We start from the raw sequence: 57,671 nt of genomic DNA, 5'->3' as shown, positions 1-57,671 counted from the left end.
AAGGGCCTGGGCGCGGGCGCGAACCCGGAAGTCGGCCGCCAGGCCGCGCTGGAAGACCGCGAGCGCATCATGGACGCGCTGCAGGGCGCGGACATGGTGTTCATCACCGCCGGCATGGGCGGCGGCACCGGCACCGGCGCGGCGCCGGTGGTGGCGCAGCTGGCCAAGGAAATGGGCATCCTGACCGTGGCCGTGGTCACCAAGCCGTTCCCGTTCGAAGGCCGCCGCCGCATGCAGGTGGCGCTGAAGGGCATCGAGGAACTGAGCCAGCACTGCGACTCGCTGATCACCATCCCCAACGAGAAGCTGATCACCGTGCTCGGCCGCAACGCCACCATGATCCAGGCGTTCCGCGCCGCCAACGACGTGCTGCAGGGCGCGGTGCAGGGCATCGCCGACCTGATCGTGCGTCCCGGCCTGATCAACGTCGACTTCGCCGACGTGCGCACCGTGATGTCGGAAATGGGCCTGGCGATGATGGGCACCGGCTCGGCCCGCGGCGACGACCGCGCGCAGGCCGCGGCCGAAGCGGCGATCCAGAACCCGCTGCTGGACGACGTCAACCTGGCCGGCGCCAACGGCATCCTGGTCAACATCACCGCCGGCCCGGACTTCACCATGGCCGAGTTCGACGAGATCGGCCGCACCATCGAGGGCTTCTCCTCCGAGGACGCCACCGTGGTGGTCGGCACCGTGCTGGATCCGGACATGCAGGACGAAGTGCGGGTGACCGTGGTCGCCACCGGCCTGAACCGCGCGGTGTCGCGCCAGTCGCAGCGTCCGGAGCAGCGCGCGCCGATCAAGCTGGTGCGCAACGCCACCACCGGCCAGCCGGAGTTCGGCGACTTCGACCACGGCGGCGACGCCGTGTCCAAGGCGGTCGGCGGTGCGATGGGCCTGGGCCTGCGCCGTCCGAGCGGCGACGGCATGGGCGCGGCGGCGTCCGCCCCGGCGCCGGCCGCGGCCGATCTGCCGAGCGACTACCTGGATATTCCGGCGTTCCTGCGCCGCCAGGCCGACTGATGCCGTCCCTGGCGTAGCCGTCCGGCTTGCGGATGGGCCGGCCCGGCCATCCATGGCCGGGCGCGGGGCCGCTCGCGAAGCGGTGCTTCGCAAGCAAGCGGCCCGCCCTGCGCCGCCAGGCCGACTGAGGTCTGCGTCATCGGCCGGCGTGCGCGCCGGCCCGCAACACGCAACACCGCCGTCCGGGAGCGCCTCCCTGGCCGGCGTGCCGTGTCCCTTGCTGCCGGGTCCCCGCGACCCGGCAGGTTTTTGCGACGGCGACGCCGGCACGGGCCAGCGTTGCACCCATGGGATGCTGTGACCGCTTTGTTAAAATTTGGCTAAACGCGTGATATTCTCGTTGTCTGTTCAGTTCCCGTGCGAACAGACGTTTCCAGACTGTCTGCCATGACCCAGCAACGCACTCTCAAGAACACGATCCGCGCCACCGGCGTGGGCCTGCACAGCGGCGACAAGGTCTACATGACCCTGCGCCCCGCACCGGCCGACCACGGCATCGTGTTCCGGCGCGTGGACCTGGATCCGGCGGTGGACGTGCCGGCCGATGCCGAGCTGGTCACCGAGACCACGCTGTGCACCGGCCTGAGCCGCGGCCAGGCCAAGATCCAGACCGTGGAACACCTGATGTCGGCGATGGCCGGCCTCGGCGTGGACAACGCGATCGTCGAACTGTCCTCGGCCGAGCTGCCGATCATGGACGGCTCGGCCGGTCCGTTCGTGTTCCTGCTGCAGTCGGCGGGCATCGTCGAGCAGGACAAGGCCAAGCGCTTCATCCGCATCAAGCGCGAGGTGGAAGTGCGCGACGGCGACAAGGTCGCCCGCTTCATGCCGTACGACGGCGGCTACAAGCTCGGTTTCACCATCCAGTTCGACCACCCGATGATCCCGGCCAAGCAATCGCGCCAGGAGATCGAGTTCTCGACGATGGCCTACATCAAGGAAATCTCCCGCGCGCGCACCTTCGGCTTCATGCGCGACCTGGAGTACATGCGCGAACGCAACCTGGGCCTGGGCGGGTCGATGGACAACGCCATCGTGCTCGACGAGTTCCGCGTGCTCAACGACGACGGCCTGCGCTACGCCGACGAGTTCGTGCGCCACAAGATCCTCGATGCGATCGGCGACCTGTACCTGGCCGGCGGCGCGATCCTGGGCGCCTACGAGGGCTACAAGTCCGGCCACGCGCTCAACAACAAGCTGGTCCGCGCGCTGCTCGCCGAGCAGGCGGCCTGGGAATGGGTCAGCTTCGAATCCGCCGCGCAGCAGGCGCCGGTGGCCTATGGGGCGGCGGCTTACGCCTGAACCCATTCAACCCGGCCGATCGGACGGGTCGGTATCACGGAATCGGCAATCGGCCGTTCCTTCTTTTTCCCTTAACGTCGATTTAACGAATCGATAACGACCTGACGCCCGGCGCCCGCTAGGATGCGTCGGTCGCGGCGTGTCTACGTACGTCGACGGCCGCGGTCGGAGCCCGTGGTCGCATCGGGCGTTGCGGAGCCAACGTCTTGCAGGGAAGCCAGGGCCTCGCGCAAACCCTTGTGCGTGGCCGCGGACACCGGAGCTGGCGTGCTTCTTGCCTGATGCATTGGGGAATGCGCGGGCGCAGTCGCCGTCTTGACGGTCACTTTGGTGGCTTTCAGCCCGAGGGAACGGGCCGCAGCAAGGATGTCGGCCTCGGCCAGCCTGACCCGGGCGTGCCAGACCGGAGACTCAACGAGAAAAACGAGCTGTTCGCCGTTCACATTGGCCAACCGGCAACGGGAGGCCAGGTTCGGCGGCAGATGGGGGCGTAACTGCCGGTCCAGCGCGTCGAGCCACAAGGCGCGGCGCAACGGGTCGCCCGCCTTGTCCGCCAGTGCGGCGTCCAACGCCGGCTGCGGCGTAGCGGTATGGCCTTCGCCGGACTTTCGCTTAGACATGAAAACTCATATGACGTTCAAGAAGATCGTAATCCGTTCCAGTGAAAAGGGGGTCAAAACGTTGCCGTGGCGATTGCGCGAGTACGCCGATCGTCGCCCCCTCGCCGCGTTCGGTGCGGTGCTCGGCCTCGGCATGGTACTCGGCATCGGCGTCAGCGCCGCGGCGGGGTGGGGTGGTTCGGCGCAGATGCGCGCCAAGCTGGAGCGGCAGGACCAGGAGTTGGCGCAGGTGCGCCGCGACGCGCAGACCCAGGTCAACGCCCTGGCGGCGCGGCTGGGCGAGCTGCAGGCGCAGGCGACCCGGCTCAACGCGCTCGGCGAGCGCCTGACCCGCATGGGCAAGTTGCAGGACGGCGAGTTCGATTTCGACCAGCCGGTCGGCGTCGGCGGCGGCGACGACGAGCCCAGCCACGACATGCCCGCGCAGCAGCTGGGCAAGGAACTGGACGGGCTGCAGCAGAAGTTCGCCACCTCCGGCCAGCAGTTGTCGGTGCTCGAATCGCTGCTGTTCGACCACCAGTTGGACCAGAACGCGGTGCCTTCGCGGATGCCGATCCGCAACAGCTACATCACCTCGGCCTTCGGCGGCCGCGCCGATCCGTTCGGCCGCGGCACCGGCAACCACAAGGGCATCGACTTCCATGCCAACGTCGGCGACCCGGTGCTGGCGGTGGCCGACGGCGTGGTCAGCTACTCCGGGGTGCGCGGCGGCTACGGCAACGTGGTCGAGGTCGACCACGGCAACGGCTATGTCACCCGCTACGCGCACAATTCGCGGCTGTCGGTGAAGGTCGGCGACCTGGTGCGGGCCGGCCAGGAAGTGGCCAAGGCCGGCTCCACTGGCCGTTCCACCGGCGCCCACGTGCATTTCGAGGTGTGGAAGGACGGGGTGGTGGTGAACCCGGCCAAGTTCCTCGGCGATGGCGCCATCCCGGTGGGCCGCCGCGGCCGCGGTTGAGCCGCGCCGGGGGCGGCGTGGCGGCGCTTGAATCGCCGGGCGCCGCCCCAAGCTACAATGTGCTTTGCCATCGACAGGGCGCCTCGCGCCCTGTTTCGTTTGCGGCCCGTCGATTCCATGGGGGATCGGGCCGTAGAGGCGTTCCTTTCCAACCGGTTCCTTCAATGATCAACAGTCTGCTTACTCGCGTTTTCGGTAGCCGCAACGAGCGCCAACTGCGCCAGCTCCACCGTATCGTCGCCAAGATCAATGCGCTGGAGCCGGAGATGGAGCAGCTCTCCGACGAGCAGCTGCAGGCCAAGACCCCGGAACTGCGCGGCCGCATCGCCGGCGGCGAGACCCTGGACAAGGTGCTGCCGGAAGCGTTCGCGGTCTGCCGCGAGGCCAGTCGACGCGTGCTGGGCATGCGCCACTACGACGTGCAGTTGATCGGCGGCATGGTCCTGCACCTGGGCAAGATCGCGGAAATGCGCACCGGCGAGGGCAAGACCCTGGTCGCCACGCTGCCGGTGTACCTCAACGCGCTGGAAGACAAGGGCGTGCACGTGGTCACCGTCAACGACTACCTGGCGCGCCGCGACGCCGCGCAGATGGGCAAGCTGTACAACTGGCTGGGCCTGAGCGTGGGCGTGGTGTACCCGGGCATGCCGCACAGCGACAAGCACGCCGCCTATGCCGCCGACATCACCTACGGCACCAACAACGAATTCGGCTTCGACTACCTGCGCGACAACATGGCGCTGTCCAAGGCCGACCGTTTCCAGCGCGGGCTCAACTACGCCATCGTCGACGAGGTCGACTCGATCCTGATCGACGAAGCGCGCACGCCGCTGATCATCTCCGGCCCGGCCGACGAGTCGCCGGAGCTGTACATCCGCGTCAATCGCATCGTGCCGCAGCTGGTCAAGCAGGAGTCGGAAGAGGGCGAGGGCGACTTCTGGGTCGACGAGAAGGGCAAGCAGGTGCACCTGTCCGAAGCGGGCATGGAGCACGCCGAAGAACTGCTGCGCGCCGCCGGCATCCTTGCCGACGAGGAAGACCGCCTGTACGGCGCGCAGAACCTGAGCGTGGTCCACCACCTCAACGCGGCGCTGCGCGCGCACGCCATCTACCAGCGCGACGTCGACTACATCGTGCGCGACGGCGAGGTGGTCATCGTCGACGAGTTCACCGGCCGCACCCTGCCGGGCCGGCGCTGGTCCGATGGCCTGCACCAGGCGGTGGAGGCGAAGGAAGGCGTGCCGGTGCAGCGCGAGAACCAGACGCTGGCCAGCATCACCTTCCAGAACCTGTTCCGCATGTACAAGAAGCTGTCCGGCATGACCGGTACGGCCGACACCGAAGCCTACGAGTTCCAGAGCATCTACGGCCTGGAAGTGGTGGTGATCCCGACCAACCGCCCGACCATCCGCAAGGACTGGCCGGACCAGGTGTTCCTCAACCGCCAGGGCAAGTTCAACGCGGTGCTGGCCGATATCGAGGACTGCGCCAAGCGCGGCCAGCCGGTGCTGGTCGGCACCACCTCGATCGAGACCTCGGAGATGCTGTCCGAGCACCTGCGCAAGGCCGGCGTGAAGCACGAGGTACTCAACGCCAAGCAGCACGAACGCGAGGCGCAGATCGTTGCCAACGCCGGCCAGCCGGGCGCGGTGACCATCGCCACCAACATGGCCGGCCGTGGTACCGACATCGTGCTCGGCGGCTCGCTGGAAGCCGAACTGCACGCGCTGGGCGAGGAGCCGGACGAGGCGACGCGCGCGCGCCTGAAGGCGGCCTGGCAGGAGCGCCACGACGCGGTCAAGGCCGCCGGCGGCCTGCACATCATCGGCACCGAGCGCCATGAGTCGCGGCGTATCGACAACCAGCTGCGCGGCCGTTCCGGCCGCCAGGGCGACCCGGGTTCCTCGCGCTTCTACCTGTCGCTGGAAGACAACCTGATGCGCATCTTCGCCTCCGACTGGGTGCAGAAGGCGATGCGCATGATGGGCATGAAGGAAGACGACGTCATCGAGGACAAGCTGGTCAGCCGGCAGATCGAGAAGGCGCAGCGCAAGGTCGAGGCGCACAACTTCGACATCCGCAAGAACCTGCTCGACTTCGACGACGTCAACAACGACCAGCGCAAGGTGATCTACGCCCAGCGCGACGAGCTGCTGGACGCCGAGTCGGTGAAGGAGAACGTCGACGGCATCCGCGACGACGTGATCTACGACCTGGTGTCGCGCTTCGTGCCGCCGAACTCGGTGGACGACCAGTGGGACCTGGCGGGCCTGGAAGCCACGCTGGCCAGCGAACTGGGCCTGTCGCTGTCGATCAGCGAGCTGGTCAAGCGCCAGGAGGAACTGGACGCGGACGGCATCGTCGAGAAGGTGCGCGAGGAAGTGGACCGCCATTTCCGCGAGAAGGAATCGGCGATCGGCAGCGAGACCATGCGCGCGCTGGAGAAGCACGTGATGCTCACCGTGCTCGACCAGAGCTGGAAGGAGCACCTGGCGCGGATGGACTACCTGCGCCAGGGCATCCACCTGCGCGGCTACGCGCAGAAGCAGCCCAAGCAGGAATACAAGAAGGAAGCCTTCGAGCTGTTCTCGGAGATGCTGGAGCACGCCAAGCGCGAAGTGGTGACCCTGCTGGCGCGGGTGCGCATCCGCAGCGAGGAGGAAGTGGCGGCGCTGGAGGCGCAGGAACGCCAGCAGGTGGAGGCGCAGCTGCGCCAGGCGCAGTTCCAGCACCAGGACGCCGGCGGTTACAGCGCCGACGAGGAAGCCGAGCAGGTGCAGGGTGGCGGCGCAGCGGCCCCGACCGTGGCGCAGGTGACCCGCGAGGCGCCGAAGGTCGGCCGCAACGATCCGTGCCCCTGCGGCAGCGGCAAGAAGTACAAGCACTGCCACGGCCAGCTGAGCTGAGCGCGCTGCTGCGCGATCGCGCAGCAGCCTCGCGGTTGGCGTCGCAGACTCGGCGCGGCCCTCGCTGAAGGGGCCGTGTCGCGGACGCGCTGCCGGCATTGGCCACGCTTTTGCGAACCGCCCCGCCTTGCGCGGGGCGTTCTGTTTCTGGGAGGGACGCGGGACGATGCGCTCGGCGGCGTGGCGTATCGCGCCTGCGGCGGGTAGGGTGGCCGATCTCGCCATTGCCTCTCGAGGCCTGCCGTGCAACCGTCCCCCAGCCTGGAACTGAAGGTGTTCGTGCCGGCGCGCGATGTCGCGCTGTCGGCGCGGTTCTACGCGGCGCTGGGATTTGCGCCCGAGCCGCTCGGCGACGGCCTGATCTGCTTCCGCCATGGCGATCGCTGCGCGTTCCTGCTGCAGGATTTCTACCACGAAGGCTTGGCGCACCATCTCGTCCTGCATCTGTGGGTGGAGGACGCCGATGCCTGGTGGCGGCGCCTGCAGGCGACCGACCTGGCCGGCCTCTACGGCGCGCGCCTGGGCGATCCAGAGGATCGGCCCTGGGGCATGCGCGACTTCACCCTGCACGATCCCGGCGGCGTGCTGTGGCGGATCGGTCACCGCCTGGACGCCTGAGCGAATGGCGCTGCGGACGCGCGCCGCCGCCGCCAGGCACGCGGCAGCACGGCGCCGAGCGGCGGGGCCGCCGCGCGGCAGGCCGGCCTGCGCACGCCTGACGCCCGCCCCGATCCTGGTTTTGTGCCGGCCTGGCAGGATCCGGCGATCAAGGCACGTCCTCGCGCAGCGCACCGCCTGGCCCTGGATCGCCCGGCTGCGCGGGGGCGGCCCTTCATGGCCGATCGCGCCGATGTGAACCGGGTTCATTGCGCTGGCGGCGCCGGAAACGGCAAGCTTGCGCCATGTCCGAACCGCTCAGATCCATCCATGTCGTCGCCGGCGTCATCACCGATGCGCGCGGCCGTATCCTGCTCGCCCGCCGCACCGAGGGCCGCGACCTGGCCGGCCTGTGGGAATTCCCCGGCGGCAAGCGCGAGCCCGGCGAAACCTCGGAGCAGGCGCTGGTGCGCGAACTGCAGGAGGAGTTGGGCATCGAGGCGGTGGTCGGCGACTGGCTGATGGAGGTGCCGCAGCGCTATCCGGACAAGCGGCTGCGCCTGGAAGTGCGCCAGGTGCTGTCGTGGAAGGGCACGCCGCGCGGCCGCGAGGGCCAGGCGCTGACCTGGGTGGCCGCGGACAAGCTGGGCCGCTACCCGATGCCGCCGGCCGACCAGCCGGTGGTGGCGATGCTGCGCCAGCCCGCCTGCTACTTGGTGACGCCGGAGCCGGCCGAGCCAGGCCCCTGGTTGACGGCGCTGGAGCGCGCGCTGGACGCCGGCGTGCGCCGCGTGCAGTTGCGCGCGCGCGGCCTGCCGGCCGAGCAATGGGCGCCACTGGCGCGGACCGCGGCGGCGCTGTGCGCGACGCGTGGCGCGCAGGTGCTGCTCAACCGCGACGTAGCGCTGGCGCAGGAACTGGGCGTGGGCGTGCACCTGGGCGCGGAGCAGCTGCCGCAGTGGCAGGCGCGTCCGCTGCCGGACGGGCAGCCGGTGGCCGCGTCCTGCCACAGTCTCGAGGAATTGCAGGCGGCGCAGCGCCTCGGTTGCGATTTCGCGGTGGTGGGACCGTTGGCCGCGACCGCCAGTCACCCGGAGGCCGCGCCGCTGGGCTGGGAAGCGTTCGAGCGCCTGCGCGAGCAGGTCGCCCTGCCGATCTACCCGATCGGTGGCCTGGCGCCGACCCAGGTGGCCGAGGCGCGCCGCCACGGCGGCCAGGGCATCGCCGCGATCCGCGGACTATGGCCGTTGGCGGCTGAGGTGGCATGAGTCGGGCGGCAACAACCGCTTCCCGCAGGAGTCGACTGTCATGCAGCCGCGACGCGCGAAGGGGCGCGCTGTCCGATGGCGCAATGCGTCGGGACTGACGTCCCTCCCACAGTGATCCTCCGACGAGGCTGGCGCCACACCTGTGGGAGCGGCTCCAGTCGCCACATCGGATCGCCGACACGCCGCGGCTAAAACTGCTCCTGCGCGAGGGGGAGGCGCGTACGGGCAAGTCGCCGTCGCGAATCCCCAATCCCCAATCCCCAATCCCCAATCCCCGCCTCTCAAAAACTGATCCAGAAACAGTCGTACTGCCGGCGCAGCCCCAACACGGTGGACGCCGGGGTAATGCTGCCGCTCAAGGTCTGTTGCAGGCGCAGGCCGGTCGCGCGCCGGCGCGGTGGGCCGTCGGTGCCGTCGCTGTCCGGCGTGCCCGGCATCGGCGTTTCCGCGGCTGCGGCGGGCGTGGCGGCCGCGGTCTCTGCCGCGTCGTCCGGCAATACCGGCACGATCGCGACCAGCGGACGGCGCACGATCGCGTCGAGCCGGTCGAGAATGCGTTGCGCGCCGGCGTCGGAGACGCCGTTCCACCAGTACAGCGCCGACAGCCGGTTGACGTCGCGGGTCGCCACCGCGGTGCGGATCTGCTGTGCCAGCACACTGAGTCGGCGCACGCACTGCGGGGGCGCCGGATCGCCGGTGCTGCCGCCGACGTTGCCGGGCGCGGCCGGTGGCGGCAGCCGGTCGATCGCGCCGACGTCCTCGCAGCGGCGATCGCTGAACACGGTGGTGCCGTCGGGGCCGCTGCAGCGGTTCACCCGCTGCGCCGCGGCGGGCAGCGCGAACATGCACAGGCACAGGAGCAGCGGCATCGGCGGAAGGGCGCGCATCGGCGCAGGGTAGCCGCAGCCGGCGTGACTGCTGAGCGAATGCCTTAGGAACGCCGGGATTGGGGATTGGGGATTGGGGATTGGGGATTCGCCAAAGCGGGGTCGGCGCGCATGTGCGCCGCTGTTGCCAACCCCCAATCCCGAGCGGCCGCACAGCGGCCGCGACGCTCAGCCGGCGCCGCCGGCTGAGCGCAGGCGCGCCAGCACGCTGGTGGTCGGCTTGGCCAGGTTGAGCGTGTAGAAATGCAGCCCGGGCGCGCCGCCGTCGATCAGGCGCTGGCACAGCGTGGCGACCACGTCCGCACCGAACTCGCGGATGGCCTCGGCATCGTCGCCGTAGGCCTGCATGCGCTTGCCGATCCAGCGCGGGATTTCCGCGCCGCACTGCTCGGAGAAGCGGCGCAGCTGGCTGAAGTTGGAGATCGGCATGATGCCGGGCACGATCGGGATCTGCACGCCGAGCTTGCGCACCGCGTCGACGAAGTGGAAGTAGGCGTCGGCGTTGTAGAAGTACTGGGTGATGGCCGCATCGGCGCCGGCGTCGACCTTGGCCTTGAAGTGGCGCAGGTCGCTGAGCGCGTCGTTGGCCTGCGGATGCGTCTCCGGGTACGCGCCCACTTCCAGGCGGAAGGCATCGCCGTGCTCGGCACGGATGAAGGCGATCAGGTCGGCGGCGTAGCGCAGGTCGCCCGGGTGGCCCATGCCGGACGGCAGGTCGCCGCGCAGCGCGACCAGGCGGCGGCAGCCGATGGCGCGATACAGCTTGAGCAGTTCGCGGATCTCCTCGCGGCTGCCGCCCACGCAGGACAGGTGCGGCGCGGCCTCGAAGCGATGGTGTTGCTTGAGGTGGCGCACGGTCTCGGAGGTGTAGCTCAGGGTCGAGCCGCCAGCGCCGAAGGTGCAGGACACGTACTCCGGCGCGTGGGCCTTCAACCGCGCGGCGGTGCGGTCGAGCTGCGCGCGCTGTTCGTCGGTCTTGGGCGGATAGAACTCGAAGCTGATGGCGGTCATGGGCGCAGCGCGGCGGGCAATGCGGTCAGTATATCTCTTCATCCGGATGGATGTGCAAGATGCGCCGGCCGCCGCATCGGCGCGGCCGCCGCCACCGCGCCGCCCGGATCGGCGATGCTGTCCCCGCTGTCCCCGCTGTCCCCGCTGGGCGCGCTGGGCGCGCTGGGCGCGCCTCAGGGCGCGCCGCTCCGGCGCACAGGCTCAGCGCTGCCACATCCGCGCCTGCCGCGGCGGCAGGCTGAAGGTGTAGCTGCCGCTGGAAATGCGCACCACGCTGCCGGAGCCCAGCGCATCGGTGTAGTCGACGTTCCAGCGCAGCACGCTGCCGTTCATCGGCACCGCGGCGTTGACGGTGTCGCCGCACTTGTTGATGCCGACGATGCCCAGGTCGCCGCGGCGGAACAGCAGGTAGCAGGCACCGTGCGCCAGCACCTGCATGTCGCGGCCCTGCGCGGCGTTGTGGAAGCCGACCATGCGCTTGAGGTCGTCGCGCTGGTAGGCGTTGACCCAGCGGTTGTCGCCGCTCTCGTTGTTGTCCGAGTACACCATCGGCACGCCGCCGTCGCGGCCGAGCAGGTAGGCGTAGGCCAGGGTCTCGTCGACCGGATCCATGATCGCGTAGCGGAAGCCGGCGTTGTTGGGGATGTCGTGGGTGATGGCGAAGGTCACTGCGCGCGCGCCCGGCAGCGCCTGGCCGTAGGCGCCCGGATCCACCAGCAGGTCCATGCTGCCGCCGTAGGCGAAGGCGTTGCGCACCGAATTGAACAGCGGGAAGTCGTAGGCCGCGTGCGGGGTGGCCTGCAGGTACGGCGCCAGGAACTGGTCGTAGTCGGCATTGCCGCTGCCGCCGCCGGTGATCACCTCGCCGAACACCAGCACGCCGGCGCGCACCTGCGCGTCGAGCACCTTGTTCAGATGGTCGAAGCTCATGTGCTTGGCCGCGTCGATGCGGAAGCCGGTCACGCCCAGCGCCTTCAGCGCCAGCAGGTAGTTGCGCTGCTGCTGCACCACCCAGTCGTTGCCGACCAGGTCCGGCAGGCCGGGATCGCCGCCGCCGCCGCAGATGCGGTAGGTGCGCACCTGGTAGGGATCGTTGTAGTCGGTGATGCACTGCGCCGGGCCGAAATCGCTGGCGCTGAGGAAATTCTGCGACAGGTCGCCGAACAGCCGCAGCGACGCATAGCGCTGCGGATTGGCGGCGTACTGGCCGAGCACCGCGCTGCCCGGGTAGTTCAGGTCCGCGCGCGTGGCCGCCTCGTTGGCCATGTGGTTGAGCACCACGTCGGCATAGGTCTCCACGCCGACCGCCTTGAGCGCCTGCACCATGCTGGCGAAGGCGTCGGTGTCGCCGAGCGGGTTGTCGATCAGGCGCATGTCCTGCGGCTGGTAGCGCGCCCACCAGGCGTCGCCCTGCGAGCGGTAGGCCGGCGCCACCAGCACCTTGCGGTAGCCGGCGGCGGCGATCTGCGCGGCGCGCGCCTCCACGGTGGCGTAGGGCCAGTTGAACGCGTGCAGGATGACGTCGGCCTGGGCGCTGGCGGTGGCCAGGAGCAGCAGCAGGCCGACCAGCAGGCCGCGCCAGCGATGCAGGCGCAGCAGACGATTTGCAGCGGATGGGACGCGCATCGTTCGATCTCCTTGTTGCGTGGGCACAGGCACGGCGCCTGCAGGACAGGGGCGTGAGGTCGCCGCGCGGCTGGCGTGCGGCGGGAGGATGCTAAGCGCGCATCGCGGCGCAACATGCGCGCGCTACATACGTATTCATGGCGACAGCGCGCGAAAGCGGGATCGGCATCCGCTTCCGCGCGGGTGCGTTACCGATGCCGGGTTTCCGTTGTATGCGGCGTCGCCGCCGGTGCGCTTTGCTACAGTCGCCGCCCTCACCTGTCGACGCGGAGCCGCCCCATGACCAGTGCAGCCTTCTATCCGATCGGAACCCCCGGCGTGCCCTGGGGCGCCGCCGAGAAGGCGGCCTGGCTGGCCACGCAGCCGCGCCGGCGCAGCTACCAGGACGAGGTGGTCGCGGCCATCGAGCGCCTGCGCGGGCCATGGGAGGTGGTCGAGTACGGCGAACTGGCGTACGCGCAGGCGCGCTATCCGCTGCTGGCGCTGCGCAGCCGCGGCTGGGACGATACGCTGCCGTGCATGCTGGTCACCGGCGGCGTGCACGGCTACGAGACCAGCGGCGTGCACGGCGCGTTGCAGTTCGCACAGCAGCATGCCGAGGACTACGCCGGCCGCGCCAACGTGCTGGTGGCGCCGTGCGTGAGTCCCTGGGCGTACGAGCGCATCCACCGCTGGAACGCCGATGCGTTGGATCCCAACCGTTCGTTCCGCGCCGACAGCCCGGCGCAGGAGTCGGCGGCGCTGCTGCGCCTGGTCGCGCCGCTGCGCGATCGGGTGCGCATGCACATCGACCTGCACGAGACCACCGACAGCGACGAGTCCGAGTTCCGCCCGGCGCTGGCCGCGCGCGATGGCGTCGCCTACGCGCCCGGCGGCATTCCCGACGGCTTCTACCTGGTCGGCGACAGCGACAATCCGCAGCCGGCGTTCCAGCAGGCGGTGCTGGCCGCGGTGGCGCAGGTCACCCATATCGCCCCGGCCGACGCCGCCGGCGAACTCATCGGCACGCCGCTGGCGGCGCCGGGGGTCATCAACTATCCGGTGAAGCGGCTGGGGCTGTGCGCGGGCATCACCGACGCGCGCTACACCACCACCACCGAGGTCTACCCGGACAGCGCCAGCGCCACGCCGCAGCAGTGCAACGCCGCACAGGTGGCGGCGGTGCGCGCGGCGATCGACTACGCCCTGGCGCATCCGTAGCCGCAATCCGGCTGCATGCCCTGTAGGAGCGGCTTCAGCCACGCAGGGCGTTACCGATAGCGCCTGTCGCGGCTGAAGCCGCTGCTACGTGGGGTTTCCGAACACCGGGGTTTGCCGGCGCGGCGACGGTGGCAGCGGTGGGCACTGGCCCTGCCGCGCGCTACGCTGGTGCGCCCTCGTTCGCCACGACGCCATGTCCATCGTCCTCACGCCGTTCGCCCGCACCCGCCTGTTCCCGCGCGATGGCCGCCGCAATGCGATCCAGGATTGCACGCCGGAGCAGTTCGAGCAGCACCTCAACGCGCATGCGCCGCTGCAGGTGCTGGACGGCTACGCGCCGTTCTGCAAGCTGCACGTGCACCGCAACTGGACCTCGACGCGCTGCCTGACCGTGCCGATCACCGACGCCAACCGGCGCCTGCTGCGTTCCGGCTACGAGGCGCGCAGCCGCGAGGAGTTGCCGGTGCTGGTGCGCTGGTTCGAGGGCGTCGAGCCGCCGGTGGCCGAGTACCTGCTGCCGATCCTCTACAGCCGCGCGCAACTCGCGCACGAGGGCGCGCCGATCGAGGCCGACTGGGGCGTGGTCGGTTGCCTGTACACCGCCGAGCCGCAGGAGATTCCGATGGCGCCGATCACCATGCTGCGCAATGCGCTGGGCGTGGAGGAGGGCGGCTCGGGCGTACCGCTGGATCGCGACGCCTATCGGCGCAGCGTGGCGTTCTGGGAACACAACGCCAACTGGCGTCCGTAAGCGCTGCGCGCGCCGTCCGCGCGCGCTGCCTTGCCGGCCGCACAGCGCGTTGCGTACGCGCCGCGCGCAGCTGCCCTTACTGCGCACGGGCGTGAGCGCCTGGCGCTCGGCCACGCACCTACGCAGCCGTCGTCATCCGTTCCCCGTTGCTGCTGTGCTGCTGTCGGTAAGCCGCGTTGCACCCGTGCACCCGGCTGTTCACCAGCGCAAACGTGCAGCAGGGAACTGCGCGCTACCGCGCGTTTTCACCGGGAACCTCTGCCCATTCATCGGCTTGGCGCGGAGCGGCCATCAAGTTTGCGGATGGCGGGACGATAGCCAGAGGGTGGGGCGCATGCAGCAGCACCCGGACGCGATGTCCGGCGGCGCGTCGTGGCCCGGTGGGGAAGGCGTCCCTGGCGGGCCATCGGCGACGGAGACGGCGCGGCGTGTGGCCCCAAGACCGTATCCCTCCCCCTGCCAAGGAAGTCGTCATGTCTACTCCCTCGCCGCATCGCCGTCGCGGCAGCGTCGCCAAACGCCTGATGCTGGGTACCGGCCTGCTCGCGCTGGCCTGCTTCGGCCTGACCGCGATGATCATCTACTGGCGCAGCAGCGACGCGCTGCTGTCGACCTCGCGCACCAGCATCGAGAACCTGGCGCAACTGGAAGCGCAGCGCGTGTCGCGCGAGATCGGCGTGGCCTTCGACGCCAGCGAGGCGCTGGCCAACAGCTTCCGCGTGCAGCACGGCGCCGGCGGCCTGTCGCGTGACACCGCCACGGCGGTGTTGCGCAGCCAGCTCGACGCGCATCCGCAGTGGCTGGGCATCAGCACCATGTGGGAGCCGGACGCGTTCGACGGCAACGACAAAGGCTTTGTCGGCGCCGAGGGCCACGACGCCACCGGCCGCTACATGACCTGGTGGTCGCGGCAGAACGGCACGCTGGTCCGCGAGGCGCTGCGCGACTACGAGAAGCCCGGCGACGGCGACTGGTACCTGCTGGCGCGCAACACGCACAAGCCGGTGGTGATCGAGCCGTACTACTACCCGGTGGCCGGCAAGGACACGCTGATGACCACGCTGGCCACGCCGATCCTGGAGAACGGCCGTTTCCTGGGCGTGGTCACCGTCGACTTCACCCTCGATACCCTGCAGCGGCGCATCGCCGCGCTGCGGCCGATGGGCGAGGGCTATGCCAGTCTGCTGTCGCCGCGGGGCGTGGTGATGGCCAGCCGCGATCCGCAGCAGGTCGGCAAGACCCGCAACGACGCCTGGTCGAAGGACATGCTGGCGCGCGTGGCCAAGGGCCAGGTGGTGTTCGACCATCGCCGCAGCGACGGCGAGGACGCGCTGAGCGTGTTCGTGCCGCTGAAGATCGGCGATGCGCCGCAGGCGTTCGCGCTGGGCATCTCGGTGCCGTACGCACTGGTGATGGCCAAGGCGCGCGCGCTGTTGTGGACCATCGCCGCGGTCGGCCTGCTTTCGGCGCTGTTGCTGAGCGGCGCGCTGTACCTGCTGCTGCGCCGGCAGGTGCTCGACCCGCTGGCCGAGGCGGTGCGGGTGTCCTCCGCGGTGGCCGCCGGGCGCCTGGACAGCCAGGTCCGGCACCGCCGCGACGACGAACTGGGCCAGTTGCTGGACGCGATGGGCAGCATGCAGGCGCAGCTGCAGGCGGTGATGCAGGCGCAGGCGGAGATGGCGCAGCGCCACGACGCCGGCGAGATGAGCTACCGGATGGACGCCGCGCGCTTCCCCGGCGAGTACGGGCGCATGGTCCACGGCACCAACGCGCTGGTCGCCGCGCACGTGGACGTGCAGCGGCGCCTGGTCGAGGTGATGGCGCAGTACGCGATCGGCAACATGCAGGTGGACATGGAACCGCTGCCGGGCGAAAAGGCGGCGATCACCGAGGCGATGCGCACGACCAAGCGCAGCCTGCAGGCGATCAACCAGGCCATCACCGAACTGGCGCAGGCCGCGGCCTCGGGCGATTTCTCCCGGCGCGGCGACGCCGAGCGCTTCCAGTACGACTTCCGCGGCATGGTGGTCGGGCTGAACGGCCTGATGGAGCTGACCGAAGGCAACCTCTCGGCCCTGTCGGCGCTGTTGCGCGCCGTGGCCCAGGGCGATCTCACCGCGCGCATGCACGGCGAGTTCCATGGCGTGTTCGCGCAGATGCGCGACGACGCCAATGCCACCGTGGAGCAGCTGACCGGCATCGTCGGCCGCATCCAGCAGGCCACCACCGCGATCAACACCGCCGCCAGCGAGATCGCCGCCGGCAACGACGACCTGTCGCGCCGCACCGAGCAGCAGGCGGCCAATCTGGAAGAGACCGCGGCCTCGATGGAGGAACTGACCGCCACGGTGAAGCAGAACGCCGAGCATGCGCACCAGGCCAACCGCCTGGCCCAGGACACCGCCGACGTGGCCTCGCGCGGCGGTTCGGTGGTCGAGCAGGTGGTGGAGACCATGTCCGGGATTTCCGACGCGTCGAAGAAGATGGCCGAGATCATCGGCGTGATCGACGGCATCGCCTTCCAGACCAACATCCTGGCGCTCAATGCCGCGGTGGAGGCGGCGCGCGCCGGCGAGCAGGGCCGCGGCTTCGCGGTGGTGGCGAGCGAGGTGCGCGCGCTGGCGCAGCGCTCGGCGACCGCCGCGCACGAGATCAAGGGCCTGATCGATGCCTCGGTCGGCAAGATCGACGACGGCACCGCGCTGGTCAACGGCGCCGGCGACACCATGCGCGAGGTGGTGGCCAGCGTGCGCCGGGTCACCGACATCATGCGCGAGATCGCCGCCGCCTCGCAGGAACAGAGCGCCGGCATCGAACAGGTGGGCAAGACCATCGTGCAGATGGACGAGGTGACCCAGCAGAACGCCGCGCTGGTCGAGGAGGCCACCGCGGCGGCGCGGGCGATGGAGGATCAGGCCGAGGAACTGCAACGCGCGGTGGCGCTGTTCAAGCTCGCCGCGCCCGCGTCGGGCCGGGCGCGGCTGGAACTGGTGTCGTGAGGCCGGCGCGTACGGTAGCGCTGGCTGTGGCGCTGGGCAGCGCCGCACCGGCCTGGGCCGGGACCGCCAGCGCCAATCTGGCGGCGACCTCGAACTACGTCTCGCGCGGGTTCGAGCAGAGCTGGGGCCGGCCGGTGCTGCAGGGCGGGCTGGACGTGGCCAGCGACAGCGGTTGGTTCGCCGGCACCTGGGCGTCGGGGGTGAGCCCGTACTTCATCGAAGGCGGGCACCTGGAGTGGGACGTGTACGCCGGCTACGCGGCCAGCCGCGGCGACTGGGGCTGGCGCGCCGGGGTCTACCACTACGCCTATCCCGGCGCGCGCATGAGCGCCAGCGGCACCCGCTACGACTACGGCGAGGCGATCGTCGCCGGGCGCTGGCGCACGCTGGAGTTGTCCTACGCCAGCACCTGGACCCGCGACTATTTCGGCTACAACAGCGCCACGCTGGGCGTCGGCCAGGGCCGGCATTCGCGCGGCTCCGGCTACCTGGCATTGGACGCCACGCTGCCGCTGGCACCGGACTGGCAGGCGAGCGTGCATGCCGGCCACCAGCACGTGCGCCATTTCGCCGACTACGGCTGGACCGATGCGCGCCTGGGCCTGAGCCGCACCTGGCGCGGCACCGAGTTCGCGCTGAGCTACGCGCGCGCCTGGAACAGCGCCGGGGTGTACCGCCGCTACACCACCGGCGTGGCCGACGGCGACGGCCGGGTGCATGTGTCCAATCCGATCGACGGCGCCTGGGTGTTCACGATCAAGCGCAGTTTCACGCTGTAGCGGACGCGGCGCCCTTCGCCGCCAGCAACGCGCGCAGGTGGTGCTGAAGCGTGGTGCGGTCGCCATCTGCGCCATGCGTTGCGCATGGAAGCGACCGGCAGCAGACCGCGCCGCCCGCCGTCGTAGCGGGGCGTTCCGCGCGCGCGAGGCGAACTGGTGGCCGCGCCTCGATGCGCCGGACACGGGGCGGAAGCGGGGCGCTGGCAGGGGACGGGCAGCCGAGGCCATCGCACTCCGCGGAGCGCTTGGGCAGTCGCGCCGCCGCCACGTCGACGCGGTCGCGCGGCAGGCACGCTGGCCGCGCCGGGCAGGGCAGGGCAGGGCAACCGCCGCCAAGCATTGACGTCAGTCGCCAAAGTAAATAAGAATCGTTTTCTTTTGTTCAGGGGCGAGCCACGCGCGTCGAAGCGGCCCCACGCCGCTTCGCTCGGGGGTCGCATGCTTCTCCATCGGGATTCGCTCGGTCAGCTCTACCGTGATCATCAGCCCTGGCTGCAGCGCTGGCTCGCCGGGCGCCTGGGCTGCCGCGACGTCGCCGCCGACCTGGCAAGGGACAGCCGACGTGGCTGTACGACCTGCCGGCCACCGACTTCGCGCGCCGGTGGAACGCACGCCTGTCCACGCAGACGCGGCTTGCGCTGGGGCCCGGCGAACTGCTGTGGAGCAATTTCCTGCGCTACCGCGCCGGCTTCCGCAACATCCTGCAGCGCGGCAGCGCCGACTACCAGGGACAGACCCTCGACGTCTATGCCGACGTGGTCTATCCGCGCTCCTTCAGCCTCGATACCACCCTGGAATACAGCGTCGAGCTGCCGCGCGCGCAACAGGTCTACGCGCGGGTGGAGGCGATGAACGTGCTCAACCGGGCCAACCCCATCGTCGGCGCCGGCAGTTCCGCCTACTACGAAGCCGGGCGCAGCTATTGGCTGGAAGCCGGTTACCGCTTCTGATGCGCGAGTGCGTACATGAGCGGGCGCCGGCCGATGCGTCGCAGGGAGCGGCGCGCGGCCGGTGCAGGCGCGTGCGGCGGTACCGCCTTGCGCTGCTGCTGGCCGGCCTGGCGGCAGCGCCGCAGGCGGTCCCGCCGGCGCCGGCGGCCGCCGCAGCGGAGGCCGATGCGGCGTTGGCGTACTGCCGTAGCCGCATCGCGGCGAGCGCAGCGACGATCGACTATGCCTGCCTGCGCCGGGTGTATGCCCAGCCCATCGCGCAGTGGCCGGCACCGCAGGTGGCCGACGGTGCGCAGTGGAGCGAACTGGCGCCGCTGCCGGCGAGGGCCCCGGAGCCGCCGGACAATCCCGGCACGCCGGACAAGATCGCCTTGGGCCGCCTGCTGTTCGAGGACCCGCGCCTGTCGCGCTCCGGGCAGATCGCCTGCGCCAGTTGCCACGACCGCGAACTGGGCTGGGGCGACGGCCGCAGCGTGCCGTTCGGCAACGCCCGCCAGCGCGGGCGGCGCAACGCGATGAGCGTGGCGATGGCGGCCTATGCGCAGCCGCTGTTCTGGGACGGACGCGCGCGCACCCTGGAAGAGCAGGCGCTGCATCCCATCGTCGATCGCAAGGAAATGGATTTCGACATCGCCGCGCTGTTGCGGCGGCTGAACCGCAGTGCGGACTACCCGGCGCAGTTCCAGCGCGTGTTCGGGACGCGGCGCATCGACGCGCCGCGGCTCGCGCAGGCGCTGGCGGCGTACCAGCGCAGCCTGGTCCCGCGCGCCAACCGCTTCGACCGCTTCCTGGAGGGGCGGCGCGACCTGCTCAGCGACCAGCAGGTGTGGGGGCTGCATCTGTTCCGCACCCACGCGCGCTGCATGAACTGCCACAGCGGGCCGGCGCTGACCGACAACGGTTTCCACAACCTGGGCCTGCATTTCTACGGCCGCGCGCGGCAGGACCTGGGCCGCTACGAGGTCACCGGCGATCCCGCCGACAGCGGCAAGTTCCGCACGCCCTCGCTGCGCGGCGTCGGCAAGACCGGGCCGTGGATGCACAACGGCGGGTTCGCCGACTTGCGCGGCATCGTCAACCTGTACAACGTCGGCATGCCGCGGCCCAAGCCCAGGCCGGCGCAGCTGGGCGACCCGCTGTTTCCGCAGCCGGACCCGCTGCTGCAACCGCTGGACCTGCACCGGAGCGAGCTGGAGGCGATCACCGCGTTCCTGGATACCTTGTAGGCGCCGCTGCGCCCGGACTGCGCACGCGCGAGCGGGGCGCGGGCACGCGCTGCGCCGGAGCCTGCAGCGGCCGCTCTGCCGCGCGCCAGCACCGGCGCCGGCTCAGCGCAGGAAGAATTCGACCGGAACGTCGACTTCGACCGGGTCCGGCAGCGTGTCCGGCGCGCGCGGCAGCGGCTGCGCGCGCAGGAAGGTCTGCAGGGCCTCCTGGTCGAGCAGGGCGTAGCCGCTACCGTGGCGGATCGTCGCCGACAGCACGCGGCCTTGCCGGTCGAGCCGCGCACGCACGTAGGCCACGCCCTCCTGGCGGCGATTGCGCGCCTGCCGCGGGTAGCGGCGGAACTGGTGCAGCCGCGCCAGTACCTTGCCTTCCCAGTTCGGGTCGCTGCTGCCGGCCGCCTGCGCTGCCGGCGGCAGCGGCGGCGAGGACGGCGCCGCCGCCTCCGCCGCCTGCGGCGCATCGGCAGTGGCGGCGCTGGGATCGGTGCCGGGGTGGTGCGCCAGCGCATCGGCCGCGGGCTGCGGCAGTGGCGGCGATGCCGGCAATGGGCGCGCGGTGGGGCGCTGCACCGGCGGGGGCTGCACGGCCGGCGGTCGCCGCGCCTGCCGCGTCGCCGCGTGTTCCGGGCGCGGTTGTGGCGCCTCCTTCGGCGCCACCGGCATCGGCGGCGCCGCAGGCGGCAGCAGGGTCAGGCGCATCCGCACCGATTCCTGGGGCGGCGGCAACGGCGGTGGCGCCGTGGCGATGCCGAACAGCAGCCACGCCAGCGCCAGATGCGCGCCGATGGCGATGCCGGCCGCGAGCGCACGCGGCAGGGCCTCGTGGCGCCAGGTCGAGCGGGAAGGGACGGTGGCCGCGGCGAACGCCATGTCTGCGGATTAATGCGAATGATTATCATCCAATGATAGCGCAGGTGCGGATGCGGTGCAGGCGGGCGAGAGGGTTGCCTGCGCATCGGTCGGCTTGGTGAGGGCAGTGGGGGCGGCCGTGCGGGGCAGAACGCGCTGCCGTTGACACCGATCACCCTATTGCGCAACGCGCTGGAGATGGAGGACGGCGATGAAGGCGTGTTGCCGGATCGCGAGCGATCGGCGCAGCGTGGCGTGTTGGGGAGGCCGACGCCAACTGATGACGATGACCATGATCGCGCCGCTGGCGCTTCATGTGTCCGTGGATCAGCGGAACAAGTGCGCCTGGATTCCCACGAATGCACTGCGAATGTCCGCAACGCTGCCAAGTATCCGCTTGGCGTCATTGACACCGCCGTAGCGAATCCGCAAAACATCGCCGATCTTACTACTGGCCAGCTCTCCGGTCCCATTGCGCGCGTAGTTGCCCAGCACGTACTCCAGGAACGAACGCATCTCACGCTCGTATCCACCAAGGCCGGTGGACATGGCGGACTGTACCCTCTGCATCCGGGATAGGGGGGCGAGGGTGAACCGCACGTAGGCCAGTACGTCGAAGATGTCGCTGTGCGGCGCATCGATCAGGCGCTGCATGTCGTCCAGACGCTCGCTGTCGTAACCCAGATCCGTGAGGCGTTGCAGAAAGGCTTCGCGCCGGTCCGGATCGCTCCAGATGGCGCGCAGTTGGTCTTCATCCTTCACCAACGCATTGAGGTCGCCGAAGAGTTGCTGCATGAACTCCTGAGCGGTGATCATCCTGCCGTCGTTGGACCAATACGTGGTCGCGGCAATGTAGTGGATGCTGCGTTCGCGGCCATCGGAGAGCTTGACCACGACCCGCTTGTGCGGCTCGGGTTCGCTGACACGATCACCATGCGCGCCAGGCGCTTTCTCGCGTGGCGGCCGTGGTTCGTGTGGCTCGGACGAATCATCCGGCGGCAGCGGCTCGCCATCCCACGCCGGATCGTTGAAGTGCGCATAGGCCTTCACAAAGTCGTAGATGGTGAAGTAGTCCTTGCCTTCGAACGTGCGCGTGCCGCGCCCGATGATCTGCTTGAACTCGATCATCGATTTGACCGGGCGTAGCAGCACGATGTTGCGGATGTTCAGTGCGTCCACGCCTGTGGAAAGCTTCTGCGACGTGGTCAGGATGGTCGGCAGGGTCTTCTCGTTGTCCTGGAACTCGCGCAGGTGGCGCTCGCCCAGTTCACCGTCCTCGGCAGTCACTCGCTCGCAGTAGTGCGGGTCGGGGGTGTCCTTGATCTGGTTAATGAAGTTTCGTACCCGCGCAGCGTGCTCCTGGGTGGCGCAGAACACCAACGTCTTCTGCCGTTGGTCGATCTGGTCCATGAACTCCTGCACGCGGCTGCGCTCGCGCTGGTCGATCACCAGCCGGGTGTTAAAATCGGCTTCGGTGTAGACGCGGCCGCGCTCCAACTCGCCTTCCAGCACCACATCGCCCTCCGAATAGGTGTATTCGTCCAGGGTCGAGGCCATCTGCCGCACCTTGAACGGCGTCAAGAAGCCGTCGCTGATGCCTTGTTTCAGTGCATACGTGTAGACCGGCTCGCCGAAGTAGGCATAGGTATCGCCATTGACATCCCGTTTGGGGGTCGCGGTCAGGCCCAACTGCACGGCTGGCTTAAAGTACTCTAGGATCGCGCGCCAGGTGCTTTCGTCACGCGCACCGCCGCGGTGACACTCGTCGATGACGATGAAGTCGAAGAAGTCCGGTTCGTAGCCTTCGAAGGTGAACTGAGCAGCTGCGGACTCGTCTTCCGCATCGCCACCGCCGGTCATGAAGGTCTGGAAAATGGTGAAGAACACGCTGGCATTGCGAGGAATGCCGCCTTTCCTGCGAATCTTTTCCGGCCGGATCCGACACAGTGCATCCGGTGGGAAAGCGCTGAATGCGTTGAAGGCTTGGTCGGCCAAGATGTTGCGGTCGGCCAGGAACAGGATCCGCGGGCGGCGCACCGGATCGCGGCTCAGGTTCCATTTGGCATGGAACAACTTCCAGGCGATCTGAAACGCAATGGATGTTTTGCCAGTGCCGGTGGCCAGGGTCAGCAGAATGCGGTTGCGGTCCCTTGCCATCGCCTCCAGCACCGCGGTGATTGCGTTGTGCTGGTAATAGCGCGGTTGCCACTTGCCGCTGCCGGTCTCGAACGGCACCGCGCCGAAGCGCTCGCGCCAGTCGTTGCCGTCTGGAAAGCAGTGTAACCAGAGTTGTTCCGGCGTCGGGAATGGCAGGGCGATGTCGCCTTCTACGCCGCTGCGCATGTCGATGCGATACCAGCCGATTCCGTTGGTGGCATAGGCAAACCGTGCCTGCAGCCGCTCCGCATAGTCCTTGGCCTGACCGGCGCCCGTGGTATGGCCCAGCCCGGCGCGCTTGGCTTCGATTACAGCCAGTTTGCGGCCGCGGTAACTCAGCACGTAATCCGCCAACAGCGCAGTGCCGCGCTGGCCACCGCCGAGGATACGGCCTGGGCAGATCAGTTCGCGATGAACCTGCGCGCCATCTACCACGCCCCAGCCCGCATCACGCAGCACCGGGTCGATGCGGTTGGCGCGCGTGTCTGCCTCGGTTTCACGTGTCGCGTGCATAGCCCGCCTCGCGTTGTGCGCGGATCGCCAGGACAAAGACGGTATCCAGCGCGGTCACATACAGGTAGAGCGCAATGTATCCGCTAGCGCCTCGGCCAATGACCAGTTCACGCAGATCTCTGCGTGTCAGACGCCCGATCAGTGGACTGTCCGTGAGTGCGTTAGATGCGCTGACGATCTCGCCAAGACACGGATGGACGTGTTCGGCTTGGTGCTGTTCCAGAGGGCTGATGATGCGCCGCAGTTCCTCGTTGACAGAGGGCAGGAACTCGACGCGCGCCATACTATTTCGCGAACAACTTGCGGGGGGCGGGAGGTGAAGTCTCCTTGCCCTGACTGCGCTCAATCAGATGGCTGCGCATGTCTTCCCAGGAAATGCTCTCGCCGGTCTCCAGCAACTCGCCCCAACGGCGTTCGGCCTCTGCATGGAAGTCTGCGTGGCGCTCGGCCTGCTCGGCTTTCTCGGTAATTGCTTCCAGGATGAAGTCGTGCGCAGTGGTGTCAGCCGCTTCCGCGGCCTTGGCGACGCGGGCCTTGAGCGCATCCGGCAGTCGGATGGTGGTGGTGCTCATGCGGGGCTCCCAACAATGGGGGTAAAGATTAATGTAGCACGGGTGTGGTACGGCTGGCAGAACCAGCGAGGCTTCTAGGTCAGCTGGCCAGAGAAGGCGGCCTGGAGCAAGGACTGGCGCAATTGCGACAGGTCTTTCAGTTTGGCTACATAACGTGAGCGCACCGAGCCAACGTTAATCGAAAGTGCATCCAATTCACTAACAATGCGCGCTTGCTGAGAGCGATCAGGAACCTCTATGACAAGCTCTCTCACCATTTTGCATGTCAGGTGAGGGACCGTAGATCCAGTGCGGATTCGTTGAAATTCGGCCTGTAGCAATGGCGTATTAAGCACAGCCGAAAGATATTTTCCAGAGACAAGTTCTTCCCTTGGCGTCATTACGATCATGGCATGGCAGTTATGTCCGTGATGCTCCCTTGGCACTACAGCGCAGTGTCCGATGTGTCCACTTTGAACCAGAAGTACGTCACCCTGCTTGAGTATTGATTTTTTTTGCTTTTGATTGAACTCTGGAGTGACATGCGTTCGGCCGTCGAAGTTCAGGGCGCCGTTCCGAACATGTCGTGCCAACAGATAAGGAACTCCGTGCTCTTGATAGATATCCCGAGTAGGTCCGACATAGCCATTCGTTAGCCGGGAAGTCACCTCGCAAAGACGGAGTGTTTGCAAGGCACCGACTGCTTTACCCGCGATAACTTTTGCGGATGCCTCCCCCAGCAACTCATTCACGTCTCTTAGATTCGCCTCTGCATTGGCGCGGATGCGGTCGAGGGCAGCGAAGGTCTGATCCAACGTCGCGACGATGCATTTCTGCCGTTCGACCGAAATGCTTGGAAATGGCAGGCTTTTGATAAAAGGTAGCGTTACACCTTGGACGGTCGCCCCTGTTCCCGCGGCGACAATTTCGTCTGCCACGCTTTGTAGCCAATACAAGAGGAATCTCCGATCAACTGCATCATCCTGTCGAGGGATTAGTGCTCGTATATCCTGATTTATTGCAGTGTCCTGCATCAGGATACACGACTTCCCTAGGCCAACACGGGTGGCCATGATGACTTCGCCCGCAGGTATCAACTTCGAAGAGGATTTTTCCAATCCAAGGTCGGTTATTGAGTGTTCCGTTGAAGATAAATGACTTGAGGCCATATCACGGATGGTGGCCCAAGGAATATCGCCTCCGTAGTAGGAGGCCTCCTGCTTTGATGGCGTTCCTCCTCCAACGATCTCAAAAATTTCTGCGAGCGGCTTGCTCATCCACGAGGAACGCGGCGCGTCAGCACTCACAACAACGCCCTCACCTGAGCCAGCAACTGCACCGTTTCTGCATCCCGCGCCAGGATATCGTCAATGATCTGCAGCGGCGTGCGCTGCGCTATGCCCTTTGGGGCATGAGGGTTCTTGACCGACAGGTCGCAGGTGGTGGCATTGACCTCGGCGACGTCGATCGTCCAACTCTTCTCGCTGCCCGCCTTGGTCTTTTGCAGTGCCACGAACTCGTCAAGATCCGCATCGTTCAGGGGTGTGGTTTTGCCCATCGAACGGCCGGGGTCGAGCTGGTAGTACCAGACCGTGCGTGTCGGAGCGCCCTTGTCGAAGAACAGCACCACGGTCTTGACCCCGGCCCCTTGGAAGGTGCCGGACGGGCAGTCGAGCACGGTGTGTAAGTTGCAAGTGGTCAGCAGTTCGCGGCGCAGCTCCACGCTGGCGTTGTCGGTGTTGCTGAGGAAGGTGTTCTTGATGACCACCGCACCACGACCGCCAGCTTTCAGCTTGCGGATGAAGTGCTGAAGGAACAGGTAAGCCGTCTCCGATGAGCGAATGGGGAAGTGTTGCTGCACTTCCTTGCGCTCGCCGCCGCCGAAGGGTGGATTGGCCAGCACGATGTCGTGGCGGTCCTTCTGCTGGATGTCCAGGACGTTCTCAGACAGCGTGTTCGCGTGTCTGATATTGGGCGCGTCGATGCCGTGCAGGATCATGTTCATCACACCCAACACGTAGGCCAGCGATTTCTTCTCCTGCCCGTAGAAGGTGTGGCGCTGCAGTGTGTCCCAGTCCTTGGCGGACAGATTATCGCGGCGCAGGTGCTCCCAAGCCTCACACAGGAAGCCCGCGCTGCCGCAGGCGCCATCGTAGATGGTCTCGCCGATCTGCGGCTGCACCACCTGGATCATCGCGCGGATCAGTGGGCGTGGCGTGTAGTACTCACCGCCGTTGCGGCCGGCGTTGCCCATGCGCTTGATTCGCGTCTCGTATAGTTCGGAAAGTTCGTGCTTGGCTTCGGAGCTGCCGAAGCTCAGCGTGTCGACGATCTCTAGCACGTCGCGCAGCGTGTAGCCGGAGCGAAAGCGGTTAGAGACTTCCGAGAAGATCTCGCCGATCTTGTACTGCAGGCTGTCGGCCTGCACGGTGTTGTCCTTGAACGACTTGAGGTGCGGGACCAGCTTGCTGTTGACGAACTCGATGAGATCGCTGCCAGTGCGAGCATTCGGGTCCGGCTTGCCATCCCTGGTCTTCGGCGCGGCCCAGTCCTGCCAGCGGTAGGGCCGGGTCAGGATCGGCGCATAGGACTTGCCCTTGAGCGTGGCCTCATCCGCCCACTCGTGTTCCATATCGTCCAGGTACTTCAGGAACAGCAGCCACGAGGTCTGCTCAGCGTAGTCCAACTCGGAGGCCAGGCCTTCGTCGTTGCGCATGGCCTTGTCGATGGCATTGAAGGCTTGGGCGTAGGCGTTGTGGCCGCCGCGCTCGGTGTTCGCGTTCCCGCGCTTGGCGCGTGGCGTGGGCGGCGTGGTTTCACGCGGCTTGACAGGTGCGAGCTTGGTCCAGGCGATCGAGACAGAACCACCACGGCCGCGGCCGGGCACGATGCGGCCTTGCTCGATCAGGTGCGCCTTGACCCGTGCATAGGTGCTGTCGGCCCAGCCCAACTCGCTGCCCAGTTTGCCGTTGCCTGCGGAGCCACCCAGTGACTCCAGGGTCTGGATGAATCGTTCGGCTTGTGTCTCCAGCGACATCGGGTAGATGCTCCAGGGGTCTGATCGGGCGGGCATTATCGCAGCAGACGGGCCGCCGGCATCAGTGCGATTTACACCACTCAGTAGTGGGGCGATGACCAACATTTGCACAAAGAACGGGCGCCTCGCGGCGCCCGTTCCTGTCTGCATGGCGATGTCTTGCCGATGGCTCAGTAGCGGTAGTGCTCCGGCTTGTACGGGCCTTCCACCGGCACGCCGAGGTAGGCGGCCTGCGCATCGGTGAGCTTGGTCAGCTTCACGCCGATCTTCTCCAGGTGCAGGCGCGCCACTTCCTCGTCCAGCTTCTTCGGCAGGCGGTACACCTGCTTCTCGTAGCTGTCCTTGTTCTGCCACAGGTCGATCTGCGCCAGGGTCTGGTTGGCGAAGCTGTTGGACATCACGAAGCTGGGGTGGCCGGTGGCGCAGCCCAGGTTGACCAGGCGGCCTTCGGCCAGCAGGAAGATCGCGTTGCCGTTGGGCAGCACGAACTTGTCCACCTGCGGCTTGATGTTGATCTTCTGCACGCCCGGCAGCTTGTACAGCGCCTCGACCTGGATCTCGTTGTCGAAGTGGCCGATGTTGCAGACGATGGCCTGGTCCTTCATCTGCGTCAGGTGCTCGATGCGGATGATGTCCTTGTTGCCGGTGGTGGTGACGTAGATGTCGGCCTGGCCGAGGGTGTCCTCGACGGTGTTGACCTCGAAGCCCTCCATCGCCGCCTGCAGCGCGCAGATCGGGTCGATCTCGGTGACGATGACGCGGGCGCCGTAGGCGCGCAGGCTGTGCGCCGAGCCCTTGCCGACGTCGCCGTAGCCGCACACCACCGCGACCTTGCCGGCCAGCATCACGTCCATCGCGCGCTTGAGGCCGTCGGCCAGCGACTCGCGGCAGCCGTACAGGTTGTCGAACTTGCTCTTGGTCACCGAGTCGTTGACGTTGATCGCCGGGACCAGCAGGGTGCCGGCCTCGGCCAGCTGGTACAGGCGGTGCACGCCGGTGGTGGTCTCTTCGGAGACGCCCTTCCAGTCCTTGACCACGCGGGTCCAGTAGCCCGGGCGTTCCACCGCCACGCGCTTGAGCAGGTTCTTGATCACCTGCTCCTCGTGCGAGGAGGCCGGCTCGTCCACCCACTTGGAGCCGTTCTCCAGCTCATAGCCCTTGTGGATCAGCAGGGTCACGTCGCCGCCGTCGTCCACCACCAGTTCCGGACCGGTCTGGGTGCCGTCGGGCAGGGTGAAGGTCAGCGCGTCGAGGGTGCAGTCCCAGTATTCCTCCAGGGTCTCGCCCTTCCAGGCGAACACCGGGGTGCCGGTGGCGGCGATCGCCGCGGCGGCGTGGTCCTGGGTGGAGAAGATGTTGCACGAGGCCCAGCGCACGTCGGCGCCGATGTCCTTCAGCGTCTCGATCAGCACCGCGGTCTGGATGGTCATGTGCAGCGAGCCGGTCACGCGCACGCCGGCCAGCGGCTTGGCGGCGGCGTACTGGCGGCGGATCGACATCAGGCCCGGCATCTCGTGCTCGGCGATGTCCAGTTCCTTGCGGCCCCAGTCGGCCAGGGAAATGTCGGCGACCTTGTAGTCGCCCTCGGTGGAAAAACTCTTGAGTGCAGCGTTCATCGATAAAGCTCCGGTCAATGGCGAGAAACTCGCGAAGTCCGGGCGCCGTTGTCGCTCAAGCCTCGCGCCGAGCCTGGCCGGGTCTGGAGACGGAGAATCCGGTCTCGATCCGGTCGCAGCGCCCCTCGGCGCAAGGGGTGATCGATTATAGCGGCTGCCGCGTGTGGCGCTTGAACACGCGCGCCGGCCCAACCATCGACAGGGGGCGTGCGGCGCAGGCCCTGCTACCGTCGTCGGTTCGATCGAGGCGAAGGAGAGGGGAGAGATGAACCAGATCACAGCGCGCGGCCGCCGCCGCATCGCCGGCCCGGTCTGCGGCCTGCTGTGCGCGGCGTTGGCGGCAGCCGGCAGCGCCAGCGCCGGCGCCGCCGCGGCAGCCGTGCCGGCAGTGGCCGATCCGGCCGACAGCAGCTATCAACTGCCGTCGGCGCCGCTGCAGGCCATCGTCGATGCGCCGTGGCCGCCGCAGTTGTCGCTGAGCCCGCGGCGCGATCTGGCGGCGCTGCTGCAGTTGCCCGCGCTGCCCGGCATCGCCCAGGTCGCGCAGCCGGAACTGAAGCTGGCCGGGCTGCGCATCCACCCGCGCACCCGCTCGCAGAGCCGCTTCGCCTTCGGCCAGACACTGTGGCTGCTGCGCATCGCCGACGGCAGCGAACTGCAGATCGATGGCCTGCCGTCGCCGCTGTCGATCGCCGGCATGGCCTGGGCGCCGGACCAGCGCCATCTGGCCTTCAATCGCGTCGATGCGCGCAGCGGCGCCAACGAGCTGTGGGTGGTGGACATCGCCGCGCGGCGTGCGCGGCGGGTCGCCGAACGGCTCAACACGGTGTCCGGCGAGGGCTATGCGTGGATGCCCGACAGCCGCCAGTTGCTGGTGTTGCTGCAGCCGCAGGAGCAGGGCGCGGCGCCGCCTGCCGATGCGGTGCCGACCGGGCCGGCGGTGCAGCAGACCGCCGGCGGCGGCGCCACGGCCTTGCGCACCTACCAGGACCTGCTGAAGAACGAGGCCGATGCGTGCCAGTTCGATGATCAGCTGCGCGCGCAGCCGGCGCTGGTCGACATGGACGGACGCCTGCAGCGCATCGCCACGCCCGACCTGTACCTGTCGCTGGCGCCGTCGCCGGACGGCCGCTATCTGCTGGCGCAGCGCCTGCAGCGGCCGTTCTCCTACCTGGTGCCGGCCAGCGGCTTCCCGCGCACCATCGAAGTGCTCGATCGCGCCGGCACGCCGGTGCACACGGTGGCGCAGCTGCCGTTGGTGGAAGGCCTGCCGACCGGCAACGACGCGGTGCGTACCGGCGTGCGCGATATCGACTGGCGCAGCGACGCCCCGGCCACCCTGGTCTGGGCCGAGGCCCAGGACGGCGGCGACCCGGGACGCGAGGCGGCGGTGCGCGATGCGGTGCTGATGCAGGCCGCGCCCTTCACCGCGCCGCCGGTGACGCTGGCGCGCCTGCAGTCGCGCTTCGCCGGCATCGCCTGGGGCCGCGGCGACTTGGCGCTGATCGACGAGTTCTGGTGGAAGACGCGCCAGACCAGGCAGTGGCGCGTGGCGCCGGACCATCCCGCGCAGGCGCCGCAACTGCTGGTGCAGCGCTCGCAGGAGGATCGCTATGCCGATCCGGGCACGCCGGTGACGGTGCGCGATGCGGCCGGCAATCCGCGCCTGCTGATCGCCGCCGACGGCCACAGCCTGTTCCTGCGCGGCGAAGGCGCCTCGCCGCAGGGCGATCGGCCGTTCCTGGACCGCTACGATCTGGACACGCGGCAAACTACCCGCCTGTTCCAGTCGCAGGCGCCCTATTACGCGGTGCCGCAGGCCCTGCTCGACGACAGCGGCCAGCGCCTGCTGATCACCCGCGAGACGCCGCAGGAACCGCGCAATTTCTACCGGCTCGATGGCGCCAGCGCGGAGCCGGTGGCGCTGACCCACTTCACCCATCCCACCCCGCAGCTGCGCGACGTGCGCAAGGAGCAGATCCGCTACCGGCGCAAGGACGGCGTGGAGCTGACCGCGACCCTGCTGCTGCCGCCGGGCTACGACGTCAAGCGCGACGGCCCGCTGCCGATGCTGATGTGGGCCTACCCGGGCGAGTTCAAATCCGCCGACGCCGCCAGCCAGGTCACCGACTCGCCTTACCGCTTCAACGCGATCGGCTACTGGGGGCCGCAGGCGTTCCTGGCGCTGGGCTATGCGGTGCTCAACGACCCGTCGATGCCGATCGTCGGCGAGGGCGCGCGCGAACCCAACGACACCTACGTCGAGCAACTGGTCGCCGATGCGCAGGCGGCGGTGGACGAGGTGGTGCGACGCGGCGTCGCCGATCGCGATCGCATCGCCATCGGCGGGCATTCCTACGGCGCCTTCATGACCGCCAACCTGCTCGCGCACACCCGCCTGTTCAAGGCCGGTATCGCCCGCAGTGGCGCCTACAACCGTTCGCTGACCCCCTTCGGCTTCCAGTCCGAGGAACGCACCTACTGGCAGGCGCAGCCGGTGTACCAGGCGATGTCGCCGTTCAACTACGCCGACCGGATCAAGGATCCGCTGCTGCTGATCCACGGCGCCGAGGACAACAACTCCGGCACCTTCCCGATCCAGAGCGAGCGCATGTACGCGGCGATCAAGGGCAACGGCGGCACCGCGCGGTTGGTGATGCTGCCCAACGAGGCGCATGCCTACCGTGCGCGCGAATCGGTGCTGCAGATGCTGGCCGAGAGCGAGCGTTGGCTGCGCACCTATCTGGGGCCGGTGCCCACGCCCACGCCGACTCCGGCTGCGTCCGGCGCCGCGTCGCCCTGAGCTGTGCCTGCCCCCCGGCTGCGCGTCCGCGCGGCCGGGGGGCAGGGGCGCTGCCGTACCGGGCAAATGGTTCGCTTTGAAACCGTCGCCGCGGCCGGCGGGAAGGTGGTCCTTTTCGGTTAGGCTTGCGGCGCCCCCACTGCCGAGCCATGCGTTTCCCGATGAACGAGTCCCGCAGCAGTATCGTCTTCGCCACGCCCGACCTTCCCCTACGCGACGACGTGCGCCGCCTCGGCGCTCTGGTGGGCGACCTGCTCGCCGAACAGGTCTCGGCGCAGTTCCTGGACGAGATCGAACGCATCCGCACCACCGCCATCGCGCGCCGCGAGCGCGCCGCGCCGCTGTCCTCGCTGAGCGAACAGCTCGCCGGCCGCGCGCCGCGCGATGCCGAAGCGCTGGTGCGCGCCTTCAGCACCTATTTCCAGGTGGTCAACATCGCCGAGCGCGTGCACCGCATCCGCCGCCGTCGCGACTACCAGCGCAGCAGCGCCGACACGCCGCAGCCGGACGGCCTGCACGACGCCTTGCGCCGGCTCAAGGCGCAGGGCGTCGGCGTGGAGGAACTGCGCGACTGGCTGCCGCGCATCGACGTCGAGCCGGTGTTCACCGCGCATCCGACCGAGGCGGTGCGGCGCGCGCTGCTGGAAAAGGAACAGTTGATGGTCGCCAGCCTGGTCGACAACCTCGACGGCCTGCGCACCCCGGGCGAGCGCGCCACCGACGCGGCACGCTTCCGCATGGCGCTGACCGCCTCGTGGCAGACCGCCGACTCCTCGCCGGTGCGTCCCACCGTGGAGGACGAGCGCGAGCATGTCGGTTTCTACCTGACCCAGGTGCTGTACCGGGTGATCCCGGTGATGTACGAGACCCTGGAGCACGCCATCGAGCAGACCTACGGCCAGGCGCTGCCCCTGCCGCGGCTGCTGCGCTTCGGTACCTGGGTCGGCGGCGACATGGACGGCAACCCCAACGTCGATGCCGCGACCATCACCGCCACCCTCGACGCGCAGCGGCGCGCGGTGCTGGAGCGCTATCTGAAGGAACTGTGGCAACTGGCCAGCCTGCTCAGCCAGTCGACCACCCTGGTCGCGGTGAGCGCGCCGCTGCTGGAGCAACTGACGCGTTACCGGCAACTGTTGCCGGAGGCCGCGGCACGCTCGCGGCCGCGCCATGGCGACATGCCCTACCGCCTGCTCAACGACCTGATGCGCGCGCGCCTGCAGGCCACCCTGGACGATGCGCCGGGCGCCTATGCCGCGCCGGCCGAACTGGAGCACGACCTGCAGCTGATCCTGGACAGCCTGCAGGCCAACAAGGGCCTGCACGCCGGTTGGTTCGCGGTGCGGCGCCTGCTGTGGCGGGTGCGCAGCTTCGGGTTCCACCTGGCCCGGCTGGACGTGCGCCAGGAGTCCAGCGTGCATGCGCGCGCGGTCGCCGCCGCGCTGGACACGCAGGACTGGGACGCGCGGGCCGTGGAGGAGCGCGCGCGCCTGCTTGGCCCCTACGCCGGCGGCGAGCAGGCGCTGCCGGCGGCCGACGACGAGGGCAACGCGCGGCTGGATGCGGTGTTCGCCGCGCTCGCCGACGCGCGCGCACGGCACGGCGCCGATGCGCTGGGCAGCTACATCATCTCGATGGCGCACGACCGCGCCGACGTGCTGACCGTGCTGGCGCTGGCGCGCCGCGGCGGCCTGGTCGACGCCGATGGCGCGGTGCCGCTGGACATCGTGCCGCTGTTCGAGACCGTGGACGACCTGCGCGGCGGCACCGCGACCCTGCGCGACCTGCTCGCCGATCCGGTCTACCGCCGCCACCTGGCCGCGCGTAACGACGTGCAGATGGTGATGCTCGGCTATTCCGACAGCGGCAAGGACGGCGGCATCGCCGCCTCGCGCTGGGGCCTGCAGCGTGCGCAGGTGGAACTGCTGGAGGCGGCGGCCGAACTGGGCATCCGCCTGACCTTCTTCCACGGCCGCGGCGGCTCGATCGTGCGCGGCGGCGGCAAGACCACGCGCGCGCTGGAGGCGGCGCCGCGCGGCAGCGTCGACGGGCGGCTGCGGGTGACCGAGCAGGGCGAGGTGATCCACCGCAAGTACGGCATCCGCGCGCTGGCGCTGCGTTCGCTGGAACAGATGACCGGCGCGGTGCTGCTGTCGAGCCTGCGCCCGCGCGCGGCCGACACGCGCGAGGACGACTGGCGGCCGGTGATGGACCTGGTCGCCGAGCGCAGCAGCCAGGCGTATCGCGACTTCGTCGGCGATGCCGAGTTCATGCGCTACTTCCGCCTGGCCACGCCGATCGACGTGATCGAGCGCATGACCCTGGGCTCGCGGCCGTCGCGGCGGCTCGGCCAGGATGCGGCGCTGTCCAACCTGCGCGCGATTCCCTGGGTGTTCGCCTGGAGCCAGGCGCGCGCGGTGATCCCGGGCTGGTACGGCGTGGGCAGCGGCCTGCAGGCGGCGGTGGATGCCGGGCACGAGGACGCGCTGCGGGCGATGGCCGCCGACTGGCCGTTCTTCCGCACCTTCCTCGACGACATCGCCATGGTCCTGTCCAAGGGCGACCTCAACATCGCCGAGATGTTCTCGCGCCTGTCCGGGCCGTTGCACGAACGCTTCTTCCCGCGCATCCGCGACGAACTGGCGCTGACCAAGGGCTGGGTGAAGGCGCTGACCGGGCAGGCGTCGCTGCTGCAGCACGACCCGCGCCTGGCGCTGTCGATCCGTCTGCGCAATCCCTACATCGACCCGATCAGCGTGCTGCAGGTGGACCTGCTGCAGCGCTGGCGCGCCACCGGGGGCGAGGACGAGGACCTGCTGCGGGCGCTGGTGGCCTGCGTCAACGGCGTCGCCCAGGGCGTGCAGAACACCGGCTGAGGCCCGCCCGACGGGGCGCCGCCGGGCCGTGCCGGACGTCCCAACCATGGTCCGCTTGCGGGCGGACAAAATTGTCCGATAATGCCGCGCATGGAGATGCGAGCCGATACCGCCCAACGCCGCCGCCTGCTGCTGGACGCCGCCGACGAGGTGTTCTGCGCGCATGGCGTGCTGGCGCCGCTGGAACTGGTGGTGGAGCGCGCCGGCCTCGGCCGCGCCACCCTGTACCGGCATTTCGCCGACCGTACCGAGCTGATCGCGGCGCTGCTGGATCGCGGCCTGGACGGCCTGGAGGGCTGCGCGCGCGAGATCGGCACGCGGCCGGACGGCCTGTTCCTGCTGCTGCACGACGTGGCCGAACACATCGCGATGTCGGCGCCGCTGGCCGACTACTGGCGGTCGATGCCGCGCGCGCATCCGACGATCGCCGCGGCGCACGCGCGGGGCATGGCGATCCTGCTGCCGTTCCTGCAGCGTGCGATCGACGCCGGCCTGTGCCGTGCGGACCTGGGCGAGCAGGAACTGGCCCTGGTGATGGACATGCTCGGCGCCTGCCAGCGCGGCAGCGACGAGGCCGAGCGCAAGGCGCTGGCGCAACGCGGCTGCCGCCTGCTGTGCCACGCCCTGGCCACGCCTGCCGCGGCGGCTGACTTGTGAGCGACGTCGCGCCACGCCGCGCCGCGGCGCAGACCGGCACGCCGCGCCCGGCCTGGCCGTGGCGGCTGGCGCGCGCGCTGGCGATGCTGGCGGTGCTCGCCGCCAGCCTGTGGGGCGCGCTGTTCCTGGCCTACCTGCCGCATACCGGCGCGGTGGTGCGCTACGGCTCGGCGCTGCTGTGGGCGGCGCTGGGCGGCGCGGCGCTGTGGGGGCTGCGGCACCCGCGCGAGTACCGCGTGCTGCCGCTGCTGTTCGCGCTCGGCTGCGCCGGCATGGCGGTGGGCTGGGCGGCGCTGCAGCCGCAGCAGAACCGCGACTGGGCCGACGATGTCGCGCAACTGCTGCAGCCGCAGGTGGACGGGCACGTGGTGACCTTGCACAACGTGCGCAACTTCGCCTGGCGCAGCGAGCGCGACTACACCCCGCGCTGGGAGACCCGCCGCTACGACCTGGAGCGGCTGGCCTCGGCGGACCTGGCGCTGTCGTACTGGATGGGGCCGGCGATCGCCCACACCCTGGTCTCGTTCGGCTTCGACGACGGCCGCCGCGTGGTGTTCTCGCTGGAGATCCGCAAGGAACGCGACGAGGCGTTCTCGGCGCTGGCCGGGTTCTTCCGCAATTTCGAGCAGGTGATGGTCGCCGCCGACGAGCGCGACATCCTCGCCGTGCGCAGCAACGTGCGCGGCGAGGACGTGTACCTGTACCGGCTCAACCTCTCGCGCGCGCAGCTGCGCCAGTTGTTCCTGGGCTATGTGGCGCAGGCGCAGCAGCTGCAGCGCGCGCCGCGGTTCTACAACACCGTCACCAGCAACTGCACCACCATCGTGTTCGAACTGGCGCGCAAGCTGGACCCGGCGCTGCCGCTCGACGTCCGCCTGCTGCTGTCCGGCTACCTGCCGTCCTACGTGTACGCGCAGCACGGTTTCGTGCCCGGCTACAGCCTGGCCACGCTGCGCGCGCGCGGCCGCATCGGCGAGCGCGCCCGCCAGGCCGGTGCCGGCGCCGACTTCTCCACGCGTATCCGCGCCGGCATTCCTGGCGACGATCCCGCCGCCGCGCCATGACCCTGCGCGCGCGCCTGGTGCGTCGCACGGGCGCGGCGCTGCTGGCCGCCGCGCTGCTGCTCGGCGCCGGCTGCGCGATGGTCAGCGTGCAGTCGCGCAGCGCCGCCGACTACATCGCCGCCCAGCGCGGCGACGTGCTCAGCACCGGCGCGCTCAGCGACGCCAGCCTGGAGACGCTGCGCGTCCTCGCGCTCGACCCCAGGACCTGCGCGGCGGACGTTGCGGCCTGCGCCACGCAACTGCGCGCATTGCAGGGGCTGGACCAGGAGCGGCGGCTGGCGACCCTGTCGGAACTGTGGGTGCATGCGGCCAATGCGCGCACACCGCGGCAGGCGCGGGCGCTGGACGACGCGACGCTGCAGGCCTGGCTGGAGGCGGCGCGCTACGCCTACGCCTACCTGTTCTACACCCAGCGCCCGGCCAGCGCGCGCGCCTTCGAGGACCGGCAGACCCAGGTGCGCGACTACTACAACTACGCGGTGCAGCAGGTGGTCGGCGAGCTGTTCCTGCGTTGGCGTGCCGGCAGCGCCAGCGGCGAACTGCACGACGAGGACACGCTGCGCACGGCCGGCTGGCTGGTGCGCGCGGACATGGGCAGCTTCCGCCTGCCCGGCGGGGTGGCACGGCCGGACGCGATGCTGCCGGCGTCGACGCTGCGCTTCGATGGCCTGCGCAGCACCTACCGGCGCGATGGCTTCGGCGCCGAACTGGTCGCGGAGATCGCCCCCGCCAAGGTCGGCGACCCGACCGCGACGATCGCGGCCAAGGCCGCGCCGGACCCGCACGCGCCGGCGTTCAGCGAAATGCCGTATGCGCCGACCACGGTGCTGCTGCGCTTCGACGGCGACAGCCTGGCGCAGGTACTGGACACCCGCAGCCTGGTGGTGGCGCCCTACGACCCGTACCGCGACGGCGAGGTCGAGGTGCACGGCCGGCGCCTGCCGCTGGCGGCCAACTTCACCGCCGCCTACGGCCTGTGGCTGGCCCGTGCCGGTTTCGCGCGGCAGTCGCTGCGCTCGATGCTCGGCCGCGGCGATGGCATCGACCAGCCGCATCTGTACCTGATGCAGCCGTACGATCCGGACCGGCGCATCATCCTGATGCTGCACGGCCTGGCCAGCAGTCCGGAGGCCTGGGTCAACGTCGCCAACGAATTGATGGGCGACGAACAACTGCGCCGCCACTACCAGATCTGGCAGGTCTACTACCCGACCAACATGCCGATCGCCTGGAACCGCGCGCAGATCGCCGCGCTGCTGCAGCAGACCCTGCGCCACTTCGATCCGCAGGGGCAGGCGCCGGCCTCGCGGCACATGGTCCTGATCGGCCACAGCATGGGCGGGGTGATCGGGCGCCTGCTGGTCAGCGACTCCGGCGACACGCTGTGGAACGACCTGATCGGCGCGCGCGGCGACCGGCGCCCGCTGGACCCGCAGGCGTTGGCGCAGCTGCAGCCGCTGCTGCGCTTCGCGCCGCTGCCGCAGGTGGACCGGGCCATCTTGATCGCCGCGCCGCAGCGTGGCACCGCCTTCGCCGAAGGCCGCCTCGGGCGCCTGGCCGCGCGCCTGGTGCGCCTGCCGGTGGCGCTGCTCGATCGGTTGAATACCTTGCTGCAGGGCATCGACGGCCCCGATGGCGCGCCGATCCGCGTGCCCAACAGCATCGACAACCTGCGCGACACCGATCCATTCGTGCGCGCGGCGGCGGACCTGCCGATCGCGCCGGCGGTGCGCTACCACACCATCATCGCCCGCCGCGATCCGGCGGTGCCGCTGGCCGAGTCCGACGACGGGCTGGTGCCGTACCGCAGCGCGCATCTGCCGGGCGCGCTATCCGAACTGGTGGTCACCTCGGGTCACAGCGTGCAGGAGACGCCGCAGGCGATCCTGGAGATCCGCCGCATCTTGCACGCGCAGTTGCAGGTCGACGCCGCCACGCCGCGGTGACGCTGCCTGCGGCGGGCGGTGGTGCGCCTGCGCCGCGGAGGGCGCCGGCGGCACGGCGTGGTCGCGCCATGCCGACCGCGACGCGGCGCGTGTGGGCGCGTTGACCCAGGCGTCGCCGGCAGCGGCCAGCGACTGCGCTGCATCGGTGCCACGGCAGCAGGGTCGCACGGCGACGCATCCTGGTTGTGCCGAATTGCGCAGGAAACGCGTCGAATCGAGGTGCATTGGTTTCAGGTGACATCGTTGTCATCAAATTGCAGCCGCGCACCCCGAACAATGCGCGCCGCCGTGAACGCGATCACGGCCTCTCTCCCCTCCATTGCCCGGCCTGCGGAGCGCTTCCGTCGGCCGCGCCTACGTTCGGATTTTTCATGTCGCACTCGATCCATCTTCAAAAACGCCTGTCGCGGGCGATCGCCGCAGCGTTGCTCGGTGTCGCGCCGATGGCCTTGGCCCAGGCGCAGGACGCGCAGGAGACGCAGAACGCCGCCTCCGACGCCAGCGCCAAGACCCTGGACAAGATCACCGTCGCCGTCACCCGCTACAACGCCGCGGACATGCAGATGGCGGCGACCAACACGGCCAACGTGCTGTCGGCCGACGACCTGAAGTACACCGCCGTGCACAACATCGCCGAGGCGCTGGGCCTGCTGCCGGGCGTCAACGTGGTCAACACCGGGCAGTCGTACTTCGGCGGCGTCGACGGCGCCGCGCGCGGCGAGGGCATGTTCGCCTCGGTGCGCGGCCTCAACGCCGAATACAACGTCAACCTGATCAACGGCGTCAACGTCGCCCAGGGCCTGCCCTACAGCCGCAGCGTGCAGCTGAGCCTGCTGCCGCCGTCGGGCCTGCAGACCATCGTGTTGAACAAGACCTCCACCGCGGCGATGGACGGCGATGCGATCGGCGGCACCATCGACTACCGCACCCCCAGCGGCTTCGACTACAGCGAGGCGATGGGCGGCAGCGTCACCGCCAGCGGGCGCATGGAAAGCCGTGCGCGCGACTACGGCGACGACGGCCTGGGCAAGGGCGCGGCCGGCGAGTTCCACGCCAAGTTCGGCGCCGACCACCAGTTCGGCGTGTACGCCAGCGCGTACTACGACGAGCGCCATTACGTGAACAGCGAAGTGGCCAATGCCGCCGCCTCGCGCGGCGACTGGGGCAGGAAGTATTTCTCGCGCACCACCGCCAACGGCCAGCCGGCGCCCGGCTACGATCCGCAGGACCTGCTGCTGGCCACCGGCGCCAACATCGGCTACTCCGCCGGCGACACCAAGCGCTACGGCGGCAACGTGTCCTTCGACTGGCACGTCGACCCGAGCCTGCAGCTGTACGCGCGCGCCACCTACGCCTACGCCAAGACCGAGCAGAACACCGGCTACACCCAGCTCGTGCCGGCCAACGTCAGCCTGGTGCAGATCGGCACCACCGGCGTGTACCAGCCGCAGATCAACCGCGTGGCGGTGCGCTACTGGTACGAGACCAATCCGGAAGTGGCGGACCTGGCCACCTTCCAGTTCGGCGCCGACAAGCAACTGGGCAACTGGACGCTGTCGCCGAACCTGTTCTACAGCTACGGCGACAACGATCGCCCGGACCACGTGGAAATCTCCGCGCGCGTGGACCAGTACGCCTCCACCCAGTTCCCGTACGGCGGCGCCAACACCTTCTCCGGCTACGACAGCGAAGGTTTCCCCAAGCCGCTGCTGACCCCGGCGATCCAGGCCCAGGCCAGCGACATCGGCAGTCTGTATGCGCGCCGCTACGGCCAGTTGACCAAGTCCTACAGCGGCCAGACCAAGGGCGGCGCCAAGTTCGACGTGCGCTACGACTTCGACCAGGGTGCGCTGAGCAACGTCCAGTTCGGCGTGAAGTACGTCGACAGTTCGCGCGACTTCACCTCGCGCGACTGGACCAACAGCAAGTTCACCGACGGCACCCTGCTGCGCGACACCGGCCTGGTGGTCGGCCAGTACGATGCGGTGTACCCAGGCAAGTATGCGTGGCCGACGGTCAAGCTCAGCAACGGCGGGCTGAAGGCGATGATCGCCCAGCACCTGACCGCGGCCAGCTTCGACACCTGCGGCAGCCTGGCGATCAACAACCAGAACTGCGCGACCATGCGCGGCGACGAAGCGGTGACCTCGGCGTATGCGATGGCCACCTTCCGCACTGGCGACCTGGAAGTGATCCCGGGCGTGCGCTTCGAGCACACCAGCATCCGCAACACCTTCTGGACCATGCCCGAGGACGCCAACGGCAACGAGCTGCCGGGCTTCTTCAGCAGCAACCACACCAGCTACGACGTGCCGCTGCCGAGCGTGTTCCTGAACTACCGCCCGGGCGACGGCAACGCGGTGTACCGCGCCTCGGTGTGGACCAGCTACACCCGGCCGGCGCTGGTGCAGCTCGGCGGCGGCGCCAACTACGACGTCTCCAGCGACGGCACCACGGTCATCACCGAGGGCAACCCGGACCTGAAGCCGATCAAGTCGCTCAACGTGGACCTGTCCGGCGAGTGGGACAACGGCCATGGCGGCCACGCGATGCTGGCCGGCTACTACAAGCGCCTGACCGACTACATCTACGAGAGCGGTTCGGATCCGGCCAACGCCGGCAGCAGCGCCGGCGCCGGCAACGTGCGCTACGTGCGGCCGCAGAACGGCGGCGACGGCAAGGTGCTCGGCGTCGAGGCCGCGGTGCGGCAGACCCTGCAGGGCATGCCGGCGCCGCTGGACGGCTTCGGCATCGGCGCCAACCTCACCCGCCAGAGCACCCGCGTCGACCTGGGCATGGATGGCTTCCACGACGAGCGCATCCAGAATGCGCCGGACCTGATGGCCAACGCCGAGCTGTTCTACGAGAAGGGCCCGCTGTCGGTGAACCTGGCCTACCACTATTCCGGCGAATACGTCTCGGTGTACGACTACTACAACCGCGGCGCGAGCTGGGACGATCTGTGGGTCAAGCCGATCACCCGCGTGGACCTGCACGTCGGCTACACCTTCAACGAGCACCTGCGCGCCGACCTGTCGGTGGCCAACCTCACCAACCGCCTGAGCTACTGGGCGCACGTGGGCCGCAACAGCACCGCGATTTCCGACATCGTCGATGCCGGCCGCACTGCGCTGTTGAACGTGAAGTACACGTTCTGAACCGGGCACCGGCGCACGCTGGACGTCGTCACCCGCCGCGTGGCCTTGTGCCGCGCGGCGGGTGGGGCGTTGTTTGCCTCGCGGTCCTGCTTGTCTGCCTGATGCTGGCGGGCCTGCCGGTGTCCGCCCACGCGGCGGACGCGCCGACGGCGCTGCCGATCGACGGTCTGCGCCTGGACCAGGTGCAACTGCTCGGCTCGCACAACAGCTATCGACCGGTACCGACCGCACAGGTGCGGCGGCGCCTGCAGGTGCACGACGCCGCCGAATGGCCGGCACTGGCCTATGGCCATCCTTCGCTGCAGGCCCAGCTCGCGCTGGGACTGCGGCAACTCGAACTCGACGTGGCCGCCGATCCGCACGGCGGCCTGTATGCCGCGCCGTATGCGCACGCAGATGCGGCGACCCGCGCGAGCATGCGCGCACCGGGCGCCAAGGTCCTGCACCAGCCGGGCCTGGACTACGCCAGCCATTGCCTGCGCTTCCGCGACTGCCTGGCGATCCTCGCCGCCTGGTCGCGCGCGCACCCGCGGCACACGCCGCTGGTGGTGCTGGTCAATGCGGTGGATTTCGATCCGGTGCCGGGCCTGTGGCCGCACCGTTCCGCTTTCGACGCCAACGACCTGGACGCGCTGGACCGCGACATCGCCGAGGTCGTCGGGCGTGCGCGGTTGATCGTGCCCGACGACGTGCGCGGCGACGCGCCGAGCCTGCGCGACGCGGTGCTGGCGCATGCCTGGCCGCGCGTGGCGCAGGCGCGCGGCCGCATGCTGTTCGTGCTCGATGGCAATCCGCGGCACGAGGCGCTGTACCGACAGGATCATCCATCGCTGCGCGGTCGCATGATGTTCGGCTGGTACGCGCCGGATCAGCCCGAGGCAGCGGTGCTGTCGATCGAGGATCCGCTTGCCGAGGCGCCGCGCATCCGCGCGCTGGTCGCGCAGGGCTTCGTGGTGCGCACGCGCGCCGACGCTGAAGGCCGCGAGGCGCGCGCGCACGATCGGCGCCGCGCGCAGGCGGCGCTGGAGGCCGGCGCGCAGTGGATCAGCACCGATTACTACGCCGGCGCGCCGGATTCGCAGCGGCTGGGCTACTGGCTCGGCATCGCCACCGGCCTGCGCTGCGACCGGGTCACGGCCGCGTGCGATGCGACCGCACCGTGAGACTTTCCATGTTGGGGACGACGATGAAAACAGGTACGCGCTGGATGTTATGGGTCGTGCTGGTGATGGCGACGTTGGGTGCGCAGGCGCGGCCTGCGCCCAAGGTCGCGCCCGCGCTGCAGGTGGAAAAGGTGTGGATGCTGTTCCGTCACGGCGTACGCGCGCCGCTGCCGGGCGAGGCCGCGGCCGCCGCGCTGGCGCCGCAACCCTGGCCGGTGTGGGACACGCCGCCGAGCCTGCTCACGGCGCACGGCCGCACCGCGGTGGAGCGCAGCGGCGACTACACCCGGCAATGGCTGCTGCGCGATGGCGTGCTGCCGGCCAAGGGCTGTCCGGCGGACGGCACGGTCAGTATTTACGCCAACACCGACCAGCGCACCATCGTCAGCGCGCAGCTGCTGGCCGACACCCTGGCGCCCGGCTGCCATCTGCAGGCCGGCCACCAGGCCGAGGGCAGCGACGACCCGCTGTTCCGTCCGGTGGAAGCAGGCGCGGTGGACTTCGATGCCGCCGCCGCGGTGGCCTCGATCCAGCGCCAGACCGGCGGTCCGGGTGCGGTGCTGGCGCCGTATGCGCGCGAACTCCGCGCCATGCAGGAGATCCTCGGCTGCGCGCAGCGCTGCGACTTCGCGCACATGCCCTCGTCGCTGACGCCGGGCGCGAACGGCCGCAGCCTGGCCTTGCACGGGCCGCTGGATCTGACCTCCGGCACGGCCGAGGTGTTCATCCTGCAATACGCCGAGGGCATGCCGCTGGACCAGGTCGGCTGGGGCCGCGCGACCCCGGCGCGCATCGCCGCGGTGTCGCGGCTGCATGCCTTGCTGTTCGAGATCTATGCACGGCCGCAGTACATGGCCGCGCGCGCGGGCGCGCCGCTGGCGCACCGCCTGCTGGACACGCTGGGCGCGGCCGACGCGCCACGGCTGAGCGTGCTGGTCGCCAGCGACACCCACATCGCCGCGCTCAGCGGCCTGCTCGACCTGCACTTCCAGTTGCCCGGTTTTGGTCGCGACGACGCGCCTCCGGGCGGCGCGCTGGTGGTGGAGCAGCTGCGCGACCCGCACGATGGCCAGCGCTACGTGCGCGTGCGCTACCAGGCGCAGTCGCTGGACCAGCTGCGCACGCTGGCTCCGTTGAGCCTGCGCCATCCGCCGCTGCTGCAGACCCTGCAGATTCCCGGTTGCAGCGACCCGGCGACCGGGCTATGCCCGCTGCCGAAGTTCCAGTCGTTGCTGCAGGCGGCGCTGCAGCGGCGCGGCTGAACCGCTCCCGCCGTGACACTCGCTGCTGCCTGGCGGACCAGGGCGTGTCATCAATCCCCGAGCAATCGCGGCCCTTCGGGTTGGGCCTGGCAGGCGCGGCATCCTCGGGAATGGGTGACACGCCCTAGGGTGAAGCGCATGCCATGCCGCCCGGACGGCCGCCCTTAAGCGCAAACCGACGATGCGGCGGCGCACGTGCCTGCCTGTGAGCGTCAACTGTCATGCAGCCGCGGCAAGCGAAGCCGAACGCCGAGTGACACGCTCCGTCGTCGGGACTGAAGTCCCTCCCACAAGGAGGCCAAGCCCATGCCTGCGGAGCGACTTCCGTTGCGATGCGCGTTCCCACCAACGCCTGTCGCGGCCGAAGCCGCTCCTGCGCGAACGCGTTCCTGCGGCATGACATGCCCCTGCCTGCATGGCCGTTGCCAGTTCCCGCCACTGGCCAGTTCCCATCCCCCAAACGCAGAACGGGCCGCAGTGCGGCCCGTTCTGCGTCGCAAGCGCGGCAGGCCGGCTTACTTCAGCTTGGCGTCCGCGCGCAGCGCCTCGGCGCGGTCGGTCTTCTCCCACGAGAACGCGGTGGCCTGGTGCTGGGCACCGGTGCCGTCGGTGTAGGTGAAGGCCTTCGGGGTGCGGCCGAAATGGCCGTACGAGGCGGTCTGCTGGTACATCGGGTGGATCAGGTCGAGCATCTGGATGATGCCGAACGGACGCAGGTCGAAATGCTTGCGGATCAGCTTCTCGATCTTGTCGTCGGCGATCTTGCCGGTGCCGAAGGTGGTGACCGAGATCGAGGTCGGCTCGGCCACGCCGATGGCGTAGGAGACCTGCACTTCGCAGCGGTCGGCCAGGCCGGCGGCGACCACGTTCTTGGCGACGTAGCGCGCGGCGTAGGCGGCCGAACGGTCGACCTTGGACGGGTCCTTGCCGGAGAACGCGCCGCCGCCGTGGCGCGCCCAGCCGCCGTAGGTGTCGACGATGATCTTGCGCCCGGTCAGGCCGCAGTCGCCCACCGGCCCGCCGATCACGAACTTGCCGGTCGGGTTGATGTGGAACTTGGTGCCCTTGTGCAGCCACTTGGCCGGCAGCACCGGCTTGAGGATTTCCTCGCGCACGGCTTCGACCAGGTGCTTCTGCTTGATGTCCGGATCGTGCTGGGTGGACAGCACCACCGCGTCGATCGCGGTCGCCACGCCGTCCTCGTAGCGCAGGGTGACCTGGCTCTTGGCGTCCGGGCGCAGCCACGCCAGCTGGGAGTTCTTCTTCTTGCGCACCTTGGCCTGCTGTTCGACCAGGCGGTGCGACAGGTGGATGGCGGCCGGCATGAAGCTGTCGGTCTCGCGGGTGGCGTAGCCGAACATCAGGCCCTGGTCGCCGGCGCCCTGTTCTTCCGGCTTCTTGCGGTCCACGCCCTGGTTGATGTCCGGCGACTGCTTGCCGATCAGGTTGAGCACGCCGCAGGTCTCGCCGTCGAAGCCGACGTCGGAGCTGTTGTAGCCGATGTCCAGGATCACCTTGCGGGTCAGCGCTTCCAGGTCGATCCAGGCGCTGGTGGTGATCTCGCCGGCGACGATCGCCACACCGGTCTTGACCAGGGTTTCGCAGGCCACGCGCGCGCGCTTGTCCTGGGTCAAGATCGCGTCGAGCACCGCATCGGAGATCTGATCGGCGATCTTGTCCGGGTGGCCTTCGGAGACCGACTCGGAGGTGAAGAGATAGCTGGACATCGCGGCTATATCCTTGTATTCGGATGAAAAGATGGAGGCGAATGATACACGGGCGCCGGGCGACGTGCATGCTGCCCGGGGCGGACGTTGTCCAAGGTTAACCGGTTGCCGCGCCGCGGTGCGCCCGTCACTTTGCCGTAGTCAGATTGCAAGATCGGTGTCGCCGCCGCGGCCGAAGCTGTGCGCAGTCAGCAAGGGGGCTTGCCGTGCTCGCACTCGAACGCCGTCTTCAGGACCGCTACCCGCACTGGTTTGCCGGACGCCGCTCGCGGCTGGTCCGGCCATTGCTGCGCGGCCTGCAGAAATGGTCGGGACTGGACGCGCTGGACGCGTTCCTGGAGGCCAACCGCGACCTGCGCGGGTTCGCCCTGGTCCAGGCCGGACTGGATTTCCTGCAGGCCCGCTACGTGGTCGCACCGACCGCGGCCGAGTGCATCCCGGCGCGCGGGCGCCTGCTGATCGTCGCCAACCATCCCTCCGGCGCCCTGGACGCGCTGGCGCTGCTGGACTGCGTGGGCCAGGTGCGGCGCGACGTGAAGATCGTCGCCAACGATTTCCTGTGGGCGCTGGAAGGCCTGCGCGAGCTGCTGCTGCCGGTGCGCATCCTCGGCGGCGCGCCGTCGCCGGCCAGCGTGCGGGCGATCGAACAGGCGCTGGCGCAGGAGCAATGCGTGATCGTGTTCCCGGCCGGCGAGGTCTCGCGGCTGGGCTGGGGCGGCGTCGCCGACGGGCGCTGGCGCCGCGGCTTCCTGCGTTTCGCCCTGCGCACCGCCGCGCCGGTGCTGCCGGTGCGCATCCACGCGCGCAACTCGGCGCTGTTCTACGGCGCCTCGGCGCTGTTCAAGCCGGCCGGGACCGCGCTGCTGGCGCGGGAGATGTTCGCGCGCCGCGAGCGCCGCATCGCGCTCAGCCTGGGCCGTGCCCGTGGGCTGTCGCAGGACCTGCCCGAAGCCGAGCTGATGCGGCGCCTGCGCAGCGAGCTGTATGCGCTCGGCCGCAGCGGCGGGCAGGCCGCGCCGAGCGAAGAGGCGCTGGTCGCTGCCGAGGACCCGGCGCAGCTGGCGGTGGAAGTGGCCGGCCTGCGCAGCCTCGGCCACACCCTGGACGGCAAGCAGATCCGCGTCGGCCGGCTGCGCGCCGGCTCGGCGTTGTTGCGCGAGATCGGCCGCCTGCGCGAACTGACCTTCCGCGCGGTCGGCGAGGGCACCGGCCGCCGGCTGGACCTGGACGACTACGACACCTGGTACGAGCACATCGTGCTGTGGGACGGCGCCGCCACGCGCGTGGTCGGCGCCTACCGGGTCGCCCGCGGCGCGCCGGTGCTGGCCGAGCGCGGCCTGGCCGGCTTCTACACCGCGGAACTGTTCCGCTACGGCGAGGCCATGCTGCCGCGTATCGCCGCGGGCATGGAGCTGGGCCGCAGCTTCGTGGTGCCGGACTACTGGGGCAGCCGCAGCATCGACTACCTGTGGCAGGGAATCGGCGCCTATCTACAAGACCATCCGCAGGTGCGCTACCTGTTCGGCGCGGTGTCGATCAGCGCCGCATTGCCGTACGAGGCGCGCGAGCAGATCGTGGCCTACTACGCGCGCTACTACGGCGACGCCAGCGGCGAAGCCGCCTCGGCGCGGCCGTTTCCGTATCCGGAAGCGCCGCCGGCGTTCGACGCACTGGACGCCGACACCGCCTTCAAGGTGCTCAAGGGCAACCTCGACGCGCTGGGCGCGGCGGTGCCGATGCTCTACAAGCAGTACACCGATCTGTGCGAGCCCGGCGGCGCGCGCTTCCTCGCCTTCGGCGTGGACCCCGCGTTCAACGATGCGATCGACGGCCTGATCGAGCTGGACCTGCAGCGCATCCGCAGCAAGAAGCGCGCGCGCTACCTCGAACGTCCCCGCAACGAAGCAGAGGTGGTGGCATGAATCCGGTCAGCAGCCTGTCGCCGCGCCGCGCGGTGTTCGTCTCCGACGTGCACCTGGGCGCACCGCATTGCCATGCACGCGAATTGGCCGACTTCCTCGGCGGCCTGCGCTGCGAACAGCTGTACTTGGTCGGCGACATCGTCGACTTCTGGTGGATGGCGCAGCGCCGCGCGGTGTGGAGCGCGGCGCACCAGCGCGTGGTCGATGCGCTGCACGCGCTGGCCCGCGGCGGCACCGAACTGATCTACGTGCCCGGCAACCACGACCGGCCGATCCGCCGCTTCTGCGGGCTGGCGTTGCCGGCGATGCAGGTGCGCCGGCGCGCGGTGCACGCCACCGCCGACGGGCGCCGCCTGTTGGTGGTACACGGCGACGATTACGACAGCGTCACGCAGTTCGGCGGCCTGCAGGAGAAGTTCGGCGACTGGCTGTACTACCGCATCCTCACCGGCAACCAGCTGACCAACCGCGTGCGCCGCCGCCTGGGCATGCGCTATTGGTCGCTGGCCGATTACCTGAAGCGGCAGAGCGGCGCGGCCGAGCGCTACATCGAACGCTTCGTCGCCGCCGGCCTGGACGATGCGCGCCGCCGCGGCCTGGACGGAGTGATCTGCGGCCACGTGCACCGCGCCGGGCTGTTCGAACGCGACGGCCTGGTCTATGCCAACGACGGCGATTGGGTGGAAAGCCTGACTGCGCTCGCCGAGGACGCCGACGGAACGCTGCGCCTGCTCTCGCACCGTGGCGAGGTGTTGCGCGAACTGCCGCCGCGCCTGCGGCTGGTGCAGGAGAGCGCCTGGCCGCGGGCGGCCTGAGCCAGACGATCGCGCCAGGCGGCGCTGCACAGCCTGGCACGCGACCGCGAGATTGCTGCGTTCGACTGCTGCCGCGCCTGCGCGCCGTGCCGAGGTCCCTGTCACGATCGCCCCGGTCGTGGCGCCCACGCCCCTGCACTGGACGGATGCGTAGAACCCGGTGTGACCGCCATTCCACGATGGTCGTGTGTGGTGTGCATCACCGCCGTGGCATCGGGTCTACTGCGCTGCGTCGGCGCCGCATGCCCAGGCAGGAACCCACGTTCGCGTCCGGGCGTGGCGCTGATCCATGTCGCTGCGGCGCGCGTGCGCCGCATCCCGATCAGTTCTGGAGTCGTGGAGACCGTGAAACCAGGGAAGGCGTTGTGCGGCCGGTCGCGCAGATCGGTGGGGACGTGGCTCGGCTTGGACGGGTTCGCCGTTTCCGGCGATCCCGTCCTGGCGCAGGCCACGGCGGCAGGCATGCGACCGCGGGCATGCCTGCGATTGGCCTGCCTGGGTGTCCTGCTCGCCGCGAGCGCGGCCTCGATCGCGCAGAACACGGTCTATGGCTGCGCGGAGCCCGCGCCGCCGCGCCCACTTCCCGATCCGCTGCTGTGCGTGCAGCAGGCGGGCGTGTCGACCCCGCATACGGCGGGCGCTGCGCGGGTCGAGGCATTGTTCGCGCGTGCCAAGCAACAGCTCGACGGCGGTCGCCTCGATGCTGCCGAACAGGCGCTGGACTGCGCCGCGTCCAACATCGGCGATGCCGGCGATACCCGCTTGCGCTACGAACTCACCCGCCGCCGCGGCATTCTCGACTTCCGTCGCGAACGCATTCCGCAGGCGCTCGAACGCTTCGAGTGCGCGGTGGCGCTGTCCCGGTCGCGGGGCGATCGCGCAGGCGAGGCGCGCGATCTGAGCAATGTCGGCGCGGCGCTGCGCCGTCTCGGCGATTTTCGCGATGCCCTGCGTCACCTGATGCTCAGCCTCGACCTGCAGCGCGCCCGCGGCGCGGTGTCGGCGTCCGTGCTGACCAATATCGCCGACGTGTATCGCGAATTGCGCGAGCCGGCCACGGCGATGCGCTACTACCGCGACGCGCTCGCCGCCAACCGCGCGCAGGGCGACGCCATCGAGGCCGCGCACGTGCAGGAAACCATGGCCGAGCTGGCGCTGGACAGCGGCGACACGCCGCAGGCGCTGGCCTGGTTGCGGGAGGCCCTGGCCGTGTACCGCGCGCAGGGACGCCGGGTGTACGAACTGCGGGTGCATGACGGCCTGATCCGCGCGGCCCTGGCACTTGGCGATGTGGCGCAGGCGCAACGCTGGAGCTCCAGTGCGCTGGCCCTGGCCGAGGCATGGGCGCTGCCGTTGCCGTCTGCGCTGCAGTTGCAACTGGCGCGAACCGCCCGGCTCGAAGGCAATGCCGCTGCTGCCGCGGCACGCCTGCGCGCGGCGCTGGCGGCCACCGCTGGCGGCGATCCGGTGCGGGTGCCATTGCTGGAGGAGCTGGCGCGGCTGCAGGAAACCAGTGGCGATACGGTGGCAGCCATCGCCACGCTGCGGCGCGCGAATGCGGAAGCCGCCGCGCTGGTGCGCGCGCAGCACGATCGCCAGCTGGACTGGCTGCGCATCCGCTTCGACACCGCCGAGAAGCAGCGCACCATCGACGCCTTGCAGAGCGAGAACCGTCTGCGCAAGGCGCAGCTGCGTCAACGCACCCTGCTGCTGTGGCTGGCGCTGGTATCCGGCGTCGCCGCCGTGCTCGGCGGCTGGCTGTTGCTGCAGCGTCGCCGGCAGCGCGAGCGCTTGCTGCAAGCCGCGCGCCAGGTCCGCCACGAGGAGCAACTCGCGCGCTATCGGCGCGAGGCGGACGCGCTGGCCGAGGATCGCAGCCTGTTGCAGACGCTGCTCGACAGCCGCGAGGATGCGCTGTGCCTGCTCGATGCCGACGGCCAGGTGCTGGCCACTAATCGTACCGGCCGCCTGCTGCTCGGCGGGGCGGACGCCGCCGACCCGGTGGGGCAGGCGGTGTTCGCCTGCATTGCCGAGAGCGACCGCCCGGCGTTGCAGGCGGCGCTGGAGCGGATGGAGGACAGCACCGCGCAGCGCCTCGAGGTCGTGGCGCGGCACGGCACGCCGCTCGCCGCCACCCTCGCGCCCTGGCGGGGCGGCGATGGCCTGGTCGTCCTCGGCCTGCAGGAACGCGACCGTGACGCGGCGTCGGACACCGCGCAGGCCGAGGACGTGCACGAGGAGGCCGCCGCGCCTGCGTTGCGCGACGCGTTCCGGCGCGCGCTGGTCGACTTGATGCTGGCGGTCATCGACACCTGGGAGCGCGCCACGGCGACCGGCCGGCTGGAACTGGCCGAGCGCAGCCGGATCTGGCGCGTGAACATCGACGACGGCCGCCTGCGCGCGCGGGCGATGGAGCGCTACCTGGCGGTCGCCAAGTTGCCACGCAACCCGCGCTGGCGGGACGTGCTGCGCTCGGCCTATTTCGTGCTCGCGCAGTGCGACGGAATCTCGGCAGAGGCGCGCGCCGCCTTGCAGTCCAGGATCGACACGGTGCTGGCCTACACCCGCCGGGACGCGCTCGGCTGAGCGTGCCCGGCATTCCTGCTGGCGATCGTTGGCCGCATTGAGGAGCGCGCGCGGCTGCACGGTGCGTCAGCGTCCGCGCTTGGCCGGGCAGACCACGCACGCGCCTTTCAAACCGTGTTCCATGCGATAGCTGCTGTGGTGGTCGCGGGCCAGGAACGTCGTCGGGCCGAGCACGATGGGCTTGGCCGATCGCGACGGCGCCACCACCTCGCAATAGGCGGCGATGGTGTTCAGCGTATTCGTGTAGGGCTCGTGGCTATCGACCACCCCGCACTTGTCCATCGTCTGCCGCAATTGCTCACCGTCGAAATCAAACTTCACCACGACCTCCGGTTCCTGGTCCTGCTCCAGGCACCAGTCCGGTGGCAAGGTGTCGTGGCCGTGGGCGACCAGGGGCAAGCTCAGCAGGACCGCGACGAGGGCGGCGTGGAAGACGGAGCGGGAGGCGGTCATCGGAACCTCGCAATGCGCAGAAGGAGAGCCCGCAGCCTACGAGCGGCGCTGCGGCGGATGCCAGCGCATCCGCGGGTATAGACCGGGAATAAATCCCGCTAACGCATTGATTATTCGGTGGCGGCATCGCGCCGCGCCACAGGATCGCGCGCCCGCGGCAGGTGGTGCTCGCATCCGGCCTTCGCCAATTCGACCCGATTCGCTCCCGTGGCGACCCGGGTTTGCCCTCGTGCTGCGTCGTCGCCATGCCTAGCCTGAAATCGCCGGATCGCAGCGTCTGCCGATGCGGCGGTGGCCACATCCCCCGGGGGCGATCCCACGCACCCCAGCCATCTCCAATCCCTTCCAATAGCGAGAGAACGCTCATGAAGAAGAAGTTCCTTGTCGCAACCGCTCTGCTGGCGGGCAGTGTCGTCGGCGCCCCTGCGCTGGCGGCCGAGAACCCGTTGGACCAGGCCGGCATCCAGCACAACATGTACCTGGGCTGCCTGATGGACCTGAATGCCACTGCCGAGGACGCGTTGACCCTGCTGGTCAAGAAGTGCGGCTATGCCCCCGGCGTGCCGCTGGAGCGGTTCATTGCAACGCAGCAGCCCATCGTCGATGCGGTCGACCCGACCCGCCCGATGACCGAGAACCTTGCCGCGCTGCGCCAGCAGCTCAGCGCCTATGAATTCTCGTTCATCGTGCGCATGGATCAGATCGTCGAGAACGCCGAGGACCTGGACGCCGCTGCGGTGCAGTTCGAGGAACTGGAGCGGGAGGCCGTCGAACGGCTCGATCCCAGGTCGAAGAACGGCGCGCTGATCCTCGGCGGGCTGAGCGTGGCCAAGCACTCCAACCGCTACTGGGCCAATGTCGTGGCCGAGCGTGGCGAGGCCGCGGCGGGTGGCACCGCAGCGAAGAAAAAGGGACGGTTCTGGCGGTGGCTGGCGGTCATCGGATCGGACGCGGCCGGCTTCCTGCTCACCGAAAATCCCGTCGTCGCGGCCGCCACCTCCAACACGGTCTACGACATCGTGCTTGGCGAGACCACAACGCCCACCCCGGGGGACTAATCCCATTCCGATGACTGTCCAGTTCCGATCCGGACAGTGTCCTGGCGCTGGGTGGCGTTCTGGCCGGTGCGATTTTCCCAACGCCCAGAGAAGAACGGTCTCCCACTGCGCACCGTCATCGTAGCGTTACATCCCGGGGTCTGAGCAAGACCGCATCGCCACAACCTTCCCTTGAGAGAACCTACACATGAACAAAAAGTCCCTTGCCGCACGCCTTGTACTCTTGGCCGCTGGTGCCGTTGGCGTCCCCGCGCTGGCCGCCGAGAACCCCATGGACCACGCCGGCGTCCAGCACAACATGTACCTCGGCTGCCTGATGGACCTCAATCCCTCGCACGACCAGGCCCTGACGCTGTTGGTCAAGAAGTGCGGCTACGACCCGGGCGTGCCCCTGGAACAGTTCATCGCCACACAGCAGCCGATCATCGATGGGATCGACCCGACCCGGTCGGTGACCGAAAACCTGACGGGACTGCGCCAGCGGTTCAGTGCCGAGGAATTCGCATTCGTCGTGCGGATCGATCAGATCGTCGAAAATGCCGACGACCTGGAGGCCGCCGCGGCGCAATTCGAGGAGCTGGAACGGGATGCCATGGCGAAGCTCGATCCCACCTCCAAGAATGGCGCGCTGATCCTGGGTGGATTGAGCGTGGCCAGGCACTCCACGCGCTACTGGTCCAGGCAGGCGGCCGAAAGCGGTCAGTTCGCGGCAGAGGGCACAGCCTCGAAGAAGAAGGGGCGATTCTGGAAGTGGCTGGGCGTCATCGCAGCCGACGTAATGAGCTATTTCGAATCGGAAAATCCCGGTACGGCGGCTACGTCCTCCGACGATGCGTACTCGCTGTTCTTCGAAGACTTCGGAGTCTGATCCGGGTGCTGCCTGGGTAGGGGAAGGGCGCCCTGGTGAGGTGCCTTTCCTTTTTGAGTCAGTCGGCCAGCCAAGCCGATGGGTGCTTCATGTTCCGGTGCATGCGCTGTGCGCAACGCCTACTCGGTCGCCGTCGTGACAGGCACCTTCGTGCAACGCAGCCGAGCAGCGTCAGGACTGAAGCCCCTCACACACCTGCATGCCGCACATCTGCAGGTGCTCAACCTAGGCCACTGTGGGAGCGGCGTCCGCCCCAAAGGCTGGGTCACCTCTGCCGCTTGCAATGCATCAACACCGCCGCCACCGCCGCGCACCCATCGCCGCATCGCTGCTAGCATCGGCCGATGGATTCCCTTACTCAGATCGTCCTCGGCGGTGCCATTGCCGCCGCCATCGCGCCGGCTGCACATCGACGCGCGGCACTGCTCGCCGGTGCCGCACTCGGCACCGTGCCCGACCTCGATTCGCTGATCCTGCTGCCGCTGACCCGCGACCCGGTCACGCTGATGACGGTGCATCGCAGCGTCAGTCATTCGTTGTTCGTGCTGCCGCTGCTCGGCTGGCTGGTCTGGTGGCTGTTCCGGCGCTTCGGTGATGGGCGGGTCGCCGAGGCGCCGCGGCGCTGGTTCTGGGCGATCCAACTGGCGCTGATCACCCATCCGTTGCTGGATGCGTTCACTGTCTACGGCACGCAGCTGTGGTGGCCGCTGCGGCCGCCGCCGACGATGTGGTCGAGCGTGTTCATCATCGATCCCGCCTACACGCTGTGGCTGCTGCTGGCCTGCGCCATCGCCTGGTTCGCCCGCGCGCGCCGCGTGGCGCAGCAGGCCTTGCTGGTCGGGCTGCTGCTGAGCAGCACCTACCTGGGCTGGTCGCTGCTGGCCAAGCATCTGGTCGACCGCGAGGCCGACCGTGCGCTGGCGGCGATGGGCCTGGCGCAGGCGCCGCGCTTCTCGGTGCCGATGCCGTTCAACACGCTGCTGTGGCGGGTGGTGGCGATGACCCCGAGCGGCTACGTGATCGGCGAGCGCTCGCTGGTCGCCGACCACGGGCCGATGCGCTTCCAGGGCTGTCCCTCCAACACCCAGGCGCTGGCGCAGGTGCGCGACCTGCCCGCGGTGCAGCGCCTGACGTGGTTCAACCGCGGCTTCATGCGCGCGCAGGTCAAGGATGGCGAACTGGTGCTCAGCGACCTGCGCATGGGCCTGGAACCGGACTACAACTTCAACTTCGCCGTGGCGCGACAGCAGGGCGACGGCTGGGCGGCGATGCCGCCGCGGCAGCTGCAGGCGGCGTACCGGGCGCCGGTGGCACGTGGGCAGATTGGTGCGGCGCTGGCGCGGATGTGGCAACGGATCTGGGGCGAGCCGGCCTCGCCCGCGCCGGTCGGCACCCCGGTGCCGACAGCGGCGCGTTGAGCGCGGCACACAATCGACCGAGGCATGGCGCGCCCTCATTGGGGAACGAATCGGCGCAAGCATTAATTCTTCGATCATGGAGCGCCCGCTGCAAGCCAGGGCCGCATCTCCGCACTGCAGCGGTGATGTCCAGTTCGCCAATTCGACCCGGTTCGTTCCCATCGCGACCCGGTTTCGCCCTCGTGCGTCGCCGCAGACCCGCCTAGCCTGAAACCGTCGCATCGCGCCATGTGCCGATGCGGTGTGGTCGCCTCGCCTGGGTCCGCCGCAGGAATGTCGGAGATCTGGGCCACCCTCCATCCATTGCATGAGAAAGTTGATGAACAAAAAATTCTTTGTCGCAACCGCCATCCTCCTGGTCGGCAGTGCCTTCGGCGCCGCCCCTGCGCTGGCGGCCGAGAACCCGATGGACCAGGCGGGCATCCAGCACAACATGTATCTGGGCTGCCTGCTAGAGACGAAGGCCTCGCCCGACGAAGCCCTCGCCGTCCTGGTCGAGAAGTGCGGCTACAACCCCGGCATGCCGCTGGAGCGCTTCGTCGCCACGCACCAGGCCATGGTGGATGCAATCGACCCGACCCGGTCGATGACCGAAAACCTGGCCGGGCTGCGCCAACAGCTCAGTGCCTACGAGTTCTCGTTCATCGTGCGAATGGACCAGATCGCGCAGAACTCCCAGGATCTGGACGCGGCAGCGATGCAATTCGAGGAATTGGAACGGGAAGGCATCGCGCGGCTCGATCCCAAGTCGAAGAACGGCGCGCTGGTTCTGGGGGGACTGAGCGTGGTCAGACATTCCGCGCGCTACTGGTCCAAATTTGTGGCCGGCACCACATCGAAATACGCTGCGTCTCCGGACCCGAAAAAGGGCTGGTCGATTGTCACGCTGAGTGATACTGCGGGTTACTTCGCCATTGGTAACAGCGTATCGGCATCCGCTGTCTCCTATCTAACCTTTAACATCCTCGTTTCAGAAGGATATTTCCCGCTCTACGCAAACTAAAAAGTCCTCTTCATGATCTCGCTTTAGGCAGTGCAGATGAAATAAACAAAGGCGTTCCCGCTGAGGGACGCCTTTGTCTATCAGACACACCGAGAATGCGGACATGTCGCCGCTATCTGGTGTGCAGGCGCCAGCGGCGCCATGAACGGGGCTCAATACACCGTCGCGTGCGCCTGCACGAACGAATAGAAGAACACCGCGTCCGGGTCGCTCTGCACCTGGGCCATTTCCCGGCGCATGCCGGCCACGGTCTCCTGGTCCACCGCGCCGGCCTGCAGCAGCCGTTCGGCCGCCGACAGCAGCAACTCTTCCCAGAACCCGATCATGGTCTTGCGCCGTGCCGGTTCGCGGTTGTCCAGGTGCAGGGTCTTGATCTCGGTGCTGACGTCGCGATAGCCGCCGGCCAGCAGCAGGTTGCCGAGCTTGGCGCCGACGAACGGGTCGCCGCCGTGGTCGTACTGGAAGTCGTTGAACGCCATCCAGTAGCGCCACACGTTCGGCGAGTACGGGTGCAGCAGGAACGAGGCGTTCATCACCTCGGTCACGTACACCGGCGATCCCGGCGCCAGCACCCGTCGCACTTCGCTGAGCACGCGCGCCGGCGACGGCACGTGCTCCAGCACCCAGCACAGGAACGCCGCATCGAAGCTGCGCGGCTGGAACGGCAGGTCGCCGGCGTCGGCCTGCTGCAGGGTGTAGCGATCCTGGCACCAGGGCATGCGTTGCAGGTTGTCGCGCGCGGCCTGCAGCTGCGCCTCGCTCAGGTCGATACCGGTGACATGCAGCTCCGGGAAGCGCCGCAGCAGCACTTCGGTCTGCGCACCGACGCCGCTGCCCACTTCCAGCAGGCGCCGCGCGCCGGTGTAGTCGATCTGGTTGAACAGGGTGGCTTCCAGCAAGCGCGCCTGTTTCAGCAGGCGTGCCTGTTCGGTTTGGGAATAGCCGTGCAGATAGGTCGGGGTGTCGGCAGACGAACCCATGGCGGTGCTCCAGGGAGAATGACGTCAGGCGGCGGCGGACAGGGCCGGCGGCACGCCGGCGATCAGCGCGTCGAAGTACTCGGCGGTCAGCGCCAGTTGCGCCTGCGCGCTCTCGGCGCGGTTGACCACGGCGCGGAACGCGGCGTTCTCGGGCCGGTCCTTGGCGTACCAGCCCAGGTGCTTGCGGGCGATGCGCACGCCCTGCGCCTCGCCGTAGAAATCGTGCAGGGCCTGCAGGTGGCCGAGCAGGGTGTCGCGCACGCACGCCAGCGACGGCGCCGGACGCAGCTCGCCGGTGGCCAGGTAGTGCGCGATCTCGCCGAAGATCCACGGCCGGCCCTGCGCCGCGCGTCCGACCATCACCGCATCGGCGCCGGTCGCGGCCAGCACCTGCGCCGCCTTCTGCGGCGAGTCGATGTCGCCGTTGGCGATCACCGGGATGCGCAGCATCGCCTTGATCTGGGCGATGGTCGCGTACTCGGCCTGGCCGCTGTAATGCTGGTCGCGGGTGCGCCCGTGCACCGCCAGCGCGGCGATGCCGCAGTCCTCGGCGATGCGCGCGATGACCGGGCCGTTGCGGTGGTCGCAGTCCCAGCCGGTGCGGATCTTCAGCGTCACCGGGACCGGCGAGGCCTTCACCACCGCAGTGAGGATGCGCGCCACCAGCGCCTCGTCGCGCATCAGCGCCGAACCGGCCCAGGCGTTGCACACCTTCTTCGCCGGGCAGCCCATGTTGATGTCGATCAGTTGCGCGCCGTGGTCGGCGTTGTAGCGCGCGGCCTCGGCCAGTTGCTGCGGTTCGGTGCCGGCGATCTGCACGCTGACCGGGTCCGGCTCGCCGGCATGGTCCATGCGCTGCAGCGACTTGCGGGTCTGCCAGAAGCGCGGGTCGGAGATGGTCATCTCCGACACCGCCAGGCCGGCGCCCAGGCGCTTGCACAGCAGCCGGAACGGCTTGTCGGTGACCCCGGCCATGGGCGCCAGGATCACCTTCGGTTCGATCGTGTAGGGGCCGATGCGCATGCCGCTAGTGTAGCGGGGCGGCTTGTGCGACGCCTCCCGGGGGCTCCCCGGAGGCGTCTGGCG

At 69.2% G+C, this 57,671-nt stretch carries 43 protein-coding genes and 1 riboswitch (1 of these 44 cut by a window edge); of the genes, 27 read left to right on the top strand and 16 right to left on the bottom strand.

What is annotated here, in order from left to right:
• Positions 1-1,023, top strand: the 3' portion of a protein-coding gene (ftsZ, locus tag AC1PME_RS17390; protein WP_254459100.1) for a cell division protein FtsZ. 204 nt of this gene lie to the left of the window's left edge; the window shows 1,023 of its 1,227 coding nt (coding positions 205-1,227); its start codon lies off the left edge, out of view; its stop codon occupies positions 1,021-1,023.
• 387 nt (positions 1,024-1,410) lie between these two features.
• Positions 1,411-2,325 carry a UDP-3-O-acyl-N-acetylglucosamine deacetylase gene (lpxC, locus tag AC1PME_RS17385; protein ID WP_254459099.1) on the top strand — a complete coding sequence of 305 codons (915 nt, stop codon included), beginning with the start codon at positions 1,411-1,413 and terminating at the stop codon, positions 2,323-2,325.
• Positions 2,326-2,468: 143 nt separating this feature from the next.
• On the opposite strand, the gene AC1PME_RS17380 is transcribed toward lpxC, so the two are convergent.
• The gene (locus tag AC1PME_RS17380; RefSeq protein WP_254459098.1) at positions 2,469-2,945 is read right to left on the bottom strand and encodes a DciA family protein; all 477 of its coding nucleotides are present in this window, start codon (positions 2,943-2,945) and stop codon (positions 2,469-2,471) included.
• A 10-nt stretch (positions 2,946-2,955) separates the two neighbouring features.
• Here AC1PME_RS17380 and AC1PME_RS17375 point away from each other — a divergent pair, with 10 nt between their 5' ends.
• The 4 genes from AC1PME_RS17375 (at position 2,956) to AC1PME_RS17360 (ending at position 8,674) form a co-directional block, all read left to right on the top strand.
• The gene (locus AC1PME_RS17375; RefSeq protein ID WP_481096534.1) at positions 2,956-3,903 is read left to right on the top strand and encodes a M23 family metallopeptidase; all 948 of its coding nucleotides are present in this window, start codon (positions 2,956-2,958) and stop codon (positions 3,901-3,903) included.
• Between the two features lie 164 nt (positions 3,904-4,067).
• Positions 4,068-6,809 (top strand): preprotein translocase subunit SecA, encoded by a 2,742-nt coding sequence (gene secA / locus AC1PME_RS17370; protein WP_254459096.1) that lies wholly within the window; start codon positions 4,068-4,070, stop codon positions 6,807-6,809.
• A 243-nt stretch (positions 6,810-7,052) separates the two neighbouring features.
• Positions 7,053-7,427, top strand: coding sequence for a VOC family protein (locus AC1PME_RS17365; protein ID WP_254459095.1), 375 nt, complete (start codon positions 7,053-7,055; stop codon positions 7,425-7,427).
• Positions 7,428-7,711: 284 nt separating this feature from the next.
• Positions 7,712-8,674, top strand: coding sequence for a Nudix family hydrolase (locus AC1PME_RS17360; RefSeq protein WP_481096533.1), 963 nt, complete (start codon positions 7,712-7,714; stop codon positions 8,672-8,674).
• Between the two features lie 281 nt (positions 8,675-8,955).
• Here the strand turns inward: AC1PME_RS17360 and AC1PME_RS17355 are convergent, their stop codons facing one another.
• From AC1PME_RS17355 to AC1PME_RS17345, 3 genes are all read right to left on the bottom strand, one after another.
• Positions 8,956-9,561 carry a DUF4124 domain-containing protein gene (locus AC1PME_RS17355; RefSeq protein ID WP_481096532.1) on the bottom strand — a complete coding sequence of 202 codons (606 nt, stop codon included), beginning with the start codon at positions 9,559-9,561 and terminating at the stop codon, positions 8,956-8,958.
• A 168-nt stretch (positions 9,562-9,729) separates the two neighbouring features.
• Positions 9,730-10,572, bottom strand: a complete 843-nt coding sequence (metF, locus tag AC1PME_RS17350; RefSeq protein WP_254459092.1) for a methylenetetrahydrofolate reductase [NAD(P)H] — start codon at positions 10,570-10,572, stop codon at positions 9,730-9,732.
• A gap of 201 nt (positions 10,573-10,773) precedes the next feature.
• Complete coding sequence (locus tag AC1PME_RS17345; protein WP_481098140.1) at positions 10,774-12,144, bottom strand: alpha-amylase family protein; 1,371 nt, start codon at positions 12,142-12,144, stop codon at positions 10,774-10,776.
• Between the two features lie 333 nt (positions 12,145-12,477).
• Between AC1PME_RS17345 and AC1PME_RS17340 the strand changes: the two genes are divergently transcribed.
• From AC1PME_RS17340 to AC1PME_RS17325, 4 genes are all read left to right on the top strand, one after another.
• Positions 12,478-13,398: a M14 family metallopeptidase gene (locus AC1PME_RS17340; protein WP_481096531.1), complete on the top strand. Its 921-nt coding sequence runs from the start codon at positions 12,478-12,480 to the stop codon at positions 13,396-13,398.
• A gap of 193 nt (positions 13,399-13,591) precedes the next feature.
• A complete protein-coding gene (locus AC1PME_RS17335; protein WP_254459090.1) occupies positions 13,592-14,149 on the top strand; it encodes a DUF3228 family protein in 558 nt (185 codons plus the stop codon).
• A gap of 473 nt (positions 14,150-14,622) precedes the next feature.
• The gene (locus tag AC1PME_RS17330) at positions 14,623-17,148 is read left to right on the top strand and encodes a methyl-accepting chemotaxis protein (protein ID WP_481096530.1); all 2,526 of its coding nucleotides are present in this window, start codon (positions 14,623-14,625) and stop codon (positions 17,146-17,148) included.
• Positions 17,145-17,927: a TorF family putative porin gene (locus AC1PME_RS17325; protein ID WP_481096529.1), complete on the top strand. Its 783-nt coding sequence runs from the start codon at positions 17,145-17,147 to the stop codon at positions 17,925-17,927. The genes AC1PME_RS17330 and AC1PME_RS17325 overlap by 4 nt, the downstream gene beginning before the upstream one ends.
• 345 nt (positions 17,928-18,272) lie before the next feature.
• On the opposite strand, the gene AC1PME_RS17320 is transcribed toward AC1PME_RS17325, so the two are convergent.
• Complete coding sequence (locus AC1PME_RS17320) at positions 18,273-18,410, bottom strand: hypothetical protein (RefSeq protein ID WP_481096528.1); 138 nt, start codon at positions 18,408-18,410, stop codon at positions 18,273-18,275.
• Positions 18,411-18,682: 272 nt separating this feature from the next.
• Here AC1PME_RS17320 and AC1PME_RS17315 point away from each other — a divergent pair, with 272 nt between their 5' ends.
• Together AC1PME_RS17315 and AC1PME_RS17310 are read left to right on the top strand one after the other, a co-directional pair.
• Entirely contained in the window at positions 18,683-18,877 is a 195-nt protein-coding gene (locus AC1PME_RS17315) for a hypothetical protein (RefSeq protein ID WP_481096527.1), read from the top strand.
• A gap of 71 nt (positions 18,878-18,948) precedes the next feature.
• A complete protein-coding gene (locus AC1PME_RS17310) occupies positions 18,949-20,103 on the top strand; it encodes a cytochrome-c peroxidase (protein WP_481096526.1) in 1,155 nt (384 codons plus the stop codon).
• A 102-nt stretch (positions 20,104-20,205) separates the two neighbouring features.
• Here AC1PME_RS17310 and AC1PME_RS17305 read toward each other — a convergent pair whose 3' ends face one another.
• From AC1PME_RS17305 to ahcY, 7 genes are all read right to left on the bottom strand, one after another.
• A complete protein-coding gene (locus AC1PME_RS17305; protein WP_481096525.1) occupies positions 20,206-20,973 on the bottom strand; it encodes an energy transducer TonB in 768 nt (255 codons plus the stop codon).
• A 306-nt stretch (positions 20,974-21,279) separates the two neighbouring features.
• Positions 21,280-23,622, bottom strand: a complete 2,343-nt coding sequence (hsdR, locus tag AC1PME_RS17300; RefSeq protein ID WP_481096524.1) for an EcoAI/FtnUII family type I restriction enzme subunit R — start codon at positions 23,620-23,622, stop codon at positions 21,280-21,282.
• Positions 23,606-23,905: a type II toxin-antitoxin system RelE/ParE family toxin gene (locus tag AC1PME_RS17295; protein WP_481096523.1), complete on the bottom strand. Its 300-nt coding sequence runs from the start codon at positions 23,903-23,905 to the stop codon at positions 23,606-23,608. Before AC1PME_RS17295 ends, hsdR begins: the two co-directional genes overlap by 17 nt.
• A gap of 1 nt (position 23,906) precedes the next feature.
• Positions 23,907-24,194 carry a CopG family ribbon-helix-helix protein gene (locus AC1PME_RS17290; RefSeq protein ID WP_481096522.1) on the bottom strand — a complete coding sequence of 96 codons (288 nt, stop codon included), beginning with the start codon at positions 24,192-24,194 and terminating at the stop codon, positions 23,907-23,909.
• 74 nt (positions 24,195-24,268) lie between these two features.
• Positions 24,269-25,450 carry a restriction endonuclease subunit S gene (locus AC1PME_RS17285; protein WP_481096521.1) on the bottom strand — a complete coding sequence of 394 codons (1,182 nt, stop codon included), beginning with the start codon at positions 25,448-25,450 and terminating at the stop codon, positions 24,269-24,271.
• Positions 25,451-25,476: 26 nt separating this feature from the next.
• Entirely contained in the window at positions 25,477-27,210 is a 1,734-nt protein-coding gene (locus AC1PME_RS17280; RefSeq protein ID WP_481096520.1) for a class I SAM-dependent DNA methyltransferase, read from the bottom strand.
• A gap of 170 nt (positions 27,211-27,380) precedes the next feature.
• Positions 27,381-28,826, bottom strand: a complete 1,446-nt coding sequence (gene ahcY / locus AC1PME_RS17275) for an adenosylhomocysteinase (protein WP_254459084.1) — start codon at positions 28,824-28,826, stop codon at positions 27,381-27,383.
• Positions 28,827-28,859: 33 nt separating this feature from the next.
• A riboswitch (S-adenosyl-L-homocysteine riboswitch) is annotated at positions 28,860-28,959 on the bottom strand.
• A 132-nt stretch (positions 28,960-29,091) separates the two neighbouring features.
• Here ahcY and AC1PME_RS17270 point away from each other — a divergent pair.
• The 8 genes from AC1PME_RS17270 to AC1PME_RS17235 all read left to right on the top strand — a co-directional run bounded on the left by AC1PME_RS17270 (position 29,092) and on the right by AC1PME_RS17235 (position 43,755).
• The gene (locus tag AC1PME_RS17270) at positions 29,092-31,629 is read left to right on the top strand and encodes a S9 family peptidase (RefSeq protein ID WP_481096519.1); all 2,538 of its coding nucleotides are present in this window, start codon (positions 29,092-29,094) and stop codon (positions 31,627-31,629) included.
• A gap of 161 nt (positions 31,630-31,790) precedes the next feature.
• Positions 31,791-34,505, top strand: a complete 2,715-nt coding sequence (gene ppc / locus AC1PME_RS17265) for a phosphoenolpyruvate carboxylase (RefSeq protein WP_481096518.1) — start codon at positions 31,791-31,793, stop codon at positions 34,503-34,505.
• 81 nt (positions 34,506-34,586) lie between these two features.
• Positions 34,587-35,162 (top strand): TetR/AcrR family transcriptional regulator, encoded by a 576-nt coding sequence (locus tag AC1PME_RS17260; protein WP_254459081.1) that lies wholly within the window; start codon positions 34,587-34,589, stop codon positions 35,160-35,162.
• 83 nt (positions 35,163-35,245) lie between these two features.
• The gene (locus AC1PME_RS17255) at positions 35,246-36,226 is read left to right on the top strand and encodes an Lnb N-terminal periplasmic domain-containing protein (protein WP_481098139.1); all 981 of its coding nucleotides are present in this window, start codon (positions 35,246-35,248) and stop codon (positions 36,224-36,226) included.
• Positions 36,223-38,172 (top strand): lipase family alpha/beta hydrolase, encoded by a 1,950-nt coding sequence (locus AC1PME_RS17250; protein WP_481096517.1) that lies wholly within the window; start codon positions 36,223-36,225, stop codon positions 38,170-38,172. The genes AC1PME_RS17255 and AC1PME_RS17250 overlap by 4 nt, the downstream gene beginning before the upstream one ends.
• 443 nt (positions 38,173-38,615) lie before the next feature.
• Positions 38,616-41,330: a TonB-dependent receptor gene (locus tag AC1PME_RS17245; protein WP_481098138.1), complete on the top strand. Its 2,715-nt coding sequence runs from the start codon at positions 38,616-38,618 to the stop codon at positions 41,328-41,330.
• A gap of 101 nt (positions 41,331-41,431) precedes the next feature.
• A complete protein-coding gene (locus AC1PME_RS17240; RefSeq protein ID WP_481096516.1) occupies positions 41,432-42,493 on the top strand; it encodes a Ca2+-dependent phosphoinositide-specific phospholipase C in 1,062 nt (353 codons plus the stop codon).
• Positions 42,494-42,537: 44 nt separating this feature from the next.
• On the top strand, positions 42,538-43,755 hold the full coding sequence (locus AC1PME_RS17235) for a histidine-type phosphatase (protein WP_307552297.1): 1,218 nt from the start codon (positions 42,538-42,540) through the stop codon (positions 43,753-43,755).
• Positions 43,756-44,270: 515 nt separating this feature from the next.
• On the opposite strand, the gene metK is transcribed toward AC1PME_RS17235, so the two are convergent.
• Positions 44,271-45,482: a methionine adenosyltransferase gene (gene metK / locus AC1PME_RS17230; protein ID WP_481096515.1), complete on the bottom strand. Its 1,212-nt coding sequence runs from the start codon at positions 45,480-45,482 to the stop codon at positions 44,271-44,273.
• A gap of 206 nt (positions 45,483-45,688) precedes the next feature.
• On the opposite strand from metK, the gene olsF reads away from it, so the two are divergent.
• The 3 genes from olsF to AC1PME_RS17215 all read left to right on the top strand — a co-directional run bounded on the left by olsF (position 45,689) and on the right by AC1PME_RS17215 (position 50,805).
• The gene (olsF, locus tag AC1PME_RS17225) at positions 45,689-47,404 is read left to right on the top strand and encodes a bifunctional ornithine lipid synthase OlsF (protein WP_481096514.1); all 1,716 of its coding nucleotides are present in this window, start codon (positions 45,689-45,691) and stop codon (positions 47,402-47,404) included.
• Entirely contained in the window at positions 47,401-48,219 is an 819-nt protein-coding gene (locus AC1PME_RS17220; RefSeq protein WP_254459075.1) for a UDP-2,3-diacylglucosamine diphosphatase, read from the top strand. Before olsF ends, AC1PME_RS17220 begins: the two co-directional genes overlap by 4 nt.
• A 462-nt stretch (positions 48,220-48,681) precedes the next feature.
• On the top strand, positions 48,682-50,805 hold the full coding sequence (locus AC1PME_RS17215; RefSeq protein WP_481096513.1) for a tetratricopeptide repeat protein: 2,124 nt from the start codon (positions 48,682-48,684) through the stop codon (positions 50,803-50,805).
• A 66-nt stretch (positions 50,806-50,871) separates the two neighbouring features.
• Here the strand turns inward: AC1PME_RS17215 and AC1PME_RS17210 are convergent, their stop codons facing one another.
• Positions 50,872-51,258 carry a hypothetical protein gene (locus AC1PME_RS17210; RefSeq protein WP_481096512.1) on the bottom strand — a complete coding sequence of 129 codons (387 nt, stop codon included), beginning with the start codon at positions 51,256-51,258 and terminating at the stop codon, positions 50,872-50,874.
• 365 nt (positions 51,259-51,623) lie between these two features.
• Between AC1PME_RS17210 and AC1PME_RS17205 the strand changes: the two genes are divergently transcribed.
• From AC1PME_RS17205 to AC1PME_RS17190, 4 genes are all read left to right on the top strand, one after another.
• On the top strand, positions 51,624-52,316 hold the full coding sequence (locus tag AC1PME_RS17205) for a hypothetical protein (protein WP_481096511.1): 693 nt from the start codon (positions 51,624-51,626) through the stop codon (positions 52,314-52,316).
• Positions 52,317-52,503: 187 nt separating this feature from the next.
• Positions 52,504-53,184 carry a hypothetical protein gene (locus tag AC1PME_RS17200; RefSeq protein ID WP_481096510.1) on the top strand — a complete coding sequence of 227 codons (681 nt, stop codon included), beginning with the start codon at positions 52,504-52,506 and terminating at the stop codon, positions 53,182-53,184.
• Positions 53,185-53,528: 344 nt separating this feature from the next.
• The gene (locus AC1PME_RS17195; RefSeq protein ID WP_481096509.1) at positions 53,529-54,602 is read left to right on the top strand and encodes a metal-dependent hydrolase; all 1,074 of its coding nucleotides are present in this window, start codon (positions 53,529-53,531) and stop codon (positions 54,600-54,602) included.
• Between the two features lie 319 nt (positions 54,603-54,921).
• Positions 54,922-55,605 carry a hypothetical protein gene (locus AC1PME_RS17190; RefSeq protein ID WP_481096508.1) on the top strand — a complete coding sequence of 228 codons (684 nt, stop codon included), beginning with the start codon at positions 54,922-54,924 and terminating at the stop codon, positions 55,603-55,605.
• 152 nt (positions 55,606-55,757) lie between these two features.
• On the opposite strand, the gene AC1PME_RS17185 is transcribed toward AC1PME_RS17190, so the two are convergent.
• Both AC1PME_RS17185 and dusB read right to left on the bottom strand, forming a co-directional pair.
• Positions 55,758-56,585 carry a class I SAM-dependent methyltransferase gene (locus tag AC1PME_RS17185; RefSeq protein WP_307552282.1) on the bottom strand — a complete coding sequence of 276 codons (828 nt, stop codon included), beginning with the start codon at positions 56,583-56,585 and terminating at the stop codon, positions 55,758-55,760.
• Between the two features lie 24 nt (positions 56,586-56,609).
• Positions 56,610-57,608: a tRNA dihydrouridine synthase DusB gene (dusB, locus tag AC1PME_RS17180; RefSeq protein WP_254459068.1), complete on the bottom strand. Its 999-nt coding sequence runs from the start codon at positions 57,606-57,608 to the stop codon at positions 56,610-56,612.
• Positions 57,609-57,671: the final 63 nt, after the last annotated feature.

The organism is Xanthomonas sp. NCPPB 901 (genome assembly GCF_056725085.1).
Note: the sequence above shows the minus strand (reverse complement) of the source record. Positions and strands in the feature narration are given on the sequence as shown.

Bases quoted from the DNA above. Each gene is read 5' to 3' on its own strand.
- AC1PME_RS17195 (WP_481096509.1), top strand. From the start codon at position 53,529: ATGGATTCCCTTACTCAGATCGTCCTCGGCGGTGCCATTGCCGCCGCC.
- AC1PME_RS17330 (WP_481096530.1), top strand. From the start codon at position 14,623: ATGTCTACTCCCTCGCCGCATCGCCGTCGCGGCAGCGTCGCCAAACGC.
- AC1PME_RS17190 (WP_481096508.1), top strand. From the start codon at position 54,922: ATGAACAAAAAATTCTTTGTCGCAACCGCCATCCTCCTGGTCGGCAGT.
- AC1PME_RS17355 (WP_481096532.1), bottom strand. From the start codon at position 9,561: ATGCGCGCCCTTCCGCCGATGCCGCTGCTCCTGTGCCTGTGCATGTTC.
- AC1PME_RS17235 (WP_307552297.1), top strand. From the start codon at position 42,538: ATGTTATGGGTCGTGCTGGTGATGGCGACGTTGGGTGCGCAGGCGCGG.
- AC1PME_RS17245 (WP_481098138.1), top strand. From the start codon at position 38,616: ATGGCCTTGGCCCAGGCGCAGGACGCGCAGGAGACGCAGAACGCCGCC.
- metF (WP_254459092.1), bottom strand. From the start codon at position 10,572: ATGACCGCCATCAGCTTCGAGTTCTATCCGCCCAAGACCGACGAACAG.
- AC1PME_RS17280 (WP_481096520.1), bottom strand. From the start codon at position 27,210: ATGTCGCTGGAGACACAAGCCGAACGATTCATCCAGACCCTGGAGTCA.
- AC1PME_RS17320 (WP_481096528.1), bottom strand. From the start codon at position 18,410: ATGATCACGGTAGAGCTGACCGAGCGAATCCCGATGGAGAAGCATGCG.
- AC1PME_RS17305 (WP_481096525.1), bottom strand. From the start codon at position 20,973: ATGGCGTTCGCCGCGGCCACCGTCCCTTCCCGCTCGACCTGGCGCCAC.
- AC1PME_RS17295 (WP_481096523.1), bottom strand. From the start codon at position 23,905: ATGGCGCGCGTCGAGTTCCTGCCCTCTGTCAACGAGGAACTGCGGCGC.
- AC1PME_RS17185 (WP_307552282.1), bottom strand. From the start codon at position 56,585: ATGGGTTCGTCTGCCGACACCCCGACCTATCTGCACGGCTATTCCCAA.
- AC1PME_RS17210 (WP_481096512.1), bottom strand. From the start codon at position 51,258: ATGACCGCCTCCCGCTCCGTCTTCCACGCCGCCCTCGTCGCGGTCCTG.
- hsdR (WP_481096524.1), bottom strand. From the start codon at position 23,622: ATGCACGCGACACGTGAAACCGAGGCAGACACGCGCGCCAACCGCATC.
- AC1PME_RS17240 (WP_481096516.1), top strand. From the start codon at position 41,432: ATGCTGGCGGGCCTGCCGGTGTCCGCCCACGCGGCGGACGCGCCGACG.
- secA (WP_254459096.1), top strand. From the start codon at position 4,068: ATGATCAACAGTCTGCTTACTCGCGTTTTCGGTAGCCGCAACGAGCGC.
- AC1PME_RS17255 (WP_481098139.1), top strand. From the start codon at position 35,246: ATGCTGGCGGTGCTCGCCGCCAGCCTGTGGGGCGCGCTGTTCCTGGCC.
- ahcY (WP_254459084.1), bottom strand. From the start codon at position 28,826: ATGAACGCTGCACTCAAGAGTTTTTCCACCGAGGGCGACTACAAGGTC.
- AC1PME_RS17285 (WP_481096521.1), bottom strand. From the start codon at position 25,450: ATGAGCAAGCCGCTCGCAGAAATTTTTGAGATCGTTGGAGGAGGAACG.
- AC1PME_RS17380 (WP_254459098.1), bottom strand. From the start codon at position 2,945: ATGTCTAAGCGAAAGTCCGGCGAAGGCCATACCGCTACGCCGCAGCCG.
- dusB (WP_254459068.1), bottom strand. From the start codon at position 57,608: ATGCGCATCGGCCCCTACACGATCGAACCGAAGGTGATCCTGGCGCCC.
- AC1PME_RS17250 (WP_481096517.1), top strand. From the start codon at position 36,223: ATGACCCTGCGCGCGCGCCTGGTGCGTCGCACGGGCGCGGCGCTGCTG.
- AC1PME_RS17360 (WP_481096533.1), top strand. From the start codon at position 7,712: ATGTCCGAACCGCTCAGATCCATCCATGTCGTCGCCGGCGTCATCACC.
- lpxC (WP_254459099.1), top strand. From the start codon at position 1,411: ATGACCCAGCAACGCACTCTCAAGAACACGATCCGCGCCACCGGCGTG.
- AC1PME_RS17335 (WP_254459090.1), top strand. From the start codon at position 13,592: ATGTCCATCGTCCTCACGCCGTTCGCCCGCACCCGCCTGTTCCCGCGC.
- AC1PME_RS17205 (WP_481096511.1), top strand. From the start codon at position 51,624: ATGAAGAAGAAGTTCCTTGTCGCAACCGCTCTGCTGGCGGGCAGTGTC.
- metK (WP_481096515.1), bottom strand. From the start codon at position 45,482: ATGTCCAGCTATCTCTTCACCTCCGAGTCGGTCTCCGAAGGCCACCCG.
- AC1PME_RS17375 (WP_481096534.1), top strand. From the start codon at position 2,956: ATGACGTTCAAGAAGATCGTAATCCGTTCCAGTGAAAAGGGGGTCAAA.
- AC1PME_RS17340 (WP_481096531.1), top strand. From the start codon at position 12,478: ATGACCAGTGCAGCCTTCTATCCGATCGGAACCCCCGGCGTGCCCTGG.
- AC1PME_RS17290 (WP_481096522.1), bottom strand. From the start codon at position 24,194: ATGAGCACCACCACCATCCGACTGCCGGATGCGCTCAAGGCCCGCGTC.
- ppc (WP_481096518.1), top strand. From the start codon at position 31,791: ATGAACGAGTCCCGCAGCAGTATCGTCTTCGCCACGCCCGACCTTCCC.
- AC1PME_RS17215 (WP_481096513.1), top strand. From the start codon at position 48,682: ATGCGACCGCGGGCATGCCTGCGATTGGCCTGCCTGGGTGTCCTGCTC.
- AC1PME_RS17220 (WP_254459075.1), top strand. From the start codon at position 47,401: ATGAATCCGGTCAGCAGCCTGTCGCCGCGCCGCGCGGTGTTCGTCTCC.
- AC1PME_RS17200 (WP_481096510.1), top strand. From the start codon at position 52,504: ATGAACAAAAAGTCCCTTGCCGCACGCCTTGTACTCTTGGCCGCTGGT.
- AC1PME_RS17270 (WP_481096519.1), top strand. From the start codon at position 29,092: ATGAACCAGATCACAGCGCGCGGCCGCCGCCGCATCGCCGGCCCGGTC.
- AC1PME_RS17260 (WP_254459081.1), top strand. From the start codon at position 34,587: ATGCCGCGCATGGAGATGCGAGCCGATACCGCCCAACGCCGCCGCCTG.